The organism is Stenotrophomonas sp. STEN054 (assembly GCF_056854535.1).
Genome location: NZ_JBXFWG010000009.1, coordinates 1 through 54,209, shown reverse-complemented (window position 1 = coordinate 54,209; position 54,209 = coordinate 1). Strand labels below are relative to the sequence as shown.

Here is a 54,209-nt window from a genome sequence, read left to right as displayed (position 1 = left end):
TTCCGCGCCTGGAAGGTGGACAGGTGCGCCCAGGGTCGCAGGTTCGACTTGCACCTGATGCGCGACGACCTCAACCTCGCGGCGGAGAAGGACGGCGGCGTGCGCGCCTTCGTAGAGGCGGTGACCGAAGGTCTGGGGCCGCTGCGCCTGATCGTCATCGACACCCTCAACCAGACGGCCGCGGGCGCAGACGAGAACTCGGCGAAGGACATGGGCCGATACATCGCGAGCATGAAGCGGCTGCGCGACGCGACGGGCGCCACGGTGGTCGTGGTCCACCACTCGGGCAAGGACCTGAGCAAGGGCATGCGCGGCAGCACGGCGCTGCTGGGCGCGATGGACACCACGGTCGAGGTGGAGCGCGCGACCGACGGACGCTCGCTGGTCGCCACCGTGAAGAAGCAGAAGGACGCGGAGCGCGAACCCCCGATGCGCTTCAACATGGAGAAGGTCGGCGACTCCCTCGTGCTGCGCGCCACCGTGATGGCCGACGCGTCTGGCGACTTCACTGGAGGGATGGACCCGATCCTGGAGCTGTCGCGGCAGGCAGCGGAGGAGCGCGGCGGCAGCATCCCGCTGAAGGAGCTGGCCGAGATCATCTGCGCGCGGGACGGCGTCGCGGACAAGACGGCGCGGCGCCGGATCGAGCGGTCGGTGCCCGAGGGGCGCGACAACGCCAGGGCGTCGGTCGACGGCTTCATGGTGTGGCAGGAAGCGGCGGACCCGCGCAACCCGAAGCTCGGAATCCTGGTCAGGACGGAGGGGTGAACGCGCAATTTCGATTGTCACTGGGCGCGACTTTCGGAGCTCGATTGTCGCGCCCAGTGACAATCGGATTGTCGCCGAAAGTCAGTTTCGATTGTCAGCGCGACAATCTAAGCGCGGTAAGCACTTAGGCCGCTTTCGGCCACCCGATTGTCAAAGCGCAAGTCACTGGCGGATTCGATTGTCACGGCGTTCGTCAGTCTATAGACGACGAACGTGACAATCAGACCGACTATCGAAATTGAACCCTTCCACATCATCGAAAGCACGTGGACGGATGCGTACAACCGCGCGCCAGACCTCTCCCTCACGCGCGTGGATCCAAGCCACCTAATCAGTAGGCGGAGCGACGAAGCCCTCCAAGCCGCTGATCCGGAAAGAGGAATGCTGGCTTCCTGCGCGCACCTAACACGGCACGATCACGCCGTAAGCCATTTTCTCGGGAGTCGGCCGTGGCCGCTAAGAAGTTCACGCCCGAGGTGCAGGAGCTGTTCCTCCAGGTACTCGAGGACACCGCGTCGCCGAAGCAGGCGGCCCAGGTGTGCGGCATCTCCAGGCGCCTCGCGTTCGAGTACAAGCAGAACGACCTGGACTTCAGGCGCCGCTGGGAACAGTCCATCCAGATCGCGATGGACGCCCTGCTGGAGGAGGCTTACAGGCGTGCGGTGGTCGGCGTGGACGAGCCGGTCATCTACCAGGGCCAGGTATCGACGGCGCGCGACCCGCAGACCGGCGAGGAGCGCGCGCTCACGGTGAAGAAGCACAGCGACCGCCTGCTTGAGGTGATGCTCAAGTTCCACTACGGCGACGAGATGGCCGAGCGCCTGCGGGTGAAGGTCGAGGACACGGGGCTGTCTGCCGACGCGCTGCTGCAGATGCCAGCCGGCGAGCGTGCGCAGCTGGTCGCGCTGCTGGGCAAGTACAACGCGAACAAGGAGCGAGACGATGAGTGACAAGCTGACGGTGGCCGAGGCGCTCGCCAAGGCCGAGCAGATCGACGTGATGCTAGGCGCGATCCAGGCGACGGCGCCCGATGCGGTCGAGGCGATGGGCGGGCGCGACGCCCTAGCCCGGCGCAGCGAGATGACTTGCGTCGGCCCGGTGCCGCGCCTGGACGTCGCGGAGTGGGAGCGCATGTCGCTGGAGTACGAGGACACCCGCGAGCATGGCAGCGTCAACCGGGGGCACTAACGGGCACGCGGTCGCCGTCGAGGTGGACGGGGTGCGATATCCCTCCGCCAGGTCGGCGGCCCAGGCGCTCGGCGTCAGCCCCAACGGCGTGTCGGGCCGGTGCCACTCCGACAGGTGGCCCAGCTACCGCTGGCTCGGCGCGACGCCCGGCCCGCGCGCGGTGCACGACCCTTCCACGGTGCGGATCGCCAGGGAGCTCATCGAGCCCGCGCGCTGGCCGAACGACGGCGGCGCGCGACGCGCCCCCGTGACGGACCCCAACTACGACCCGCCCAGGGTGGTGCGCCGGGTCGGCTGGCTCCGGTGCATGTGCTGCGGGCGCTCCCACTTCTCCGACGACGTGGCCCGGGCGCGCATGTGCGTGGAGTGCGGTGGCACGGGCGGGTGGCCCGTAGGCGCACGCCCGGCCGGGGACGACTGACTACCCGTCGGAGGGCGGAGCGCCGCCAAGCCCATGAACCGCAAGCCACCGCGACGGCGGCAGCGACGAGGGAAACACGGTCGGAGAACGATGGCGTTCGCGGCCAGCGCTCCCCGACACATTGAACGCATCCGGTCAGCGCACAGGCGCGCAGACCACCCCGCGGCTGGGGACGCGCTCGTGACAGGCGACCGGAGGACCACAACCCACCGGAGCACACGAGCTATGAAGATCACCCTCAGCGACACCCAGCTACTCAGCCCGCAGCAGATCGGCGAGCTCGCCTCGCAGCTCGACACGCTGCACTCCCGCGTCCTCAAGGCCATCGAGCGCCTGAACAAGGACGTCGCCACCAAGAAGACCGAGATCGCCTCGCGCTGGAAGAACGCGCCGGGCGTCGGCGCCGGCGACCTGGCGCGCTTCGCGCAGAACGAGACCCTCGCGGCCGTGCGCCAGATCAGGGACAACAGCAAGGCCGAGCTCGACAAGTTGCTCAAGGACGCGGGCGCCCCGCACGCGCAGCTCATCGCGCAGAAGCCGTTCTACGACTCCCCGGCGAAGGTCCTGGCCCGCGCGGCACTGGGCGACCCCAAGCGCACCGAGTACCTCCAGCAGCTCCAGCACGCCGGACCGGCCGAGCTCGGCCACATGGCCCAGGTCGCCGTCGGCACGCGCAACCTGGCCCTGGCCTCGGCGGTGCTGTCCCTGATCGACCGCATGCCGTCCAAGGACCGCCCGGTGGGCCCCGTCGAGCTGGCTACCGCCATGCGCATGGACGACTTCCTCAAGGTCCAGGAGTACGTGAAGCTGGGCGACGCGCGCCTCCAGGGCATCCTGGTCACCATCCGCGCTTGGAACGCCGGCAAGGCCAACCCCATCAGCTCGGTCCAGCTCGCGATGCGCGAGCGGGACATCGACCACGGACTGATCGGGGGCGGCGATGAATAAGCAGGCCCACTACGCGGCGGACCACCCGGTGGCGATCGCGCTCACCGGCATGGTCACCGCCCTGCGCACGGGCCGCGACCTCCTCGCATCCCTGGCCGAACGGGCCGAGGCTGCGGGCGTCCGCCCGTACTCCGACTACTTCGACGACGCGGCGCGCCTGGCGGGCATGCCGTACTGCCGCGCGCTGGACCTGTACGTGGACCGCGAGACCAAGCGCCGGGCCGACCGACTTGGCTACCACCAGGCGCACCTCGCGCTCTGCTCAGCCTGACCGAGCAAACCCGGCCGGGTTGGTTAGGTGCGCAGAGGGCAACGGGTGGCTCGGCCGTGTTTCGGAGGGGATGTCCCAAGGGCATCCCCTTCTTTTTCAATCCATTAGGGGACTCTATTCACCAACTGGCGATCAGCGGGCTCTCGGACGGGGCCACGGCGGGCGGTGCTGCGTGGCCTGGAAACGGGCGTCTGGTCTACAGGCGAGCCCAAGTCCAGCCCCGAAGGCGACGAAGATGCCTCTGAGCAGACGGCCGGACCCCGGATGCCAAGCGGCGAAGACTAGACAAAAAAGCGCCACCTGAACGGGTCAGGTGGCGCCGATGTCGTTAATTTGCTAATATCTCTGGTGCCCACGGCGGGATTTGAACCCGCAATCCGTGCATGGAGGAGGCTTGACAGGCCCCTGCGTATACCAATTTCGCCACATGGGCTGTGGTTTAGACAACTTCGCAATCCAGACGGCCTGAAGCCTTTGACAAGCTTCAGGCCGTTTCTTTTTCATCGTCCGCATGGATCGCCCGGGTGCCTACCTCCCGGTTCTGTCTACGGACGACGTCAGCTCTCCTCATCAGGGACCTCCGTCTAGTGCCAGCGTAGTATGGGGGTCGAAGGGGTCGGTGTCAACACCTGTCTCCTCCCTGTCTTCATTTTTATCTTATTTGAGTTGCGGTCCGTATCTTATGGGCGTATGTTAATGGCGTATATGGAGGACCCACGCATGGCCATCAAGAAGCAACGAAGCCCGTCCTACCCGGGAATCACACTGGAAGAAGCTGTCCAGCGAGCTAAGTCGTTCTATAAGAATGAGGGTAAGCACGAGACGCTGGTATCAACGGCAATGAGCCATTGGGGCTATTCGTCGAAGAGCAGCGGTGGGCTAGTGGCGGTCGCCGCACTCAAGGCGTATGGCTTGATGGGGGATAAGGGGAGCGGTAACGAGCGTAAGGTGTTTCTGACACCGTTCGGACTTAAGATCATCATGGATGAGCGTGTCGTATCTCCGGATCGCGATGCGGCGATAAAGCAGGCTGCTATGACGCCCAAGATCATGGCCGAGCTCTGGAGCAAGTACGGCTCCGATCTACCGTCGCATGACACGCTGCGGCACTTTCTGCGCGTGGATAAGGCATACAGCGATGGCGCAGTGAAGGATGTAATCAAGGTTTATTTGTCCAATCTCGACTACGCAAAGCTGAACAGTTCTGACGTGGTGGAGATAGCAGATACCGACGAAAGCGCAGATAGCAATGACGAGCCGGATAGCAGTAACGGCAACAGCGTTGACCAATCGCAGGACGCTCCGTATGTCAGCACCTTCATGCCGCCGATGATGCCCGCAGGCCGTCCGGCGGCAGCTACATATGTAGGAGAGGAGATCGCCAACTACCGCGTCTCAAAGACGACGACGATCCGCCTGATCGCAAACGGCCCCTACTCTCGGAAGAGCATGGAGGGTTTAGTGAAGCAGATTCAGCTCGCTATCGAGTTGGGCAATTTCGACGACTTGCCAGAGGATGAAATCTGAGACGATCGTGGCTGCCAGTGTTTGACGAAGGGCCCGCCTAGCGCGGGTCCTTTCCTTTCAGGGGTCTAGAAGGGATGGTTCTGACGCGCAGGGGCTGTTGTGTGCGGGGAGGGGGCTCCCGGATCGAGGGAACCGCGACCTAATGCCTACGTACCCACCAACACGTAGGAGAACGCCATGAAGCTGGACGACATACCCACCAAGGAACTGCTGGCCCTGCACAACCGGATCGCCGACAAGCCCGCAGGCCTCAAGACCTTCGCGACCCGGACCAAGCTCGTCGCCCGGATCGAGCAGGTCGCGGCCGACAAGAACATCGACCTGGCCTCGCTCGGACAGCCGAAGAAGCCCAAGGTGACCAAGGAGCGCACACAGCCTCAGGGTGAAGCCGCCGAGGCGCTTGAAGCGACCGAGAAGAAGCCCCACGGCAAGGGCATCGGTGCGCTCGCGCGCGCGATCCTGATGGACCCTGCGGGCTACCCGCACGCGCTGGTGGCCGAGATGGTCAACGCACAGATCGAGGGCGCGGCGGCGACCCCCAAGTCGGTGCGCTGGTACGCCAACGACATGCGCAAGAAGAGCGTCGTGGTGCCGCCCCGTCAGAAGCAGCATCCCGCCGACATGGACGCAGAGCAGTCCGCCGAGGCGCTGTCCACCGTGCGCGTAGTCGAGCCCGCGCCGTCCGATGGTTGACGCTGTTCTTCAGTCGTGCACGAGAAAGGGCCACCTGCAAGGTGGCCCTTTACTTTTCATCGCCTTGTGAGCCGACGCGTTCCGACGGTGGATCAGATGGCCAGCGTCGGCGGCCACGTTCCCGGCTCGTGCACGAGGCCGAGCGCGTCGAGGATGTAGCGCGACGCTTTCCCTTGGTATTCGCGCAGGTGGTCGATCGACGGGTGCAGGTAGCCCATCGTGACGCCGCCGCTGGACGCGCTGTGATTCAGCAGGAACCGCAGCTCCAGCAGCGGCACGCCGGACTGCAACGCGAGCGACGCGTAAGCGTGGCGCAGAGCGTGGCCGGTGAGGTCGCCCAGCTCGTGCTGCTGGACCTCCGCCACCCGGCCCGACGCCGAGTCGGCCGGGAACAGGTAGGGAGTCTTGCGCCTCACGCCTTCGGCGTTAGCCTCGCGGTGCGCCAGCAGGTCGGCGAGCGCCGACGACAGCGGTAGGTCGAACTTCTTGGAAGAGCCGCCCTTAGGGTTCGGGACGTGCAGGCGCCCGTCGCCCAACTCCGCGCGCCTCGCCTCGCACGCCGCCGTCCGGCGCATGCCCGACAGCAGCATGAACAGCTGGAGGTCGCGGCGCACCGGGTTGCCCAGCGACAGCACCGCCTTGCCCCACGCCCTGAGCTTGTCGGGGCTCGCGTCCACCTCGCGGCGGCGCATGCCATTCATGTCCACGTTGCCCACTGGGTTCGGCGGCAGGTCGGGGAACTGGCGCAGGGCGCGGTTGTAGACGGAGCGCAGCACCCGCATGACGTTGTCGCCCGAGGTGGCGCCGCTCCTGTCGGTGATCCTGCGGTGGCGCTCGCGCACGCCCTGGCGGTCCGAGCCAATCTCGGCCAGTGGCCGGTCGAGCCAGTCCTTGAGGTAGTAGGTGACGTGGTACTCGTAGCCGCTGCGGGTCTTGTCGGCCAGCCGCCGGGAGTTGAGGTGCAGGTCCAGCGCCTCCCGCAGGGTGATACCGCGCGCCCGGGACTTGCGACGCTCCTCGTTCGGGTTGGTGCCGCCCCGCATGCCCACCAGCGTCTGCCTCGCGAGGTCGCGGGCCTGCTTTGCGTCCATCGCCGGGTGGTCGCCCAGCTTCGTCCGGACCTGCCGGCCGTTGACGAGGGACTGGACGTAGAAGCTGCGCTTGTTGGCGGTGACGATGAGGTAGAACCCCCTCATCTCGGTATCCGCGTGCAGGATGCTCTTGCCGCGCTCGGGCGCGGGGGTGCGCTCGACGAGCGCCTGGGTGATCTTCGACTTCATGCTGGCTCCAGGTGACGGGGCCACGGCACGGACACGATTTTGCACCACAAGGTGCCGTGTTCAGACGCGCCGTTTGTGCCCCTGAAGCCTCATTAAGTCGCGGTTTTTCCTTGATGTAAGCGGCCCCGGACCATCCGATTTCAAATAATGGCAAGCTATCCGTGTACCGACTTGTAAACAGTAGGTCATCCGTTCGATTCGGATAAGCGGCACCACCACCTTCGCGCCTCACGAGGCGCTGTCTGAGCCTTCGCGCGCACCCGTGAGCCATTTTTCGGCCAGGCGAGGAACAACAGCGGTGGCCAGGCCCTGCAGGTAGGTGAACCCGTAGGGGAGCCTGTCCATCTCGAGCGAGACCAGCACTTTCTCAGCCCTGCCGCGCGCAGCCTTGACCAACGAAGCCGCTGGATGGACGGTAAGTGACGTGCCTGCAACAAGAACCTTTGCTGCAGTGGACACGTGCCATCGCGCCTCATCCATGTACTGCGTTTCCTCCCCGAACCAGACAATGTCAGGCCTTAGCTGAGTGCCGTCCTCGCACAGCTGCCCAAGCGAAATCGCAGAGTCCTCGATACGGTAGCGCTTCGGGCTATCCGACGTGCCACGCGCATAGGCAAGTTGGCCATGCAGATGAATCACGTTGCTGGAACCAGCGCGCTCGTGAAGCTCATCGACGTTCTGGGTGATTACGACCACCTCAAAGGCCGATTCCAGGGAGGCGATCGCCGAGTGTGCGGCATTTGGCATCGCGTTCCATGCCTGCAGGCGACGCTCGTTGTAAAAGGCCAGGACGGCTTCTGGACGAAGCCTCCAACCCTCGGGACTGGCTACCTCCTGCCACGAATAGTTGTTCCAGAGACCATGCGAATCGCGGAATGTAGGCAAACCGCTTTCCGCGCTCAAGCCGGACCCGGAGAGAACAACGACTTTGTTGGGTACTACGTCAGGTTTCATGCGGGCGCTCGTCATCTGGCAGTCGGGCATCTGCACCCGGCTATGCAACACATCCATAGCGCACCGCTGCTGACCAAAGCAAGCTGGATACTTGCCTGCCTGACCTTCAGGATGAAGACAGCCCCCAATTGCCAAGCGCCTTGCTGCAGAAGTCCACGGTACGCAGCACACCATCTGCACCCTGATACTTGTCGTCTCCGCAGAACTGCTCTGTGAGGCGACGTCCCAGTCGGCCATTGAAGCTTACGTCCGAAGTATTCAGAAGCGCCTGAGCGCTGACATTGGCACCGCCGGCAACGGCTTCCACAAAAGGTTGGTCAACCGAGAGATGAAGGACGTTGCGGTCGAGCATCTCGCCGCCGGATTCCACTTCTATCCTGAGGATGAAGGTGATGCCGTGATCAGCCGGAATCAGCTCCTTCTTTGCCATCTTCTTGAGTAAGGACGTAGCGTTGCTAGCGAATCCATGCAGGATGTCAGACTCGCGCCAACCGTTGCCCTTGAGCGTCATCACAAGTCGCGGTGGTGTGGCGAACGGTTGAGCATCGACTGCGACAACGTTCGGATGCATTTTCATTAAGGGCGCAGGATCTATCGAGTTCTCGCGCGACGACTCATCAGCTTCGGAAATTTTTGCCTCGCTGCCCTGAGGGGCTGTCGTGGGGGCACATCCTGCGAGGCCAGCCAACGCCAAAATCAACATTATCTCTTTCATTTCCAACTCCTATTTACAGTGGTCAGTTCAGTGCGTGGTGACACGCCAAATAAAATCCGAAGTCAGAAGTCCTGCCAGGGAACGACTGAACGCTGGCGAAGATGCGTAGCGGCGGATGCCATGCTCCATATCCCCTCGTAAGTGCCACACGTCGGAAGTGCGCCCATGGATTGATCGATGACTACGGCATGCAGTGCCGCCGACCAGGAAACTCCTCGACCTGAACGCCACCCGACAGCGGGGAGTTCGCCAGCGCACTTTTCCTCCCAACGGGAAGAATCGCTGCGCATCCGCTTACGTGGGCGGAGTGAACATCATCTTGCCGCTTCAGGCGCACTGCGGCCACGCGTCTAGAGCCACAGCTTCAGTCCAGCCGACCTTTCCATATCGAGCGAGCGCCCCACAGGCTAGGGCGAGCGCAAATATTCCTGCAGGTTTGACGATGTACCTCCGGCGGGAGCGGTCACGCCTATGCCGACATTGCAGCCGCTCGGGCATGGGCAGATGCGTCACGCTGCGCATGAATCAGTACGAAATTCCTTCATGTAGATTTTGCGGAGTTCCGGCACGCAGGTAGACAACGTCGTCCTCGCCGATGTGCATTGTGAAAGAACCGCCTTGCGCCGGTTCTTTCTTCTAAGCCGGCGAGTCAACCCGGTGATGCGGCGAAGGAGGAGTCGTGCCGACATTGCATATCGGCGCGCAACGCGGCCGGCCAGTCATCAGCAACGCGTTGAAGGAGCCGGCAATACACATCCTCCCTCGCCCTATTGAAAATGCAGCATTTGTCCATTATATTGGACATGTGGCGAGGATCCAGACCACCTCCGAGTTCAATGACTGGTTCGGCAGCCTGCGTGACAAGCAAGGACGCCAGCGCATCTCCGTGCGCATCACCCGGCTGGCACATGGAAATCCTGGGCAGCACCGTTCACTGGGCGGTGGCCTGCAGGAACTCAAGATCGATTTCGGGCCTGGCTACCGGGTCTACTTCACAGAGTGGGCGGGCATCACCTACATCCTGCTGTGCGGAGGCGACAAAGACAGCCAGTCCCGGGATATCGAGCGCGCTCGCGAACTGGCGAGCCGGCTCTGATTCCACACTCTTCCACACGCTGCATGTGACATCAGACACGGCAGGCTGCCATGAAAAACACACTGAAACTGCATGACTGGGACGCGGCTGAACACCTGCACGACGACCAGGACATCGTCCACTTCATTGAGGCCGCGCTCGAGGAGGCGCCCGACGATGCAGCATTCATTGCATCGGTGCTGGGTGTCGTGGCACGAGCGCGCAACATTGCTGATCTTGCGCGCACTACCGGCATCGCCCGCGAAACCTTGTACAAGATGCTGCGTGGTGAAGGAAATCCCACCATGGGCAATCTGAGCAAGCTGGCCAAGTCGCTGGGGTTCCGATTGAGCCTTGTGCCGATCGATGGCAACGGCAAGCCAGCCAAGCCCAAACCGAAACCCAAGCCTGCCCGCAAAGCAGGCAAGCCGGCGGCAAAGAACGTCGCCTGAGTTTGCAGGGCTCACCCCGCCCGCGACTGCAACGCCACGTACTCGGCCAACCCCCGGCAGGCCAGCATCAGTCCTTCGCGCGAGCCGTCGCCGATATCGTCTTTCTCATCGCCATCCACGCGCACGCGTTCGGTGGCGTGGTAAAGCTCCAGCAGCGACACCAGACCTGTGGCAGCGCGATCCCGGCGCGCGTTGGCGACGGCCTCGCCGGGTGAGCGGACCGGGCCAGGCCATGGCCGTCCGTCGGCCGTATCGCCGGCCGCAATCTGCTGCAGGCAGCTGCGCAGGGTGATGGGGGAGGGCGCTTCGTTCGCGGCAGCGAAGGCAGCTTCCAGCGGCTGGGCCAGTTCGGGCGGCAGGCGGGTGAGGGCGTCACCGAGCGTGGCGGCCAGATACGGGTGGCGGGATTTGGACATGTGGGCATCCTCGGCAGGAACGGAGGTGCCACCGGTTAGGGTGGCAGGCGATGCGTGGCTTCCAAGACCGTGTCAATGAACCGGCGGGTACAAGACCCCCACGCACCGCCCGCCATAGCAAGGCAGACGGATTGCCAGCCGGCGTCGCCCACAACCAAGCGACGCCGACTGACAAGCGTAAACATCATTGACACTGCGGTCTTGGAAGTCCCGGCTACCGATGCAGGTAGCAATTCATCTTGGGCATGCCAAGCCGTGACGCACCAATCAATTGTTCTGATGAATTCGGCGTTGCCGAAAGGAAGAATGAATTATCGCGATTGGCTCGTTTCGGTCGTCTTATAGGCAAAAACGACAATTCGCGCCGGCGTGATCGCACTGTCCTGGCGCAAGTGCCTATACCACCACACTGCAGGCCAGATGGCGTCTGCACTGCAAAGCAGCCTTAACCGTCGTACGTACCTCGCACACAATCCGCGCAGCACCAAGTACGTCTCAGCGCTTCCCGCTATCGCCCGGCACCAGATGTCGCCACGGGAACACGTTCTTCTCGAAATGGCTGACGTAACCGCCCATGCCCGCTTGGATGATCATGAACTGCAGGCCCGGCCGCATCGCCTGCAGCGCCTGCAACTGCGCCGGCGACAGCGCGCTGTTACGTAGGCGGAAGCCGTGCACCGGTGCGAACGCGTCACTGGCGAACAGGCGCTCGTACGCGGCGAACGGCGTCACCGCATCGGCCTCGCGAACATCAGCCCAGGTGAACTGCAGTTCGGTGGACTCGCTGAAATCCAGCAGGCCCAGTGCAGGCAGGTTGCGCGATGCAGCCAGGTGTTTGATGAAGCGTTGGGTATTACTGCCCGGGCCGATCTGCAGGATGTTCAGATGTGGCAGCGCTACGTCGAAGAAGCTGGCTTTAGGTGCATTCGGCGCCACCAAGCCGGTCAGATACGGCGCACTGCTGGCGAAACAAGCGATTTCGACAGCCTCTTCCACGATCACTGGGCACGTTCGAATTCAGGCGCGGCCATGGCAGGTAACCGGTCGTCCGTGGGTGAGCCGGGATGATAGCCCCGGCCCTGCAGGTTCGGCAGCGCCGTACCCGTCTTCATGACGCCCCTCACGAACCGCCCTCCCCCTCCCGACGCATACTGTCGCCATCCGCCCGTCCGGGCCACTTCGGGAATCGATCATGCGCCGCCACGCTGTTTCCCTTGCCGCTGCACTGCTGTGCTCCGCCTTCGCGGCCCCGGCCATGGCCGCCGTGCCGTTCTTCAACGCCAGCTGCCCCGCCGGCCTGGATGTGCACGCCGACGAGGGCGGCCCCGTGTACGTGCAGGGGCGGGAGGCGGCGCTGAAGCGCTTCAGCGACCGCTATTTCGAAGCGCGCGACGCGCAGAGTGGGGTAACGCTGTCGATCACCACCGGTGACGACGGTGCGCCGCAGATCAGCTACACCGGCCGTGGCGGCGCCAACGGTATCTGCCAGGTCAGCGGCAGCGCCACAGGGGCGGCAGAGCGGCATGACCGCCGCCACGATGACAGTGACGATGAAGGTGGGGCGCTGCCGGGGGAGGTGACCTGCGAGTCCACCGACCAGCGCCAAGTGTCGTGTGAAATGGACACGCGCGGCAACGTGGAAGTTGCCCGGCAACTCAGCCACACCCGCTGCGAGCAGGGCCAGAATTGGGGCCTGTCGCGGCACTCGGTGTGGGTGAACGGCGGCTGCCGCGCAGTGTTCCGCAATACCTCGCGCGCTGCCTACACGGCGCCCAGCAGTAACACTGCACTAGGGTCCTGCAATACGCGCAAGGGCGCACAGGGCACGCTGGTGACCCAGGTGCCGGTGGGCAGCGATTATCAGGAACTGATCATCGATTACCCCGATGGCCGCTTCCTGTGCATGCTGCGCAACAACGGCGAGGTGCAGAGCGTGACCCCGGTGCGCCGTCGCTGAGCGCCGAACGGGCCCTGGCGTGGTGCGCCGGGGCCTGCGGTCAGTGGTACCCGGCGCTATTGTCCTTTTGGACGCCGCAGCTGCGCGAGAGTGTCATTGTTGTTCGACGGGATCGCTACCCTTTTTGTAGGTGTACCCGGTGACGCTCCACCCGCCGCCATGGGCGGACAATGGTGCAACCCAGGTAAATTCCCACGACTGTACGGACCCATCGGGCAGTATGTTTTCTACTCTATAGATCTCACCCGGAACACCCTCGGTAGGCAGCTTCCCCGGGATCGAGTCATTGGAGCTTGCAGATACCCGACCACATCACACTGTGCTCGACGTGCACCGTGCCATAGCCCAGTGGTGCGAATGCAGGGCGGACATTCTGGGTCACCCACTCAAGAACATGTCGTGCGTCAGTGCTCTGCCTGGAAAACTCCTCGGACACTACGGTATGGGTGATGCGCGGTGAGGCTGCCATTGCAACGGTGGGGACAATCGTCGCGAGGGCAATCGTCAGCGCTACGAGCCCATTGATCCTGCACTTCATCAGCACTGCTTCTCCGGTTCTATATGTAAGGGAGGCGCACCGATACTCAAGGTGCCAATGCAGAGTTGCGCCGCGAAAGAGAATGGATAAGAGGCAATCGCGACTCACATGTGAAGTCGGTCAATAGAGTCCGGATCTCGAATGCCCCAGAGTGGGGTTATCTGACCCGAGATTCCATTTGTGCTGGCAGATCATCCGGTTCCCTGCTGCACCGCCGCGAGTGGTGTCACATCCCTCTGGCTAGACTGTGCTTCTTTTTCGTTTGCAGGAGGCACCCATGGCCCACCCCATTTCCGTCACCCTGATCGGCGTGCCCACCGACGTGGGCGCGGGCCATCGTGGTGCGCGGCTTGGCCCGGAAGCCCTGCGCGTGGCCGGCCTGCCGGAGGCGCTGGAGGCGCGCGGCGTGGACGTGCGCGACCTGGGCAACCTGGATGGCCCGCGCAACCCGTGGACCTCGCCGGTGCAGGGCTACCGCCACCTGGACGAGGTGGTGGCCTGGAACCGTGCGCTGATGGAGGCCAGCTACGCTGAACTGCAGGCCGGGCGCATGCCGATCATGCTGGGTGGCGACCATTGCCTGGGCATCGGCTCGATCACCGCCGTCGCCCGCTGGTGCCGCGAACAGGGCAAAACCCTGCGTGTGCTGTGGCTGGATGCGCATTCGGATTTCAACACCAGCGAGGTCACCCCGTCGGGCAACATCCACGGCATGCCGGTGGCCTGCCTGTGCGGCCTCGGCCCGGACGCGCTGACCCAGCTGGGCGGCAGCAGCCCGGCCATCACCCCGGCGCAGATGCGCCAGATCGGCATCCGTTCGGTGGACCCGGACGAGAAGCGCCTGATCAAGACCCACAAGGTCGATGTCTACGACATGCGCTACATCGACGAGAACGGCATGAAGCGCGCCGTGGAAGCGGCGCTGGCCGGCATCGACGGGAACACCCACCTGCACGTCAGCTTCGACGTGGACTTCCTCGACCCGAGCATTGCCCCGGGCGTGGGCACCACGGTGCCGGGCGGGGTGAACTACCGTGAGGCGCAGCTGGTAATGGAGATGATCGCCGACAGTGGGCGCATGGGTTCGTTGGACATCGTTGAACTGAACCCGCTGCTGGACAAGCAGAACGCGACCGCCGAGCTGGCCGTGGACCTGGTGGAGAGCCTGTTCGGCAAGTCCACGTTGATGCGCGACTGAGTCCACCTGTCTGCGCCTGAATGGCTTCGGGGCCTGTTCACACTCGCTGCACGCGGCAGACGCCAGATTGCACGTCACGCAAGGGCATTCCACTTCGGGAATGTCCGAGCGCGAAGAACCCATGTAGTGGCGAACCCCAGGAGAAAACCCATGAAGCGTGTCGTTGCCCTGATGCTGTTGTCGATGTTCTCGGTGGCCATGCTGGCTGGCTGCAATACCGTTGCCGGCGCCGGCAAGGATGTGCAGAAGGCAGGCCAGTCGGTTGAGGATGCCGCCAAGGGCAACTGAGCCCGGGGTGGTACCGAATGAAAAGGCCGGGACACTGTCCCGGCTTTTTTTGTGTGCAGCTCAGCCCGCCGGTAGTGAACCATTCAAGCAGGTGAGCACGTTTTTCATGGCAGGTTGACTGTTGTTCAACGCCCGGTGCGCGATGCTGCAGCCACGGTAAGAACGCCGTTGCAACCGAGGACTCCAGCAATGAACAAAGACATCATTTCCGGCAAGTGGTCGCAGCTCAAGGGCAAGGCCCAGGCCAAGTGGGGCGATCTGACCAACGACGATTTCGATGTGGCCGAAGGCAATGCCGAGTACCTGTCGGGTCGTCTGCAGGAACGCTACGGTTGGGCCAAGGACCGCGCCGAGAAGGAAGTGAGCGAGTTCTCCGACAGCGTCCGCAAGGATTACCCGGACTTCAAGTAAGTCCGTCGCGCTTCCCCCACAGCGCGCCCCCACAGCCCGGCGCCCGTACCGTGATGGTGCGGGCGTCGTGCTGTCTGCCTCAGCGTGCCGGCGGGTCGGGCACGTAGCGGTTGGGGAAGGCCTGCGGTTCGCGCGGCAGGCGCGAGCGCGGCTCCAGCGGGCGTGCGTCCAGCACGATGCCGCGTGCGCGCAGGTTGCGTGCGCTGTCGTAGCGCAGCTCCTGCACCTGGGCGGGGCTGCGGCTGGCGCGCTCGAATGCGGTGTCACGCACCTGCGAGGTCTCGCGCTCACCGTGGCCGGTGCCCAGTGCCGGGACCGGAGATTTGGCCGCATAGCCTTCGGCACGGCTGGCGCTGCTGTCAGCGGCCGCTTCGGCCGCCGGGGCCGCGGGCGCCGGTGGCGGCAACTGCCGCAGGCGCGGTTCCGCGCGGGGCTGCGGGCGCCAGCGGTACATCTCGTTGAACACCGCGATGCCGATCACGCCCACGTTGTCCGGCCGCCCGGTGCGGCTGGCATAGCTGCCGCCGGGGCTGCTGAACACGAACTGGGCCACCTCGTCCTGGCTCTTGCGCCAGCCGGTGATGTCCGCGCTCTGGCCGGGGTTGAGCACGTAGCCGGTCTGCGAGGGGTTGGCGTCTTCGCCGGAAATGGCATTGATGCCGTCCACCGACAGCACCACCAGCACGCGGCGCGGGCTGTCGTTGTAAAGGCGCACCGCATAGCGATGGCCGCGCTCGCCGGCTACCCAGCGCTGGCCATCGGCGGGGTAGCTGCGCAGTTCGGTGCCACGGTCGCGGTCGACCAGGCTCATGCGGACCGGGCCGTCCGGGGAGACCGGTGGCGGCAGCGGGGCCGGGCGGAAGCCGGCCAGGGGCAGGATCAGCAACAGGGGCAGCAGGCGTTTCATCGGGCGTCTCCAGCGGGGTTGGGTGAACAAACGCGCCGCAGGCGCTGACGGGGTTGGTCGCGGGCACGGTAAACTGGCCCTGTTCATCGAAGGTTACCCCCCGCAGTCATGACGACCCGAGTCCTTACCGGCATCACCCCCTCCGGCACGCCCCACCTGGGCAACTACGTTGGCGCCATCCGTCCGGCCATCGCGGCCAGCCGCGCGCCGGACATCGAGAGTTTCTTCTTCCTGGCCGACCTGCACAGCCTGATCAAATCGCAGGACCCGCAGCGCACCCAGCGCGCGACCCTGGAGATCGCGGCCAGCTGGCTGGCCTGCGGCCTGGATCCGGAACACGTGTGGTTCTACCGCCAGAGCGACATCCGCGAGACCACCGAGCTGATGTGGTTCCTCACCGCCATCGCCAGCAAGGGCATCCTCAACCGTGCCCACGCCTACAAGGCGGCGGTGGACAAGAACCGCGAAGAGGGCGTGGACGAGGATGCGGGCGTCAGCGCCGGCCTGTTCATGTACCCGGTGCTGATGGCCGCCGACATCCTGATCTTCAAGGCCAACCAGGTGCCGGTGGGCCGCGATCAGATCCAGCACATCGAAATGGCGCGCGATTTCGCCCAGCGCTTCAACCACGTGTACGGCAAGGAGTATTTCCCGCTGCCGGACGTGGTGATCGACGAGCAGGTGGCCACCCTGGCCGGCCTGGACGGCCGCAAGATGAGCAAGAGCTACCACAACACCATTCCGCTGTTCGTGCCGCGCGACGAACTGAAGAAGCTGGTGTTCTCGATCCTCACCGATTCGCGCGCACCGGGCGAACCGAAGGACACCGAGGGCTCGGCGCTGTTCCAGATGTACCAGGCCTTCGCCACCCCGGAACAGACCGCCGAATTCGCCAAGGCCTTCGCCGCCGGCATCAGCTGGGGCGATGCCAAGCAGCAGCTGTTCGAGCGCATCGACGGCGAGCTGTCGCCGCTGCGCGAGCGCTACAACGCGCTGATGGCCGAGCCGGAGAAGATCGAAGCGCTGCTCAAGCGCCGTGGCCAGCAGCTGCGCGAGCAGCTGGCGGCCCCGCTGCTGGAAGAACTGCGCCATGCGGTGGGCCTGCGCGACCTGTCAGGCGCCGGCGACATCGCCAGCGAGGATGCCGGCGTCGCCCGCGCGGCACCGCCGCTGTTCAAGCAGTACCGCGAAAAGGACGGCCGCTTCTACTTCAAGCTGACCGCCGGCGACGGCACGCTGCTGATCCAGAGCGAAGGCTTCGATTCGCCGCGCGATGCCGGCCAGCTGATCGCCGTGATCAAGCAGGCCGAGCAGGGCGACCAGCTGCAGAGCGAGCTGTTCAAGCTGGAAGCCGAGGTCGATGCCGTGCTGGCCGCGCTGGCGGTGCTGCGCGAAGCGGCCTGACCCGTTCCGCCGATGTAGAGCCGAGCCCACGCTCGGCTTTGCTTTTGTAGAGCCGAGCCCACGCTCGGCTTGGCGGAAAAGCAGCCGAGCATGGGCTCGGCTCTACCCGACCACACCACACATGGCATGATGCCCACGCGCCCCCGGCGCGATGACATGGAGTCTGCGATGGCCTGGTTGTCGCTGCTGCTGTTCCTGCCCTGGTTCCTGTTGCTGGGCAGCCTTTACTGGCTGTTTCCGCGCCAGCCGCGCACCGCGCGGCGGCGCCTGTTCGACACCGCCACCCTGGCGCTGGCCTTCGCCCTGAGCATCGGCTCGATGCTGTGGGGGTACCACATCGGCCGGGTGCAGCCCGGCGCCGGCCCGATCTGGCCGCAGGTGCTGGCGGTGCTGTATGCCTATGGGGCGTTCCTGGCGGTGCTGGTGCTGGCCCTGCTGCTGCGGCCGAGGTACCTGGCCCGGTAACCATGTTCGGCTGCACGCGCCCTCTGTAGAGCCGCGCCCATGCTCGGCTGATGTCTGGCAGAAAGGCAGCCGAGCGTGGGCTCGGCTCTACAGAATTGCCCCCTCCGACCAAAGCCGCATCGAACCGGCCCCACGCACGCGCCTACCATGGGGCTCTGTTCCTGATCCTGCCAGGTGCGTGCCGATGACCGCCGATCCCAGCATCCACACCATCGATACCGGTTTCCAGCGTCCCGACTTCGACGCGGCCTACCTCATCGTCGAGAAGGGCCGCGCGGCCTTCGTCGATTGCGGCACCGGCCTGTCCGTGCCGGCCATGCTGCAGGCGCTGGCCGATGCGGGGCTGGGCGTGGAGGCGGTGGACTGGCTGCTGCTGACCCACGTGCACCTGGACCATGCCGGTGGCGCCGGCCTGCTGATGCAGCAGCTGCCGAATGCAAAGGCCGTACTGCACCCGCGCGGCGCGCCGCACATGATCGACCCGACCCGGCTGATTGCCGGTGCCACGGCGGTCTACGGCGCGGAGGAAATCGCCCGCAGCTACGGCCGCATCGAAGCGATTCCCGAGGCCCGCGTGGTGGTGGCCGAAGATGGCCACCGCATCGACCTGGCCGGCCGTGAACTGCTGTTGCTGCACACGCCGGGGCATGCGCTGCACCACTACTGCGCGTGGGATGCGCGCAGCCGCAGCTGGTTCACCGGCGATACCTTCGGCATCTCCTACCGCGAGCTGGACAGTGCGCAGGGTGCCTTCATCTTCCCCACGTCTTCGCCGGTGCAGTTCGATCCGGAGGCGATGAAGGCGTCGATCCAGCGCATGCTGGGCTACGGCCCGCAGGCGATGTACCTGACCCACTATGGCCGCGTGCAGCAGGTGCAGAAGCTGGCCGACGACCTGTTCGAGCAGATCGATGCGATGGCGACGATCGGCCGCCAGTGCGATGGGCGCCCGGACCGCCACCGTTGCCTGCTGGCCGCGCTGCAGGCGCTGTACCTGGAACGTGCACAGCAGCATGGCTGCGCGCTGGACCAGGCGGCGGTGGCCGAGGTGCTGGCGATGGACATCGAGCTCAACGCGCAGGGCCTGGCCTGCTGGCTCGACCGCATCAGCCGGTAGATCCACGCCATGCGTGGATGACGCAGGCCCAGGCCGCGCCGTGATGTCACGACCACGTTACACTCGGGTGACTCCCCTTCCTGCCGTGGTATTGCCGTGAATCCGATGCGTGTGTTGCTGCTGTCGTCCTGCCTCTTCGTCGGGGGCCTGGCCCATGCGGCCAACGACCTGCCCGGTGGCGGCATCGATCCGCAGGCACTGTCGCGTCACGTGCAGGTGCTCGCTTCCGATGAATTCGAAGGCCGCGCACCGGCCAGCGAAGGCGAAGAGCGCACCGTGCAGTACCTGATCGAGCAGTTCCGCAGCTACGGCCTGCAGCCGGGCGGCCCCGATGGCAGCTGGGTACAGCAGGTGCCGCTGGTGCGCGCGCAGCTGGACGGCCCGGCCAAGGCCAGCCTGCAGTTGAAAAAGGGCAAGCGCACGCTGGCCAATGGCGCGGACGTGACCCTGCAGAGCCTGCAGCCGCGCAAGCGCGTGCAGATCAACAACGCACCGCTGGTGTTCGTCGGCTACGGCATCGACGCACCGGAACGCCACTGGAACGATTACAAGGACGTGGACCTGCACGGCAAGATCGCCGTGGTGCTGATCAACGACGCCGACTTTGAAGCCGATGCGCCGGGTGCGTTCGATGGCAAGGCGGTGACCTACTACGGCCGCTGGACCTACAAGTTCGAGGAAGCCGCGCGCCGCGGTGCCGAGGGCGTGCTGATCGTGCACGAGACCGCGCCGGCCGCCTACGGCTGGGCCACGGTGAAGAGCTCGGGCACCTCGCCGCTGTTCGACATCGAGCGCAGCCAGGCCGAAGCGATGGCCCAGCACACGCCGCTGCGTGGCTGGATGCAGCGCGAGCTGGCCGAGGCGATCTTCGCCGACGCCGGCCTGGATTTCGACACCGAGAAGCGCAAGGCCATGCAGGCCGACTTCCGTCCGGTGGTGCTGGACAACGCGAAGCTGAGCGTGGATTTCGCGATCAAGCGCGAGCCGGTGGTGACCCGCAACGTGGTGGCCAAGCTGCCCGGCGGCGAGCATGGCGATGAGGCCGTGATCTTCTCCGCGCACTGGGATGCTTTCGGTATCGGCCAGCCCGACGCCAAGGGTGACCGCATCCGCCATGGCGCCATCGACAACGCCACCGGCGTGGCCACCGTGCTGGAACTGGGCCGCGTGTTCGCCGCTGGCCCGCAGCCGCAGCGCAGCCTGTATTTCGTCGCCCTGACGGCCGAAGAGAAGGGCCTGCTGGGTGCCAGCTACTACGCCGCGCACCCGCTGGCACCGCTGGAAAAGACCGCCGCGGTGCTGAACATCGAAATGTTCAGCCCGGATGGCGCGCCCCGTGACATCGCCTCGTGGGGCAAGGGCCGGGTGTCGCTGGAAGGCGACCTGGAGCGCGTGGCCAAGGCCCGTGGCCGCAGTTACAGCCCCGACCCGAACCTGGAAGCGGGCTTCTTCTACCGCGCTGATCACTTCGCCTTTGCCCGCCTGGGCGTGCCGGCCATCACCATCGGCCCGGGCCTGGACAAGCTGGACGGCGGCGTCCAGGCCGGCCGCGCGCTGCGCGAGAAGTACTTCGCCGACTGCTACCACCAGGCCTGCGACGCCTGGACCCCGAGCTGGGACCCGGCTGGCCACGCCGCCGACACCCTGCTGGTCTACGACCTGGGCGCCGAGCTGGCCAACAGCCGCCGCTGGCCGACGTGGGAAAAGGAATCGGAATTCCACGGCGCCCGCGAGAAGAGCGACGCCGCCCGCCGTTGAAGAGGGTGCCGGCCGCTGGCCGGCAACGCGGGATAACGGAGGGGGTAGAGTCGACCGTTGGTCGACGCCGCGCGAAGCGTGGGTCCTGCACGTTAGAAGGCAGAGCAGTCGACCAACGGTCGACTCTACCGCGCCGGCGTCATCCGCGCCGGCGCAACAACGCCCACGCGCCCCAGCCACTGGCGGCGAGTACGGCCAGATAGCACACCACCATCGTGCGCAGGCCCACCGGGTGCAGCACCCGGCCGCGTGGGTTGCTGCTCATCGCCATCGAACTGTGGCCACTGCCCAGGTCGACCGACAGCTGCAGCACCAGTGCGGCAGAGAACACCAGCAGCGCCACCCCGAAGCCGATGCGCGGCCATGAGGCCTGCGCGCCGGGGCGGCGCAGCAGCCAGGCCAGTGCCGTGGCTGCGGCAAGCGCCGCCGCGATCCACATCAGCGGCGACGCCGGAGACGCAGCAGCCACCGGCATTGCACCGGTGGCTGCGATCAGTACGACGCCCTTACTTGCGGGTGCCGTCGAGCCAGTTCGGGCCCTTGTTGGTGAGGAAGAAGACATAGACCACCAACGATACCGCGATCGTGGCGGTGACGTAGATGGCGAACCAGTCGACGTGGCCGGTCTTCAGCGCGCCCTGGTACAGCAGCGGGGCGGTACCACCGAACAGCGAATTGGCCAGCGCATAGCCCAGGCCCACGCCCAGTGCACGGATGTGGGTGGGGAACAGTTCGGCCTTCACCACCGCGTTGATGGACGTGTAGCCGGTGAGGATGACAAAGCCCAGCGCCAGGGTCAGGAAGGCGAGGGTGGCATCGTGCTGGTGCGGCAGCTGGGTGATCAGGTACCAGCTGTACAGCACGCCGCCCACGCCGAAGAACACCAGCAGGCTCTTGCGGCCGATGATGTCCGACAGCCAGCCGCCGACCGGCTGCAGCACCATCAGCAACGTCAGCACGCCGAGGTTGACCAGGGTGGCGGTCATCGGATCATCCGCGGCAAACGCGCTCTGGATCATCTTCGGGCCGTTCACCGAGTAGGTGTAGAAGGCAATGGTGCCGCCGGCGGTGATCAGGAAGCACAGCAGCAGCGGGCGCCACTGGTGCACGACCAGTTCGTACATCGAACCGGACTTCTTCGCCTTGCCTTCGCGCGCGGCCTCGATCGACGATTCTTCCATCGTCTCGTCCATGCCTCGGCGCAGCCAGAACACCACGACCGCGGCAATGCCACCGATGCCGAAGGCGATGCGCCAGCCGAACTCGGAGATTTCCGGCTTGCCCCAGAAGTTCAGCATCAGGAACAGCGTGAGCTGGGCCAGCACATGGCCGCCGACCAGGGTGACGTAGTGGAATGAGGACAGGAAGCCGCGGCGGCCGGGAATGGCGGCCTCGGACATGTAGGTGGCGCTGGCGCCGTACTCACCGCCGGTGGCGAAGCCCTGCAGCAGGCGTGCGAACAGCAGGATGATCGCCGCCCAGATGCCGATGCTGGCCGCGGTGGGCGTGATGGCGATGAGGAAGGAGCAGACGGCCATCAGGGTGACCGACACGGTGAGCGCCAGGCGACGGCCGTGGCGATCGGCGAAGCGGCCGAAGAACCAGGCGCCGATCGGGCGCATCAGGAACGTGGCGGCGAAGATCGCCCACACGTACAGGGTGGAGTTCTTGTCTTCGGGCGAGAAGAACTGCGATTCGAAGTACACGGCGAACACCGAGTACACGTAGACGTCATACCACTCCACCAGGTTGCCGGCGGAGCCTTTGAGGGTATTGGAGATCGAGCGGCGCAGCGCGGCGCCGTCGGTGCTGGGAACAGCAGGTTGGGACGTGGTGCTCATCTGGGTGAGGATCCTCGATGCGGTGCTTCCGTGCGGGAAAGATCGGTGCCAGGGGCGCGCGTGGGGCGCTGCCAGCCAGCCTCCTAGGTACTGCATCCCACGTCAACGCCGGGTGCCGGAGGGGCGGGCAGGGCATGGGGACCGCACAGGGTGACAGCGGCCCGAAGAGGGGACCATAGCTAGATCGTCGTACGCGATGTCGCGGGCTGCGCGTTCAGTAAAGCCCTGCAAGGCCTGCGTGGCTGCCGGAAGCGGGGTTGCTCCGTCACCCGAACCTTCTAGAATCTCTTTTCCCCTGCCTGCTGGTGCGTCATGTCGGCTTCTCCTGTTCCTTCTGCGGCTGCCCCCCGGGGTGGCCTTGTCGCGCTGGCCTTGCTGCTGGTCTACGTGGTCTGGGGCTCGACCTACCTGGGCATCGCCAAGGCCCTGAACGGCGGCGCGCTGCCGCTCACCATGGTCTCCGGCAGCCGCTTCATCATCGCCGGCGGCCTGATGTACCTGGCCCTGCGCCTGTTCTGGAAGATGCCACGGCCGAGCCTGCGGCAGTGGCGCAACCTGGTCATCATGGGCGCGACCATGCTGGTGCTGGGCAACGGCATGGTGGTGCTGGCCGAGCGCGAAGTGTCCTCAGGCCTGGCCGCGACGGCGGTGGCCTCGGTGCCGCTGTGGATGGCGCTGTTCTCCGCGTTTCGAGGCCAGCACGCGAGCCGCGGCGAATGGCTGGGCATCGCGATCGGTTTCATCGGCGTGGTCTGGCTCAATGCCGGCAGCAGCCTCACGGCGTCGCCCACCGGGCTGGTGCTGCTGCTGATCGCACCGGTCGGCTGGGCGTTCGGCTCGGTGTGGGCGCGCGGCCTGGACCTGCCTGGTCCGTTCATGACCGCCGCCGGGCAGATGATCTGCGGCGGCGTGCTGCTGGTGCTGATCGGCCTGGCGGTGGGCGAGCGCCCGACCGCGCTGCCCGACGCCGGCGGCCTGCTGGCCATGGCCTACCTGTGCGTGTTCGGTTCGATCGTGGCGTTCACCGCCTATGTCTGGCTGCTGCACAACGTGCGCCCTGCGCTGGCGGGCAGTTACGCCTATGTCAATCCGGTCATCGCGGTGCTGCTGGGGGCCGTACTGAACGGCGAGCGCTTCGGCTGGCGCGATTTCCTGGCGATGGCGGTGATCCTGCTGGGCGTGGTGGTGCTGACCATGGCCCGGACGTGGAAGAAGTGAGCATGAGGAAGTGAGCATGGACGAACAGGAACAACGACGCGGCCTACTGGTTACCGCGTCCACTTTTGTGCTGTGGGGGCTGGTGCCGGTGTACTGGCATCTGCTCAACGAGGTGCCGTCGTTCCAGATCATTGCCCACCGCATCATCTGGTCCACGGTGCTGGTGGTGGCGTGGCTGCTGCTGAGCGCGCGCCTGGGCTGGTGGCGGAAGATCGCCGCGCAGCCGCGCGCGCTGCCGATCCTGGCGGTATCCAGCCTGACCATTGCCTTCAACTGGGGCCTGTACATCTGGGCGGTCAATGCCGGGCATGTGATCGAAACCAGCCTGGGCTACTTCATCAACCCGCTGGTGAACGTGCTGCTGGGCGTGCTGGTGCTGAAGGAGCGCCTGCGCCGCGTGCAGTGGATCGCAGTGGCGATGGCCGCGGTAGGCGTGGCCTGGCTGACCATCGATGCCGGCACGCCGCCGTGGATCGCGCTGGGCCTGGCGTGTTCGTTCGGCCTGTACGGCCTGCTGCGCAAGCTGGTGTCGGTCGATCCGGTGGCCGGACTGGGCGTGGAGAGCCTCTACCTGTTCCTGCCCGCGCTGGCGTTTGCGGTGTGGGCCGAGAACGGTCATGGCGGCGCGTTCTTCCACGGCTGGGGCTGGCGCAACGATCTGCTGCTGGTGTTCGGTGGCGTGGTCACTGCGGTGCCGCTGATCGGCTTCGCCTACGGGGTGAAGCGCATTCCGCTGTCGCTGGTCGGCATCCTGCAGTACATCGCACCGAGCCTGCAGCTGCTGCTGGGGGTGTTCTTCTTCCACGAGGCGTTCGATACCGGCAAGGCGATTGGTTTTGCGGTGATCTGGGCCGGGCTGGTGTTGTTCGTCGGCGAGAACGTGCGGGCGATGCGGGCGGCGAAGCGGTAATCGCGATGGGGTCAGAGCCCTTCGCGTTGCGAAGGGATCCGACCCCGGCTCCGGCAAAAAAGAACGGCGCCCCGGGGGGCGCCGTTCTGCTTCCATCTCCGGCCAGGAGAGAGTTGGCCGGAACGGGAACGCGGGTGCAGGCTTAGAAGCGCTGCTGGTATTTCATGTACATGAAACGACCGATGTCGAAGCCGCCGTAGTAGACGAAGCTGCTGTTCGGCTGGCTGTACATCACCGGACCCTGGTGGTCGAACACGTTGTTCAGGCCCAGCGAAACGGTGCCATCCCACGGCAGGCTGTAACGCACCTGCAGGTCGTGGAAGGTGTTCGAACCCACCTTGTTGGTCGGCGAGGCATCGGTGTAGGCCGAACTGAAGCCTGGCAGGTTGCACTCGTCCAGGTAGGAGCACTTCTCCTTCATGCTGGAGTAGTAACGCGCGGTCCAACCGATGCCCAGGTTGCCGTACTGCCAGTCCAGGTTGAAGGTCGAGCGCACGCGGAAGTTGCCGCCCCAGCTGGTCAGCTGTTCCACCGGCGTGGTGACGGCGTTGTCGTTACGCTGTTCCAGGTAGTCGGTATAGGTGGTGTTCCAGGTGACGGCGAACTTGCCGAACGCGGTTTCCGGCAGGCGGTAGCGCGCACTGATGTCATAGCCGGCGGTTTCGCGGTAGCCGGCGTTGACCAGCGAGCGGTCCAGCGCATTGACCTGGCCGTTGCTGCCGCGGGTGAAGCGACCGCAGGCCGCGTCCGAACCCTGCACGTAGCACTGTTCCAGGATGCTGGTGGCCGACTCGCCGACGATGGCGTTGTCGATGCGGATCTTCCACCAGTCCAGGCTGACGTCCAGGCCCTGCACGAAGTCCGGGCTGTAGACCAGGCCGACGGTCCAGGTCTTGGCGGTTTCCGGCTTCAGCTCCGGGTTGGAACCCGAGTTGAAATCGGTGGTGGCCTGCTGGCCCGGCTTGCTGGCCACGCTGCCGTCGCTGTTGAGCTGGCGGAAGTTGGCCGGCACGTTCAGGGCCTTGCAGCGTGCGGCAACCGCAGCGCTGGTGGCGGCGGTGCCGAACGAGGTATCGCACGGGTCGGTGAACGAGTCACGGCTGCTGACGGTGCCGCCGTACAGGTCGTCCACGGTCGGCGCACGGAAGCCGGTGCCGTAGGTGGCGCGCACCAGCAGGCTGTCGATCGGCTTCCACTTCACGCCGAACTTGCTGTTGGTGGTCGATCCGAAGTTGTTGTAATCCGAATAGCGACCGGCCACGTCCAGCGATAGCTCACGGGCAAAGGCCATGTCGGCCAGCAGCGGCACCTGCAGTTCCAGGTAGACCTCGCTGAGCGAGTAGTCGCCCTGGGTCGGCTTGCCGCTGGTGCCGGCGATCTGGCCGTTCTGCACCATCAGGTCCGGGGTGTAGCGTGCTTCTTCGGTACGGTGCTCGAAGCCCATCGCGGTCAGCACGTCGCCGGCCGGCAGGGTGAACAGCGAGCCGGAGATGTTGGCGCTGGCCACCTTGGTGGTGGTCTGGCTCTTGTCCACGAAGCGGGCGAACAGGTAGTCCTGCACGTCCTGGTTGCTCAGCGAGCCCGGGCCGGTGTAGCCCATCGGTGCGGCCGGGTTCCACGGCACGCAGCCGGCGATCACCGCATTGGTGGTACCGCAGTAGGCCACGCCATCCTTGATGAAGGACGGGCCGACGGCGAGGTTGACGTTCGGCTGGTACATGCTGCCGGTGCCGATGCGCTCGCCTTCATTGCGGTTGTAGGTGTAGTTGACGTTCCAGTCCCAGTAGCGCGAACCGGTGTCGAAGCTGCCTTCCAGACCCAGGCTGCCGCGCTTGGTGTCCAGGTTGTTCTCGGTGCCACGCAGCATTTCTTCGGTGCGGTGCGAGAACAGCACGTCCTGGCCCCACAGGTTGAATGCGCTGTCCTTGGACAGGGCGGCGCGGGTGCCGTTGCGCGCCTGTGCGGCAGTCACCGAGTACGGGTAACCGGCCAGGTGCTTGCTCGATTCACGCTTGCTGTACAGCGCATCGGCGACGACGCGCAGGTTGTCGTTGATCGAGAAGCCACCGTTGGCGAACACCGAAGTGCGCTCCAGGCCGGTCAGCAGGCTCATGTTGGTCTTGGTGTTGGCGCCATCGGCCGGGTTAAGCGTGTGGAAGTTGGCTGCATCGGTCGGGTCACCGCCCGGGCCGACGGTCACCGGCTTTCCGCCGACGGTGACGCTGCCCCACGGCGTGGTGCCGTTGAGGCCGTCGTTCGGGTGGCGCGGGCCGTTGACGTAGCGGGTGAACTCACGCGCGCCGCCCATCACTTCGTCTTCCTTGGTGCGCTCGGCGCCCACGCTGAACCAGCCGCGGTCGAAAGTCTTGCCGAAGGTGGCGCTGTAGGAGCGCTTCTGGCCGTCACCTTCGCCGTACTGGCCGACGTAGACGCTGGCTTCGCCACCGTCGAAATTCTTGCGGGTGATGATGTTGACCACACCGGCGATGGCGTCCGAGCCGTACAGCGCCGACGCACCGTCGGTCAGCACTTCCACGCGCTCGACGATGGCCGAGGGAATCGAGGCCAGGTCGGAATAACCGCCGGCGCTGACGCCCATGCGGCGGCCGTCGATCAGCACCAGGCTGCGTTCCGGGCCCAGGTTGCGCAGGCTGACATACATGCCACCGAAGTCGCGCGAGGAGGTCAGCGACGAAGCGCGGCTCATGCTCGGCGAACCGGCAGCGGTTACGTCCTGCAGGATGTCGGCGACGTTGACGTAGCCCTTCTTCTCGATCTCGGCGCGGTTGAGCGCGACCACCGGCTGGGCGGTCTCGACACTGGCCTGGCGGATGCGCGAGCCGGTGATTTCGATGCGGTCGAGGTTGGTGGTGTTGTCGCCCGCATCCTGTGCGAAGGCGGGGGTGGTGCAGCTGGCAGCCAGCGCGATCACGATCGCGTTGCGCAGCGGGGTGGTCTTCAGGGACATCCGTGAAATCTCGTGTTTCAGAAAAAAACATGCGCCCGTTCTGTGGGCGCGTGGGGTACTGCAAACCAACGTGGGGGGCGGGATTCTAGAGTGTTTTCATTCGTAACTGTTTGTCCCTGCGTGTTTCATCGCGTTGAAGATGAATCGCAACCAACAATCCACAGGAGGGCTGTGCGCAACGTCACGCGCGCGCTGTATTCGATGCGCAGAGGCACCGATAACGGCTGCAATCGCATGATCTGTAATGCGCAGGGTGTGCGTGTGTTCATCCACGCATGGCGTGGATCTACTGGAATGCGGACACCCGCGCGATCGACACGCGCATCGGTAGATCCACGCCATGCGTGGATAGGGCATCGGTAGATCCACGCCATGCGTAGACAGGGCATCGGTAGATCCACGCCATGCGTGGATGATGCCCACAAAAAAGGGCGAAGCCTTCGCTTCGCCCTTCCACATCCATCACCGCACACACGTATGCGCTGATCAGGTTTCGCGCAGCGCCGTGGTGATCGGCAGGCGCGCCGCGCGCAGTGCCGGGAACAGGCCACCGACCAGGCCGATGCCCAGCGCCCACTTCAGCCCATTCCACAGCAGCTCCGGTGATACATGGAACTTGAACACCACGGCGCTGAAATTGCTGCCGATGGTGGACACGCTGTATCCGTTGAACAACAACCAGGCCACGGCGCAGCCGAGCAACCCGCCCAGCAGCGCCAGCAGCATGGTTTCCAGCATTACTGCGGTCACCACCGGCAGGCCGCGGAACCCGATCGCACGCATGGTGGCGATCTCGCGCGCACGCGTCGCGACTGCCGCATACATGGTGTTGAGCGCACCAAACACGGCGCCCACCGCCATGATCGTGCCGATCACCTTGCCAAGGATGTCGATCAGCTTGGTCAGGCCGCCGCCCTGCTTGCTGTAGTACGCACGCGTGGTTTCCACGTCCAGCTTCAGCCGAGGATCGGCCGCTACGGCCGCCTTGAACTGTTCGAAGCCAGGCCTGCCATCGGTGCGCACGCTGATCGACTGCCATGCACTGCGCTGGTAGGTGGTGGCCAGCGTATCGGCATCGGTCCACATTTCCGAATCGTGCGCATCCCCCGAGGCGAACACACCCACCACGGTCCAGGCCTGGTTGCCAAGGGTCAGCATCTTGCCGACGTCCAGATCGCGGAACTGTCCCTGCGCGCCCTGGCCGACCACGATCTCGCGCAGGCCAGTGCCGAACGTGCGGCCCTGCACGATCTTCACCTTGTCATGCACTGCCCACGCCTGTGGGCCAACGCCGCGGAACTGCGCGTTGACGTCGGTGCCGTCGGCCTTGGACACGAGGTTCACCACCTGCGACAGCTCCGGCGACAGCAGCGGCCGGCCTTCGCCATCGCGGCTGATGCCGGGCAGGGTGGACAGCATCGGCACCTGCTCGCGGGTGATGACCGAATTGGTCTCGGCCTGCGAGCCGCCGCGCAGCACGATGGCGGTGGTGTCATCGCCAGTGTTGTTGAGCGTGGCCTGGAAGCCCTCGCCCATGGCCAGCATCGCCACCAGTACGCCGACCACGCCGGCAATGCCGACCACGATCACCGAGGAGGCACCCCAGCGCTGCGGCAGGCTGGCGATGCCGATACGGGTGGCCGCCAGCGCCAGCCGCCCGCTGCGGGTCAGCAGCAGCCACAGCGCCACCAGCACCGCCACGGCCAGTACACCGACCCACGGCAAGCCGATCCACAGCAGCAGGCCCACCGCCAGCAGCAGCACGGTCAGTGCATTTCCCAACCACTTCTTGATCCTGTTCATGGGGTGTCCTCCTCAGCGGCCGGCCAACGCATCGACGATCTTCAGGCGCTTGGCGCGCAGCGCGGGCAGCAGCCCGACCACGACGCCGATCACCACGATCAGGCCGATACCCACCAGCCAGGTGGGGGTCGGTACGTGCGGTGGCAGCATGCCCAGGCTCTTCGGTGCGATCGCCTGCAGCACCAGCGCGGCCAGGCCCATGCCGATCAGGCCGCCGAGGCCGATCAGCAGCACCGACTCGACCATCACCAGCGTCAGCACGGTGCTGTCCTTGAAGCCCAGCGTCTTCAGCGTGGCCAGCTCGGGAATGCGCTCGCGCACGGCCTGCGCCATGGTGTTGCCGGTCAGCAGCAGCAGGGTGAAAAACACCGCGCCCATGATCGAGGTGACGATCATGCCGATGTCCGCGAACTGCTTGACGAAGGCCTGCTGGAACGCCGATTCGGTCTGGGTCTTGGTCTCGTGGTCGGAGTTGGCCGAGATCGCATCGATGGCCTGTGCCACCCGCGAGGCATGGCCGGGGTTGTCCAGGGTGATCGTGTACCAGCTCACCTGGTTCTTGATGTAGTCGTTGGATTCGTCGAAGTATTTCCAGTTCATCATCAGCTGGCGTTCTTCGTTGCTTGCCTGCGCGCGGTCCTTCGAGCGGAAGATGCCCTTCAGTTCCAGCGGCCAGTCATTGCTGCCGCCGCGCGGGAAGATCGTTGCCTGCAGCGGAATGGTGTCGCCGATCTTCCAGCCGAACTGGTTGGCCAGGGTCTCGCCGACGATGGCGCCGGTGCGGGTCTGCTTCCAGTCTTCCAGCTGCGCCGGGTCGATCTGCAGTTCGCGGTAGACGTCGAAGTAGTTGGGCGACACCGAGAAGTTCGGGAAGAAGTTCTTCGGGTCCTGGTAGATGCCGCCGAACCACATGCCATAGGCCACGTCGCGCACGCCGTCGACCTGGCGGATCTGCGTTTCCAGGCGGATCGGCAGCGACTGGGTGATCGACAGGCGCGAAGCAGTGACCAGGCGGTTGGCACCCTCCACGCTGCCGCCGGAATTGAACGCCACGCGTACCGAATCGAGCATGCCGAACAGCAGGAACGCCGCGACCACCGAAAGCAGGGTCAGCAGGGTCCGGGTGCGGCTGCGGAACAGCTGGGCCCAGACCAGGGAAAAGTATTTCATCGCCGGGGCCTCCGTCAGTGGGCCAGCGGGGCGTCGGCCAGCTCGCCCTTGTCCAGATGCACCGTGTGGGTGGCGTACTCGGCGGCCTTCGGGTCATGGGTGACCATGATGATGGTCTTGCCGTGTTCGCGGTTGAGCTGCTGCAGCAGGCCCAGGATCTCCTCGGCCGACTGCCGGTCGAGGTCGCCGGTCGGTTCGTCGCAGATCAGGAAGGTCGGGTCGGAGACGATGGCGCGGGCAATCGCCACGCGCTGCTGCTGGCCGCCGGACAGTTCGTTGGGGCGGTGGCTGCGGCGGTCGGCGAGGCCGACCAGGGTCAGTGCGATCTCGGCATTGCGCCTGCGCTGTGCGGCGCTGAGGTGGGTCAGCAGCAGCGGCAGCTCCACGTTCTTCTGCGCGGTCAGCATCGGCATCAGGTTGTAGAACTGGAACACGAAGCCGACGTGGTGGCTGCGCCAGGTCGACAGCTGGCCGCCGCTCATCTGGTCGATGCGCTCGCCTTCGATGCTGATCTCGCCGCCACTGGGGTTGTCCAGGCCGCCGATCAGGTTGAGCAGGGTGGTCTTGCCCGAACCGGACGGGCCCATCAGCGCGACGAAGTCGCCGCTGGCGATGTCCAGGTCGATGCCATGCAGCACCTGCACTTTCTCCGGGCCACGTTGGTAGGTCTTGGTGATGTTGCGTAGTGAAACCAGGGTCGACATCGGGGTTCTCCACGAAAGGTGGGACACGGGGATGCGCGCCGGCCACGGGCCGGAGCTTGCATCGAACGGTGCTGCCGGCGGCGCCACGCGGGCGCCAGGCCATTACTGCGCTTGTTTCAGTCGAACCCTGGCGCCATCGCGCAGGGTGTCCGGTGGGCTGACCACCACGCTTTCACCCGCACTCACGCCCTTCAGCAGCTGGCGGTCCTTGCCCATTGCCTGGCCGGCCTGCACGGCGCGCTGCTGAACGCGGTCGGCATCGCCCAGCACGAAGGCCACGCTGGCACCGTCGCGCTCGACCACGCCCGTGGCCGGCACGCGCACGCCCTGCGGCGTGGCCGCGGCCTGCGGCTGCGCCTGTTCCAGGAAACTGACCCGCACGCCCATCTCCGGCACGATGCGCGGGTCCTTCACCTTCAGCGCCACGCGCACCTTCACCGTGGCCTTGCCGCGGTCGGCGGTAGGGATGATGGCAATCACCTCACCGGGGATCTTCCACTCCGGGTAGGCGTTGAGCGTGGCTTCCACCGGCATCTTCGGCTGCACGCGGCCGATGAAGGCTTCGCCCACTTCCACCTCGATCTCCAGCGACTCCATGTCGACGATGGTGCCGATGCCGGTTCGGGTGAAGCCGCCACCGGCCGACAGCGGCGAGACGATCTCGCCCGGCTGCGCGGCCTTGGCGGTGACCACGCCGGAGAACGGCGCGCGCACGATGTTGTTGTCCACGCCAAGGTCGGCGATGGCGAGCTGGTCGCTGGCCACCTTGACGTTGCGCTGGGCGGTATCGAGCTGCGCGCGGAGGCTGTCACGCTGGGCGACGGCCTGGTCGTACTGCGAACGTGAGACCAGCTGCTGGCCGACCAGCGCCTGCAGGCGGCTGGCCTCGGCGGCGGCCTGGCGCTGTTGCGCCTGCAGGCCGGCCACCTGTGCACGTGCGGCCTGCACCTGCGAGGCGGAGAGGCTGCGCTGTGCATCGGCATCGATCGGGTCAAGCGTGGCCATGACCTGGCCAGCCTCCACCCGCATGCCTTCCTCGATCATCACTTCGCGTACCTTGCCGGTGATCTTGGCCGACACCGTGGCCATGCGCCGGGCCACCACGTAGCCGCTGGCATCGAGTACCGAGCTGCTGGCATTGCCCTGCTGGATCGCCACTGCCGGTGCGGTTTCCACCTCCACCGTCGGCTCGCGGCCGAACAGGAAGAAGGCACCGCCGGCCAACAGCAGCACGATCACCACCAACGCGATCCACAGCCAGCGGCGCCCGCCCGGCCCATCCCCGGAGGACGGCGGCGGGTTCCTGCGGTCGATACGGAGTTCCTTCAACAGCTCGGCAGAAGCGTTCATTGCGTTCCATCACAGGCGTTCGGGCGGAGTGGCCGGAAGGGCGACAGCAGCGGTTCCGGTGGCAAAGCGTGCGGCACAGCATGCAGGTGGCACGGGGCGGGATGGCAGTGACAGCTGTCACCCGATGTAGCTGACGGCGGCCACTGCAAAACGTGACCGGGGCGGCACAGGATGGCAACGTCCCCGCTACCGGTACCGCACCCATGGATCCGACCGCAGCTCCCACTACGGCCCCGCTGGCCCGCCTGCACCAGGTGCAGGTGCAGTACGCCGGCCATGCCGCACTGCAGGGCATCGACCTGCAGGTGCGTGCCGGCCAGGTCCTGGCCCTGCTGGGCCGCAACGGTGCTGGCAAGAGTACCGCGATCAGCGTGCTGCTGGGCCTGCGCCGCGCCGATGCCGGGCAGGTCGAACTGCTCGGCGGTGATCCGCAGCAGCGCGCCAGCCGCGTGGGCCTGGGTGTGATGCTGCAGAGCACCAGCCTGCCGCCGATGCTGCAGGTGGATGAGCTGGTGGCGCAGGCTAGCGCCTGCTATCCCGACCCGATGCCGCTGGCCGAGGTCCTGCAGCGCGCCGGGCTGCAGGATCTGGCCCGTCGCCGCTACGGGCAGCTGTCCGGTGGCCAGCAGCGCACGGTGCAGTTCGCCATCGCGCTGTGTGGGCGCCCGCGCGTGCTGTTCCTGGATGAGCCCACCACCGGCCTGGACATCCAGGCGCGGCAGGTGATGTGGCAGGCGATCCGGCAGCTTGTGGCCGAAGGCTGTGGCGTGCTGCTGACCACCCACTACCTGGAGGAGGCCCAAGCGCTGGCGTCGCAGGTGGTGGTGCTGGAGCAGGGCCGCGTGCTGGCCGATGCGCCGCTGGCCGAGCTGCGCCTGGCCGACCGGCCGCGGCGCATCCGCTGCCGCAGCAGCCTCGCAGTGGAAGACGTGCAGCACTGGCCGGGCGTGCAGCAGGTGCAGCGCGACGGAGCGCACCTGCAGCTGCTGGCCAGCCCGGCCGAACCGGTGGTGGCGCGCCTGCTGGCCGCCGACGCACGACTGCAGGAACTGGAAGTACAGGGCGCGGCACTGGCTGACGCCTTCCTCGACATGACCCGGGAGGCCGCATGAACACCGTGACCCGTACCCTCGCTGCGCCGCGCGCTTCCGTGCGTGCCGCCCTGCGTCCCTGCATCGCCGAGCTGCAGGCCGAGCTGCGCCGGGCCTGGCGCACGCCGGCCTTCGCGGTGCCGTCGCTGCTGTTCCCGGTGCTGTTCTACCTGTTGTTCGGCGTGCTGCTGGGGCGTGGACATGCGCCGCTGTATCTGCTGGCCACCTACTGCGTCTTCGGCGCGATGGCACCGGCGCTGTTCGGCTTCGGCGTGCAGCTGGCACTGGACCGCGAAGGCGGCCTGCTGACCCTCAAGCGCGCGCTGCCGATGCCGGCGGCGGCACCGTTGCTGGCACGGCTGGCGATGGCGGTGATGCTCGCGCTGCTGGTGGCCGGCCTGCTGGTCACCGCGGCCAGCACACTCGGCGGTGTGCATCTGCAGGTACAGCAGATCCTGCAGCTGCTGGCTGTGGCCGCACTGGCGGCCCTGCCGCTGGGTGCCATCGGCCTGCTGATCGGCAGCCATGTCAGTGCCAGCGCGGCGCCGGCGATGGTCAACCTGGTGTACCTTCCGCTGGCCCTGCTCTCGGGCCTGTGGCTGCCGCTGTCGGCGCTGCCGAAGCTGTTCTCGACGATGGCGCCGCTGTGGCCGACCTGGCACCTGGCGCAGCTGGCGCTGCCGGTGGTCGGGCTGCCTGCGGCAGGCAGCCTCGCCGGGCATCTGCTGGTGCTGCTGGGCGTAACCGTAGTGGCATTGCTGCTGGCGCGTCGCCGCCTGCGCCGGGTCGGCTGAACTGGCATGATCGGCAGCGAACGTCCCCGCCTGGATCCGCCCGTGTCGTCGAGCTGGCTTGCCTCCCTGCTGCGCCCCGCGCCGGATTCGGCCGTGGCTGACCAGTTGCGGCGCGGCAAATCACCGTGGAGCGGGGCGATCCACCTGCTGTGGTCGGTGTGGATCTTCCTGACGCCCGCGCTGGGCAATGGCTTCACCCTGCGCTGGTTGTTCCTCACCCTGGCCAGCTATCCGCTGTTCCTGTTCCTGTATGCACGGGTGATGCTGGCGCCGCGCCACCACGGCCCGCGTTATGCAATGGCGATGGTCGCGCTGTCGCTGGTGCTGCTGCCCTGGTACCCCTCCGGCCTGAGCTACTTCGTGTTCGGCTGCGTGCTGATGCGCATGAGCGGACGCAGCGGCTGGTGGATGTACCTGCTGCAGCTGAGCGGTTTGAACCTCGTGTTCTGCTCGGCCGCGCTGTACTTCGGCTACCCGTGGCAGGCGCTGGTGTGGATGCCGGCGGTGTCCTTCATCGTCGGCCTGGTGGTGAACGTGGAGGCGTTGAGCCAGCAGCGCGACGTGGCCCTGCAGCTGTCGCAGGAGGAAGTGCGGCGGCTGGCGACCACTGCCGAGCGCGAGCGCATCGGCCGTGACCTGCATGATCTGCTCGGCCACACGCTTTCGCTGATCACGTTGAAGCTGGAACTGGCGCGCAAGCTGTACGACCGCGATGACGCGCGTGCGCGGCAGGAGATCGGCGAGGCCGAGGCCATCGCCCGCGAGGCATTGGCGCAGGTGCGCAGCGCGGTCACCGGCATCCGTGCCAGCGATCTGGCCGGCGAGCTGGCCTCGGCGCGGCTGCTGCTGGAATGCCAGCAGGTGCACCTGCACTACACGGTGCCGCCACCGATGCCGGTGGAGGTGGAGCGCGGCCTTGCCCTGGTGCTGCGCGAGGCGGCCACCAATATCGTGCGCCATGCGCAGGCGACCCAGGCGCGGGTGGAATTCATGCAGGAAGGACGGCAACTGGTGATGCAGATACGCGATGACGGACGGGGCGGACTTCAGGCCGAAGGCAATGGCCTGTGCGGCATGCGCGAGCGCGTGGCCGCGCTTCGCGGCCAGCTGCAGGTGCAGTCGGGCAGGGGAGAGGGGACCGTGTTGAGCGTGCGAGTGCCGCTGGCAGCGGCCACCACTCCGGTCCCACCGGCCTCGCTGGCACAGGACGGTGCGGCATGATCCGCATCCTGCTGGCCGAGGACCAGGCCATGGTGCGCGGCGCGCTGTCGGCGCTGCTGGGCCTGGAGCCGGACATCGAGGTGCTGGGCAGTGCCGCCGACGGCGAAACCGCCTGGCGCATGCTGCAGCAGCTGCAGCCGGACATCCTGGTGACCGACATCGAGATGCCTGGCCTGACCGGTCTCGAGCTGGCCCAGCGCATCGCCCGCCACGAACTGCCGATCAAGGTCGTCATCGTGACCACCTTCGCCCGCGCCGGTTTCCTGCGCCGTGCGCTGGAAGCGGGGGTGCTGGGTTATCTGTTGAAGGATGCACCGGCGGAGAACCTGGCCGAAGCGCTGCGCAAGGTGCAGCAGGGCATCCGCGCGATCGACCCGCAGCTGGCGATGGATGCGTGGTCGCAGGCCGATCCACTGACCGACCGCGAGCGCCGCGTGCTGCGGCTGGCCGGCGAAGGCCGCACGGCCAGCGAGATCGCTGAACAGCTGGGGCTTTCGCACGGCACGGTGCGCAATTACCTGTCCGAGTGCATCGGCAAGCTGGGCGTGGCCAACCGCATCGAGGCGTACCGGCTGGCCCGGCAGAAGGGCTGGTTGTAGGCGCGCCATGTGCCGGTAGCGCGGGGCCATGCCCGGCGAGCGCAGCGGCGGGTGTTGGCCTTCCGCCGGGCGTGGCCCGGCGCTACCGATTCGAGGCCCCGCTCAATCCTTTCCGCGTGCCATCGCCTGGAACACGCCATCGCGGCGCACCCACAGGTGGAACAGCGCCGCGCCCACGTGCATCAGCACCGTGGCGAACAACACATACGCCAGCAGGCTATGCGCGTTGCGCAGGGCGGCATACAGCGCCGGGGTGTGCGGCACGATCGGTGGCAGGTGCAGGCCGCCCCACAGGGTGATCGGGTAGCCGCCGGCCGACAGCATCGCCCAGCCGATCAGCGGCATCGCCAGCATCAGCCCGTACAGCATCCAGTGCGATGCCTTCGCCGCCAGCGCCTGCCACGCCGGCAGGTCGGCCGGCAGCGGTGGCGGGCGGTGGCGCAGGCGGTTGTACAACCGCAACAGCACCAGCACGAGGATGGCGATGCCCAGCGGGCGGTGCAGGTCGATCAGCATCGGCCGCAGGTGCAGCGAGGCGACCATGGTCACGCCGACGAACAGCATGGCCAGGATCATCGCCGCCATGGTCCAGTGCAGGATGCGCGCGAGCAGGTTGAAGTGGCCGTTGCCGGTACTCATCGTGCGGCCTCCTTCTTCGGTTGTTCGACGTTGCCGGCAGCGCGTTCGCGCTCGCGGCGGTTGAAGGACTGCGAGTACACGGCCGAGCGCGCGGCCAGGATCGGGTCGTCACTGCCGCGCACGCCGCTGGGCAGGATCAACGGGTCGAAGTTGACCTGGCCGCAGGCGCCTTCCTCCTGCGACTGCATGCGGTCCAGGCTGAGCACGCCGGCCACCACCTGCTCGCGCGACTCCGGCCACGGCGTCGACGGATCGTCGATGGCATCGCCGGGCGCGGCGGTGCTGACCACCAGATTCCACTGCACCGGGCCCTTGGCCAGGCGCTGCTGCAGTTCCTGGCTGAGGAAATCGACGCTGGCCTGCCTGCGCGTTTCCGCATCCATCTCTACCACCGGCGCCAGCGGCTGCCAGCGCCAGCGCACCGCGCGCTTCTGTCCCTGCGCGTTGGTGAACCAGAAACTGTTGACGCTGTTGTAGGTGGTATCGGCCCAGCTGCTGGTCCACGGCGCGGTCTTCGCCCATTGCTGGAAGGCCTGCGCACTGGGGTATCTGGCCAGCACGGCGGCCATCTTCTGCGGGTCGGGCTTGCCGGTGGCCGGGTCGGGAATGGAGGCGCGGGTCTGCTCGTAGAAGGCCTCGGCGTCGGGCACGGCGAAGAACGGGAAGCTGTTCATCGCCATGCGCCATTCCTGGCCGTCGTCACTGACCATCTGCACCGCCATGCTGCGCACGCGCGCGGTGTTGTCGGCGCCGTACGGGTCGCCGCCACCGATCGACAGGCGGCCCATCACCGGCACGCGCGCCTGCGAGAACACCCGCGCGCTGGACAGGGTGGGCGCCTGCGCGCTGGGTTCGAACCAGCCGCTCACGCAGATGCCCTTGCTGTGCGCACGCCGGAAGCCTGGATGGGCCGGGCCGGTGGCTTCAATGGTGTCGGTGAAACGCTGCGCGGTGAGGCGGTTGCCGATCCAGCCGGCCAGCCAGGCGAAGGCCAGCGCGGCGCCGCCCAGGATCAGGGCGATCAGGGCGATCCAGGGCAACGCCGAATGCGTGCGCGATGCGCCCGGCGTCTGGCCAGCGCGGGTGTAGCGGAAGAGCGACATGGTCGGGTTCCTGCCTTCACGGATCGTGTGGGTGGTCGACCCGCACATCCTCGCAGAACCCTTCCAGGCCCGGTATTCAATTTTTCGTCAAACTTCCAGCGCAAACGGTAGCGCCGGGCCATGCCCGGCGGCTCCCTCAGGCGTATCGCTTCTTCAGCATCGCCCAGGCCGAACGCAGGGCCAGGGCCTCGCCACCGGCCGGACGGCCCGGGCGCTCGCCGTCGTTCCAGGCATACACGTCCAGGTGTGCCCAGCGCTGGTCGTTTTCCAGGAAACGCTCCAGGTACAGCGCGGCGGTCACCGAGCCGGCCATGCGCGAGCCGGCATTGGCCAGGTCGGCCACGCCGCTGCTCAGGTAACGCAGGTACGGGCGCCACAGCGGCATGCGCCACACCGGGTCGCGGGTTTCATCGCCGGCCTGCAGCCACTGCTGGGCCACCGTGTCGTCGTTGCTGAATAGGGCCGGCAGGTCCGGGCCCAGCGCAATGCGGGCGGCACCGGTCAGGGTGGCGAAGTCCAGCACCAGGTCGGGTTTCTGCTCGCCGGCGAAGGTCAGCGCATCGCACAGGACCAGGCGGCCCTCGGCGTCGGTGTTGTCGATCTCGACGCTCAGCCCCTTGCGCGTGGCGATGATCTCGCCCGGGCGGAAGGCATCGGGGCCGATCGCATTTTCCACCGCCGAAATCAGCAGGGTCAGGCGCACCGGCAGCTGCTGGGCCATCACCAGCCCGGCCAGGGCCAGCGCGTGGGCGGCACCGCCCATGTCCTTCTTCATGTTGCGCATGCCGTCGGCCGGCTTGATGTCCAGGCCGCCGGTATCGAAGCACACGCCCTTGCCGACCAGCGCCAGCGCCGGGTCGCTGTCCTTGCCCCAGCGCAGCACGATCAGGCGCGGCGCGCGGTGCGAGGCACGGCCCACTGCGTGGATGGCCGGGAAGTTCTGCTTCAGCAGTTCATCGCCGGTGATCGCTTCGACCTGCGCACCGTGGGTGTCAGCCAGCGCACGTGCGGCGTCTTCCAGCTGCTGCGGGCCCATGTCCTCGGTCGGAGTGTTGACCCAGTCGCGCACGCGCAGGCTGGCCGCGATCAGGTCGGCCACTTCCGCCGTCGGGCTGGCCAGCAGTTGTGCCGGTGCTCGGTTGCGCTTGCGGTAACGGTCGAAGCGGTAGCTGCCCAGGCCCCAGCCCAGCTGCAGCAGCGCCTGTTCGGCGGCCGGCAGTTCGGTGGCCAGCTGCCACACGCTGCCTTCGGGCAGGGCGTGCGGGGCATGCGCATAGGCGTAGGCATCGGCGCGGTCGCCAACCCCGATCACCGCACCGGCCAGGCCGTCCGCGCCCGGCAGCAGGGCCACGCTGTGGCCGCTGGCATTGAAGCCCTGTGCGTCCAGCCATGCCTGCTGTGCAGCCGGCTGGGCGGCCTTCCAGCGGGCGTACTGCTCGCGGTCCAGCACGTACAGCGGCAGTGCGGCGGTGGCGGTGGCGGTGAAGCCGGTGATCTCGCTCATGCGTCAGTTACTCCGGTGTTCGTCGGCGGCATCGAGGTTGGCGTCCAACCAGTCTGCCAGGCCGGTAAGGGTGTCGAACTGCAGGTCCGGCTGCAGCTGCGGATGGGTCCAGGTGGCAGCGTCGCGGTTGATCCAGCAGCCGCGCAGGCCGGCCGTGATCGCCCCGGCCACGTCCATCTCGATATGGTCGCCCACGTGCAGCACCTGCGCTGGCGCCACGCCCAGGCGGTCGCAGGCGGCATGGAAGATGCTGGGCTCCGGCTTGGCCGCGCCATGTTCGCGCGCGCCCAGTTGGAAGGCGAACAGATGCGACAGGCCGATCCGTTCCAGGTCGGCGTTGCCGTTGCTCAGCGCCGCCACCGGTACCCTCTCGGCGATGCGCGCCAGCGCGTCGAGGGCATCGGGATAGCACTCCACCTGGTTGCGCGCGGCATAGAACACTTCGTAGGCCGGCTCCAGCAGGTCCAGGCTGGCGCCGCTGTTCTGCAGCGCCTCCTGGATCGTCAGCCGGCGCAGCGCGCTCAGGTCGAAGTGCAGCTGCGGGTTGTCGCGGAAGGAGCGCTCGCGCAGTTCGCGCATCGCCGCCACCGGGTACATGGCGGCGGTGGCGGGGCTGTGCTCGCACATCCATTCGTGCAGGACCACGTCGATGCGGGCGCCGATCGGCGCGAACGGCCAGAGCGTGTCGTCGAGGTCGAGGGTGATGGCTTGGACGAGAAATTTCACCCGGCCATTCTACGCCTGCCCGCCGGGGCTTTCATTCCAGCAGCCGCGCCCAGCCCTGCATGCCCTCCAGGCGCGCCAGCACCAGCTTGATGCAGACCAGCAGCGGCACCGACAACAGCAGGCCGACCATGCCCCACGCCCAGCCGAACACCATCAGGGCCAGGATGAGCACCAGCGGCGACAGCTTCATCTGCCGGCCCAGCACGACCGGGGTCACCAGCTGCCCTTCCAGCGTATGCAGGCCCAGGTAGGCGGCGGCCGGCAGCAGGGCCTGCAGCGGATCGCGGAACTCGACAAAGCCCATCAGCAGCATCATCGCCACGCCGATCAGCGGGCCCACGTACGGCGCGAAATTCAGCAGCGCGGCCACCGTGCCCCACAGCAGGGCCTCCTGCAGGCCGATGCCGAGCAGCATCAGCACGCCGGCAAACACCAGCCCCACCAGCGTGTTGATGACGCTGATGGTGAGCACGTAACGGGAGACCTCGCGTTCGATCGAACGCAGGATGTCGGTGGTGAAGCGCTGCTGCTGGCGGTTGGGGAACAGGGCGATGGCCGCGCGCTGCAGGCTCTCGCCATAGATCATGAAGAACAGGGTGAGCAGCACCACCGCCAGTACCGATGCGGCCAGCTTCGGTGCCCGGGTCAGTACGCGATAGGGGTCGTCCAGCTGCGTGCGGATGACCTGGATCCTGCGGTTGCTCTCGCCACCGGCGACGCGCGCGAAGTTTTCCGCCGCCTGGTTGGCCTGCTGCACCGGCTTGGTCAGGTCCTGCACCTGGCGGGCGATCTTGCGCAGCTGCTGCGGTGCTTCCTGTGCCCAGTCCATTGCCGGGCCGATCAGCTGCACGCCGAGCGAGGCGGTCACGCCCAGGCCGGTGCCGAGGATCAGCAGCGCACCGATCGCGCGCGGGATCCACAGCCGGCGCAGGAAGCGCAGGATCGGGTTGCCGACCAGGGCGAAGAACATTGCCAGCAGCACCGGCAGAATGATGTCCTGCGCGGCCCACAGGGTGAAGGCCACGGCCAGCGTAGCCAGCACCACCAGCGACATCGGCCCGCGCGGGCGCGAGGGCGGCGGCAGGGGAGCCCTGCTTTCCGGTTCGGGGGCCACAGGGGACAGCAGGGACTCGCTCATCGACGCACCGACCGGGAAGGGAGGCCCATTATCCGCCCGCCGCGATCAACGCGGCGGATGTGTCGAGTCAACGTTCGGAGACGTCGGTGGCCGCTTCGGCCGGCTGCGGTTCGCGCAGTTCCGGTTCGGGGGCGGCTGCCGGTCCCGGAGCCGGGCGGGGAGCGGCCTGCGGGGCCATCTGCTCGGCGGCTTCATCGGCCTGGTCGGCCGCTTCATCCGCCGTATCGGCCGCATGCGCGGCCATCGCGGCGGCAAATGCCGCCTGGCCGCTGGCAAACAGGTTGGATACCGAACCGATCATCTGCAGCCAGCGTGCGCCGTTGACCTTGCCCGGTAATTCCAGCTTGCCGGCAAGGAAACCGCCGGCAAGCCCGACGGTGATGATGCGCAGCGGCGACCAGCCCTGCCGCCAGACCTGGCTGAGCACGGTCCAGCTGTCCTCGGTTTCGGCCATGCGTACGGCCATCACCTGTTCGCAGCGCTTGACCCGCCGCTGCAGCGCGCCGAACTTCATGGCTTGCCCTCCGGAATCTGCACCTCGGCATCGGGGTCGTCTTCGCTGGGCTCGTCAAACAGGCCCAGCTTCGACAACTGGCGCCGGGTGGCGTGCATGCCGGTGTGGTGGAAGAAGTAGGACACCCGCCAGATGGCGTAGCCGGTGACGGCCAGACTGAGCAGCGAGGTGATCAGCAGGGCCTGCAGCCAGCTCAGGCCCCAGCTCTGCAGCAGGGCGATGAGGGTGGCGGCCATCAGCAGCCAGGCCGAGGCACCGAACACGATGCCGACCCCGGCCCAGGCCAGAGCGCGCCCGAATGCGCTGCGCGCCAGGGCGAAGTCGGCCGAAGCCAACCGCCGCAGCGAACGCAGCGAATTCTTCGCCGAATCGGCGGCGGCCTTACCCGCCGCGCCGACCTGGCGGATGCTCTCGTCCAGCGGCGGGGTGGCCGCCGGATCGGGTGCTTGCGTGGTCTCTTCGCTCACGCCGCAGCTTACTTGTCGCTGCTGCTGGCCAGCTTGGCGATCAGCCAGCCGGCGGCGAAGGCCACGCCGAACGATGCCAGCGGCCGCTCACGGATCAGCTCGGCGGCGCTGTCGACCAGGTCCTTGCCCTTGTCCATCAGTGCGTCGACCTGTTCCTTGGCTGCGGCACCACCGAATTCGGCGGCGGCCAGGCCGGACAGCGCGCTGTCGGACAGTTCGGCCTTGACGTTGGCCTTGCCGATGCGCAGTTCGTCGGTCGCAGCGCCGGAGGCGCCCTTGATCGCACCGCCGGCAGCACTGGCGGCCTGCTTCAGGTGGGAACCGGCTTCACCCAGGTGTTCCTTCAGGTTCTCGGTATTGGTGGGGCTCATCGAATCACTCCTGTTGCGATGGGGGGACGAACGACGGTTCGGCCGATGGGGCGTACAGCAATAGCATCGGCCGGGTATAGGGGGTGTTACGGCGGGGCGATCAGCGCATCACCAGCTGGCCCTGCTGCTGGCCATTGTTGCGCAGGATGCGTAGCACCAGGTTGGCCGGGCGCTGCTGAAAGTTGGCACGCCAGCTGGCCAGGTCGGCGAATTCGCCCACCGTGGCCTCGCTGATGATGTCGCCCTGCTGCAGGCCGTTGCTGGCCGCGCGGCTGCCGCGCTTGACCTCGCTGACCAGCACGCCGCCCACGCCGGACTGGCGCAGCGACTCGGGCAGGTCGGTGAAGGTGGCGCCGGTCAGGCGCGGGTCCAGGCTGTCGCCGGCCACCGAGCGTGCCTGTTCCTTCAGCATGGCCTTGACCTGCACCGCCTTGCCCTCGCGGCGCACATCCAGCGCCAGCACGCTGCCGACCGCCGCCAGGCCTTCGACGTTGTGCAGGGCTTCGGCGCTGTCCACGCGCTGGCCGTTGGCCGACACCACCACGTCGCCCGGCTTCAGCCCGGCGGCAGCGGCGGCCGAACCGGCCAGCACGCGGGTGATCAGCGCACCGCGCGTTTCACCCAGGCCCAGGCCCTGGGCGATCTGCGCGCTCAGGTTCTGCGCTTCCACGCCCAGCGTGCCGCGCACCACCACGCCGTGCTTGACCAGCTGGTCGACCACGCTGCGTGCCAGGTTGGAGGGAATGGCCAGGCCCAGGCCGATGTTGCCGGCCATGCTGCCCTGCGGATTGAAGCTGGCGGTATTGATGCCGACCAGCTGGCCCTGCAGGTTGACCAGCGCGCCGCCGGAATTGCCCGGGTTGATCGACGCATCGGTCTGGATGAAGTTCTGGTAGCCCAGCCCGCGGATGCCGGTGCGGCCCACCGCCGAGACGATGCCCGAAGTCACCGTCTGGCTGAAACCGAACGGGTTGCCGATGGCCACGACGAAGTCGCCCACCCGCAGCTGGTCGCTGTTGCCGAGCTTGATGTCGGTAAGGTTCTGCGCCGGGATGCGGATCAGGGCGATGTCGGTATCGCGGTCCGAACCGATGAACTCGGCCTTCACCGTGCGCCCGTCGGCCAGGGTCACCTGCACGTCGTCGGCATTGTCGATGACGTGGTGGTTGGTCAGCACCAGGCCTTCGCTGGCGTCGATGATGACACCCGAACCGAGCGATTCGTTGATGCGTTCCTGCGGCACGTCGGGGAACAGGCGGCGGAAGAACGGGTCGTTGAAGAACGGATTGCGGACCCGCACCACCTGCTTGGTGTTGACGCTGACCACGGCCGGCATGGCCTTTTCCAGCATCGGCGCCAGCGACGGCACGGGCTGTCCGGCAACCGCCGCCGGCAACGCGGCACTGGTCGGCAGCGCGGCGGGCAACGGCGCCGCATCGGCGCGGTTGTCCAGATGGGCGTTGATGCCGGTGGCGACGAAGCCGCCGAAGGCAGCAGCAATTGCGAGCGTGAGCAGGGTGGGAAGCGGTCGCATGGGAGTCGGTTCGCAGACGGTGGAGTGGGGCCGTAGGGCTATACGGTAGAGCAAGCTGAATGAGTGTGTCGCGGTCCGGATAAATGGCCCATGAAAAAAGAACGGCCCGCGACGCGCATGTCGACCCTGCAGGCGTGCCTCCGCCGCGTGCCGACATGTTCCGACACTTGCGCAGTTCGACGCATCCTGGCGTTGCGATCGTGCGCGGCACGCAGCGTGTCGGTCTGCGATGCGCCGTGGCCCGCAGGTGGGGCACGGGCACACGCCCAGCATCGCACAACACTTAAATAAAGGGGTTTTCTGAATGCAGCCCGGTCCGGCGCTGGTGTTCGCCTACACCAGTGCCGTCGCATCCGGTGCGATTGAATATGTGCGCCCCGTTCCACGACGGACAATGTCGGTATAGCATCGCCCCGTTTTGACAATCCAGGCCCCCAGGAGGGCAACATGAGCAACGGTAATGGTGTGTCGGTCGTGACCGACGCCGTCGAGAACGTTAAAGAAACCGCCGCCAACGTTGGCGAGACCATCGCCCACGCCGCCGAAGACGCCGTGAAGTCGGTCAAGAAGACCGTCAAGCGCGCCACCAAGGCTGCCGGTACCCGCGTTGCCAAGGCAAAGAAGGCCGTGGCCAAGGTCGAGAAGACCGTTGCCAAGAAGGCCGAGAAGGCTGCCAAGTCGGTCGGCAAGACCGTCGCCAAGGCGAAGCAGAAGCTGGAAACGGCCAAGAAGAACGCCAAGGCCGAAGCCGCTGCCCTGAAGAAGGAAGTGGCCAAGAAGAACGTTGCTGCCGGCAAGGCCGTGACCAAGAAGGCCGCTGCGGCCAAGAAGACCACCAAGGCTGCCGGCAAGAAGGTCGCCACCGTGAAGAAGGCCGCCACCAAGAAGGCTGCCGTCGGCAAGAAGACCGTTGCCAAGAAGGCTGCCGTCGCCAAGAAGACCGTTGCCAAGAAGACCGCGGCCGCCAAGAAGGTTGTCGGCAAGAAGGTCGCCACCGCCAGGAAGGCCGTGGCCAAGAAGACCGTGGCCGCCAAGAAGGTCGCCGGCAAGAAGGCCGTGGCTGCGAAGAAGGTTGTCGGCAAGAAGGTTGCCGCCACCAAGAAGGTCGCCACCAAGAAGACCGCCGCTGCCAAGAAGGTCGTCGGCAAGAAGGTTGCAGCCACCAAGAAGGTTGCCACCAGGAAGACCGCTGCTGCCAAGAAGGTTGTCGGCAAGAAGGTCGCCGTCGCCAGGAAGGCCGTGGCCAAGAAGGCTGCGCCGCTGAAGAAGGTTGCCGCCAAGAAGGCACCGGCCAAGAAGGTCGTCGCCAGGAAGGCCGCTGCCAAGAAGGCTCCGGCCAAGGCCGTGCGCAAGGTCGCCAAGCGCAAGTAATCGCGCGGTGACAGAAGGCCCTTCCGCCCACTGGGCGGGAGGGCCTTTCGCATTTCAGGGGCGGGCTTTGCGGCAAGATGCAGGTTCTTCCCGCTGGAGCCCCGGGCATGCGCGGCATCGATTTCAGTTCCTGGCAGGGCGTGCTCTCCACCCTGGCCGGCCTGGTCCTCATCACCCTGCTGGGCGTGGGCATCCGCCTGCTGGTGATGCAGACCCTGCAGCAGCGCCGCGAGCGCGAGAACCGGCAGATCAACGAACGCCTGCGCACGCTGATGGCGGCCTACAAGACCCTGGGCGGTTCGTTCACCGGTGAGCTGGGCGTGGACCCTACCCATCGCCGCGACCTGCGCCAGCGCGAAGCCGAACACGGCATCGCCGAGCCCGGTTCGGACCGCGCCCGGCGCATCCGCGATGCCGTGGAAGCGGCCCTGTCGGACATCCTGCTGCTGGGCACCGACGGACAGGTGCGCCTGGCCGCGCGCGCGGCCGAGGAACTGGCACAGGGCCGGCCGGTGCACACCCACGAACTGGTGGTGTCGCTGCGTGACTTCGTGCGCGAAGCCCTCGACCTGGCACCCATCCCAAGCGATCTGCGCATTCCGCCGCAGGGGCCGACGCGGCCTGGCGGCAGCGGTGGTGGCAGCGGCAAGGCGCGCAGCGACGGGGATGCCAAGGGCGGCCGTGGCGGTGGTGGTGGCGGTGGAGGAGGGGGCATGGGCGGCGGCATGGGCGGCCTGGGCCTGGGTGCCGGCGCCGCGCTGGGCGCCGGCCATGCGGCAGGCAGTGATGAAACGGACGCCCGCTGAGCGTCGATTGCGTCAGGCGGTCAGTTCGTAGATCGGAACGAAGCCGCCGTAGATCATCCGTGCACCGTCGAACGGCATCGGATTCTGCGCCGGATCCAGCCGCGGGTCTTCCATCATCTTTTTCATGCCGGCATCGCGGGTGGCCTTGTCCGGCCACTCGATCCACGAGAACACTACGGTTTCATCCGGCGTGGCCTTCACCGCGCCGAAGAAGTCGGTGGTCTTGCCGTGCGGAACGTCATCGCCCCAGCACTCGACCACGCGCAGGGCACCGTATTCGATGAACACCACGTCGCCGCTGCGCGCGTGGGCGAGGAATTTTTCCTTGTTGGCAGTGGGCACCGCCAGGACGAAACCATCGATGTAACTCATCGCTTGCCTCCGAGGTGGGCCGTGCCACATGCACGGCCTTCAATGACCCGACGAACCGGCGTGGGGGAAATCGACAACGGTGCAGTGAATACGCGGCGATCACGCCGGAGCTGCGTTCGCGCACCGCGCGCGTATGCCTGAAACTGCCTGAATCAAGCCAAAAAATTCAGCAAAGCAAAGACGGCTGTTTTCAGGGAGCGTTGTGGCGAATAACGGAGAATTTACATTCCCGATGCGATGGCGCTTTGGCGCTGCTGCACAACATAAGAACGTAAAGGTGTACCCCCATGAAGAATTCGCTGATTGCTCTGGCACTGGCCGCTGCCCTGCCGTTCTCTGCCTCGGCCGCCGAGAACCTGTCCTACAACTACGCTGAGGCCGATTACGCCAAGACCGACGTTGATGGCGTCAAGGCCGACGGTTGGGGCGTCAAGGGTTCCTACGGCTTCCTGCCGAACTTCCACGCTTTCGGCGAATACAGCCGCCAGGAAATCGACCACACCAACCTGAAGGTTGACCAGTGGAAGATCGGTGCCGGCTACAACGTCGAAATCGCCCCGTCGAGCGACTTCGTCGCCCGCGTCGCCTACCAGAAGTTCGACCCGAAGCACGGCCTGGACTTCAATGGCTACAGCGCTGAAGCCGGTATCCGCACCGCGTTCGGCCCGCATGCCGAAGTCTACGGTCTGGTCGGTTACGAAGACTATTCGAAGAAGCACGGCGTCAACCCGGAAGGCCAGTGGTACGGCCGCCTGGGTGGCCAGGTCAAGCTCAACCAGAACTGGGGCCTGAACGGCGAGCTGAAGATGAACCGCCACGGCGACAAGGAATACACCGTCGGCCCGCGCTTCAGCTGGTAACTGCTGCACGGCGCGTCCGCGCGCTGGAGATGCACCAACAGGCCCGGCAATGCCGGGCCTGTTGCGTTCTGACAAAGCGGAACGACAGGTGACTGCGCACCGTGTCGCTTGCTGCATTGCAAGAAATTGGATTCCGCTGCTGTTGAGGGGGTCCCAGGATGACGGTCCTGTCCAACAGGACCCGCCGCAATGTCACCTGCGCTTCCTCCCCTGCTCCCCGATCGGCCGCGCCGGCTGGCGTTGCTGGATCCGCATCCGGTCCTGCGGCTGGGCGTGGAAGTGCTGTTGAGCCAGCACAGCGGCGTGCAGGTCTGCGCCAGCTTCGACGATGAAGCGCCGCTGCTCGCGCTGCTGCAGCAGGACCCGTACGCGGTGGATCTGCTGGTGATCGATGCGTTGCCGCTGGGCGACCTCGGCGATGGCCTGGCCCTGCTGCGCGAACTGACGCAGCGCTGGCCGCGCCTGCCCGTGCTGGTGCTGTCGGCCCACTGCAATGCCAGTACGGTGGCCACGGCGATGCAGGCCGGTGCGCGTGGGTTCCTGTCCAAGGCGACGTCGCCGGAGATGCTGCTGCGCGCGCTGGATACGGTGTCCCGCGGAGGCCGCTTCGTGCCGCCGGAGCTGCGCACGCAGCTCAATCGTTCGCGCACGCGGCGCGCCCCCGCGTTGGCGCTCACTCCGCTCAGCCGGCGCGAACGCGAAGTCCTGCGGCTGGTGCTGCAGGGCTGCAGCACCGGTGAAGTGGCGCGCCGCTTCCAGCGCTCGGCCAGCACCATCAGCACGCAGAAGAAAGCCGCCTACCAGAAGCTGGGCATCCACAGCGATGGCGAGCTGTTCCGCATCCGCCATCTGCTCGAATGCGGCTGATGCAGGGGTTTACTCGCCCTGGTACTGCTTCTCTTCCACCAGCGCCGAGCCGGCCACGCGGTTGATCTCGTTCTTCACCACGATGCGCTCGCCATTGGTGCCGTAGACACCGCGCGCCAGCTGGATGAACGCATCATCGAACACCTGCGCCGCTTCCTTGTCGCGCAGCTGGTCCTGGATATCCCACATGCGTTCGTTGATGGCCTTGAGCTGGATGCGCAGCGCGCCCAGCGCCGGCTGCGCCTGCAGCTGCTGCTGCAGCAACGGCAGCAGGCCGTCCAGTTCGGTGCGTACGTTGGCCAGCTTGGCGGCATCGTCGATGCGCTCTGCCTTGATCTCGAGGATGGTGATCTTGTCGATCAGCTCGCCGATTGATACCGGGGTCAGGATGGCGTCCACGCAGGGCTCCTTTCAACAGGGCGCCATGATACCCCGGCAACTGCCCGAGCCCGTTCGCTTTACGTTGAATTTGCGCGAACGCTGCCGCTGCGCCATCGATCCGTTATGGCCCCGCCGCCGACACTGCCGTCCCGGCGGTGCAACCGCCTTGTACAAGGAACACCACGCAGTGGACAGCAAGGGGATGAGCGCGGGCGTGACCGCACTGGTGGCCGGCCTGCTCGGCATCGGCAGCGCGCAGGCGCAGGTGCAGGCCAGCGGCAGCATGGCGGTGACCAGCGATTACGTGTGGCGCGGCAGCTCGCAGGCCGGTGGCGACCCGGCGGTGCAGGCCGGGGCGAAGCTGGCGCTACCTTCGGGCCTGTATGCCAGCGTGTGGGGGTCGAACGTGTCGTTCACGCCGGACATCGGTGCGCGCAGTGAATTCGATCTGGTGGCCGGCTGGTCCGGTGCCGTGGCGCGGGATTGGAGCCTGGATGCCAACGTCACCCGCTACCTGTACCCGGGCACCGGGCGCACGCTGGACTGGACCGAACTCGGCGCCACCCTCAGCTGGAAGCAGCGGGCGTGGCTGCAGCTGGCCCATTCCAGCGATGCGCTGGCAGGCGGCCATCGTGGCACCTATGCGCAGCTGGGCGGACGCCTGCCGTTGAACGACCGCTTCCGCCTGGAAGCGGCGGTCGGCCACTACTGGCTGGCCGATGCCCAGGGCCCGGACTACCTGCATGGCCAGCTCAGCGCCGTCGCGACACTGGCACCGGCGTGGGAACTGCGTGCCACCGTGCACGACACCGACAATGCCGCGCGCCGGCTGTTCCCCGGCAATGCCGGCGGGCGCTGGGAGCTGGCCCTGCAGGGCAGTTTCTAGCGGGCCATCGCTGCCTGGCGCGCACGCCACGCGCCGGGCAGCCACAGCAGCAGGGCGAGCACGGCCACCGCCGCGCCGGCCACGCACACGCCGGTCCAGCCGAAGTGCTGGTAGACCTGCGCCGACAGCAGCGATCCCAGCGAACCGCCGATGAAGTAGCCGGTCATGTAGCCAGCGTTGAGCCGGTTGCGTGCGTCCGGCTGCAGCGCGTAGATCAGGTTCTGGTTGCTGACGTGCAGCAGCTGCGCGGCCAGGTCCAGTACCACCACGCCCACCAGCAGCGCCAGCAGCGAGTGCGCCGACAGGCCCAGAGGCAGCCACGACAGCAGCAGCATCACCAGTGCGATGGCGGTCGCGCGGCCGGTCTGCCCACGGTCGGACATGCGCCCGGCCAGCCCCGCCGCCAAGGTGCCGGCGGCACCGACCAGGCCGAACAGGCCGATGGTGGCATCGCTGTATTCGTACGGCGACTGTGCCAGCAGGAATGCCAGCGGGGTCCAGAAGATGGCGAACATGGCGAAGCTGCACGCGCCCAGCAGGGTGCGCTGGCGCAGCACCGGTTCCTGCACGAACAGGGTGCCGATCGAGCGCAGCAGGGCGAAATAGCCCAGGCCGGCGGTGTGGTGGAAGCGCGGCAGCCCGCGCTGCAGCGCCAGTGCGGTCAGCACCAGCACGGCGGCGGCGATGGCATAGACCAGGCGCCAGTCGCCCAGGCTGGACAGAAGGCCGGCCACGGTGCGTGCCAGCAGGATGCCCAGCAGCAACCCGCTCATCAGCGTGCCGACCACGCGGCCGCGATGCTCCGGCGCGGCCAGGGTCGCGGCGAACGGTACCAGCACCTGCGCCACCACCGAGAACAACCCGGTGATGGCCGTGCCCACCAGCAGCCAGGCCAGCGACGGCGCACAGGCACTGATGACCAGGCCACTGGCCGAGAGCAGGCTCATCACCACGATCAGGCGGCGGCGCTCGAACAGGTCACCCAGCGGCACCAGCAGGATCAGCCCGGCGGCGTAGCTCAGCTGGGCAGCGGTCACCACCATTCCGATCTGGCCGAACGGCACGCCGAACGCATCGGCGATGGTGTGCAGCAGTGGCTGCGCGTAGTAATTGCTGGCCACCGCCACGCCGGTGGCAACCGACATCAGCAGCACCTGCCAGCGGTGCAGGGGAGGGAGGGAAAGGCTCACGGGGCATTCCAGAACGTGGGGCGCACAGTGTCCTCCTGCTGCATTGATGATGGAAATGAATCATCATCATCCTTGGCATCTGAAATTCAGATGGTCGACAGGGGCAGCCCGCATGAAGCTCACGCAGCTCGAATTTGCCGTGGCCCTGGCCGAAGAGGGCAACTTCACCCGTGCCGCCGCGCGCTGCCATGTGGTGCAGTCGGCGCTGAGCCACCAGATCGCGCACCTGGAAGCGGAACTGGGTGCGCCGCTGTTCGAACGCCTGCCGCGGCAGGTGCGGATCACGCCAGCCGGCGAGGCGCTGCTGGTGCATGCACGGCAGGTGCTGGCCAGCTTGCGCCACCTGCGCGCCGACGTGGCGGCGGTGACCGGCGAGGTGCGCGGCACCCTGGCGATCGGGCAGATCTCCTCGCTCACCGACATCGACGTGGTGGCCATCCTCGCCACCTTCCGCCAGGCCTACCCGCAGGTGGAATTCCAGCTGCGCGTGGACAAGAGCGAAACCCTGATCGCGCAGGTGCAGGCGCGTGAACTGGATGTCGCCTTGGTCGGGCTGGCACCGTCGGCCAGCCTGGATGGCGTCTGCCACCAGATGCTGCAGGAAGAGGATCTGGTGGCGGTGGTGGCGCCGACGCATCGGCTGGCCGGGCAGGCGCGCTTGCCGCTGGCCCTGCTGCAGGACGAGGCGCTGGTGGACTTCGCGCGCGGTACCGGCGCGCGCCGGCAGACCGACGATGCATTCGCCGCGGCCGGCCTGCCGCACCAGGTGCGTTTCGAGGTCAACCAGATGGAGCTGATCGAGCGCTTCGTCCGCCATGGGCTGGCGGTGGGCATCGTGCCGGTGCTGATCGCGCAGGGGTTCGAGGGGATGGTGCAGATACCGCTGCAGCCCACCCCGACCCGGCGCGTGCACCTGGCCTGGCAACGCCTGCCCACGCCGGCGGCGCGGGCCTTCGTCGAGGCCGTGCTCAGCCGCGCACGCGCAGGCTCAGGCCCTTGAGGAAGTTGCGCAGCATCTGGTCCAGGCAGCGCCGGTAATTGGTGTGGCCGGGCTGGCGGAACAGCGCGCCGAGCTCGGACTTGGACACCCTGAAGCCGACGCTGGCGAAGATTTCCATCAGGTCAACGTCGCGCAGCTGGAAGGCCACGCGCAGCTTCTTCAGCACCAGGTTGTTGTCGATGCGGGTCTCCACCGCGCGCAGCGGCTGGCTCTCGTCGCGACCCCGCAGGTGCACGATCAGCCCATCCAGGAAGTGCGCCAGCGCGCCGTCGTTCATCGCTTCGAAGCCGGCCTCGTCGTCGCGCCGCAGCCAGGCCCTGACCTGCTCGGTATCGACCACGAAGGCGGGGTCGGCCATCTGGCACAGGGTCACCACGTGGTGGTCGCCCAGGTCCAGCGCGTAGCGCACGCTGCGCAGTACATCGTTGTTGATCATGGCCCATTGTACCGGCCCGGCGTGTGTCACCGGACTGTCATCCCGTCGTAGCAAAGTGTGCGCACTTCCGCTGAGACTTCGCCGATGCGCCGGTTCCTTCTGTCCGCCCTGCTGGTCGCCAGCAGCTTTGCCGCCACCGCCCAGGACCGCTTCGTGCCGGTCGAACAGCACCTCAACGCGGCCCAGCTGGCCGAAGTGGGGCTGAGCCCGGCACAGCTGCAGGCACTGAACCGGGTGCTGCGCGAGGCGGAAAGCGCAGCGCCGGCGGCGGTGGCAGCCCAGCCGGCGGCAGCGCTGCCTGCAGCACCCTCGCCAGCCAACGTGCCGGCCCCGGCCGCCATGCACCTGGGCCTGGAAGAAGGCCCGGTCACGGCACGGGTGGTGGGCGATGTCGCCGGCTGGGAGCCGGGCACCGTCTTCATACTCGACAATGGCCAGCAGTGGCAGGTGATGAAGGGCCAGATGAAGCTGCGCAAGACCCTGCAAGCGCCGCAGATCGAAGTGATTCCGGGCATTGCCGGGCGCTGGTTCCTGCAGGTGGACGAAGACCTGCCCAAGGCACGGGTGTTCCGCCTGCGCTGAACCCTGCCGAGGCCCGTGCCGGGGTCGGATCCCCTTGCCGCAGGCAAAGGGCTCTGACCCCAGCAAGGCCCCCAGCCCGGCGAACCCGGCCTGATCGGGCAACGCAGGCACCGGCCGACGGTGCCAGAATGGGGGTCTGGTTCCCCACGGAGTTGTCTGCATGACCCGCACCGTCCTGATTACCGGCGCCACCTCCGGCTTCGGCGCCGCCGCCGTCCATCGCTTCGCCCAGGCCGGCTGGAAAGTGATCGCCACCGGCCGTCGTGGCGAACGCCTGCAGCCGCTGGTCGACCGCTATGGCAAGGACGTGGTGCACGCCGCCGTGTTCGACGTGCGCGACCCGGTGGCGATGGAAGCCGCGCTGCTGGCGCTGCCGCCGGCCTTCGGTGACATCGACCTGCTGGTGAACAACGCCGGCCTGGCCCAGGGCACCGCGCCAGCGCAGAGCGCCAAGCTGTCGGACTGGACCACCATGATCGACACCAACATCACCGCCCTGGTGACCCTGACCCATCGCCTGCTGCCGCTGCTGGTCGAGCGCAAGGGCGCGATCATCAACATCTCCTCGGTGGCCGGCGTGTACCCGTACCCGGGCGGCAACGCCTACGGCGGCACCAAGGCATTCGTCAGCCAGTTCTCGCTGGGCCTGCGTTCGGACCTGCACGGCACCGGCGTGCGCGTGACCACGATCGAGCCGGGCATGGCGGAAACCGAATTCACCGTGGTCCGTACCCACGGCGACCAGGCTGCCTCGGACAAGCTCTACACCGGCGCCAACCCGATGACCGCCGAAGACATCGCCGAGCAGATCTTCTGGGTGGCCACGCTGCCGCCGCACCTGAACATCAATCGCCTCGAACTGATGCCGGTGAGCCAGTCGTTCGCCGGTTTCCAGGTCGCCCGCGAAGGCTGACCGGGGTCGTAGCGTTTTTGTAGAGTCGAGATCCTATGTTCGTGGTCAAGCCTGCTGGAAGCGGGCTTGACCGACTTTCAGCATGGTCGGGTCGAAGTTCTGGCCACTCTTAAAGACGCCCCAGGCGAT

Annotated in this window: 57 protein-coding genes and 1 tRNA gene (1 of these 58 running past the window's edge); 31 read left to right on the top strand and 27 right to left on the bottom strand. The window is 66.7% G+C overall.

All coding sequences use genetic code 11. The features are described from left to right. From AC1VXD_RS05415 to AC1VXD_RS05395, 5 genes are all read left to right on the top strand, one after another. On the top strand, positions 1-768 hold the 3' end of the coding sequence (locus AC1VXD_RS05415; RefSeq protein ID WP_482991188.1) for an AAA family ATPase. 1,257 nt of this gene lie to the left of the window's left edge; the window shows 768 of its 2,025 coding nt (coding positions 1,258-2,025); its start codon lies off the left edge, out of view; the stop codon is at positions 766-768. A 449-nt stretch (positions 769-1,217) separates the two neighbouring features. Beyond that, complete coding sequence (locus tag AC1VXD_RS05410) at positions 1,218-1,718, top strand: hypothetical protein (protein ID WP_482991187.1); 501 nt, start codon at positions 1,218-1,220, stop codon at positions 1,716-1,718. Next, positions 1,711-1,956, top strand: a complete 246-nt coding sequence (locus tag AC1VXD_RS05405; RefSeq protein WP_482991186.1) for a hypothetical protein — start codon at positions 1,711-1,713, stop codon at positions 1,954-1,956. The genes AC1VXD_RS05410 and AC1VXD_RS05405 overlap by 8 nt, the downstream gene beginning before the upstream one ends. A 646-nt stretch (positions 1,957-2,602) precedes the next feature. Further along, the gene (locus AC1VXD_RS05400; protein WP_482991185.1) at positions 2,603-3,325 is read left to right on the top strand and encodes a hypothetical protein; all 723 of its coding nucleotides are present in this window, start codon (positions 2,603-2,605) and stop codon (positions 3,323-3,325) included. Then, a complete protein-coding gene (locus AC1VXD_RS05395) occupies positions 3,318-3,596 on the top strand; it encodes a hypothetical protein (protein WP_482991184.1) in 279 nt (92 codons plus the stop codon). Before AC1VXD_RS05400 ends, AC1VXD_RS05395 begins: the two co-directional genes overlap by 8 nt. 346 nt (positions 3,597-3,942) lie before the next feature. Here AC1VXD_RS05395 and AC1VXD_RS05390 read toward each other — a convergent pair. Next, positions 3,943-4,029 (bottom strand) — tRNA-Asp (locus AC1VXD_RS05390). Between the two features lie 287 nt (positions 4,030-4,316). Here AC1VXD_RS05390 and AC1VXD_RS05385 point away from each other — a divergent pair. Next, positions 4,317-5,123 carry a hypothetical protein gene (locus AC1VXD_RS05385; RefSeq protein WP_482991183.1) on the top strand — a complete coding sequence of 269 codons (807 nt, stop codon included), beginning with the start codon at positions 4,317-4,319 and terminating at the stop codon, positions 5,121-5,123. Positions 5,124-5,300: 177 nt separating this feature from the next. Continuing rightward, a complete protein-coding gene (locus AC1VXD_RS05380; protein ID WP_482991182.1) occupies positions 5,301-5,816 on the top strand; it encodes a hypothetical protein in 516 nt (171 codons plus the stop codon). 92 nt (positions 5,817-5,908) lie between these two features. Here the strand turns inward: AC1VXD_RS05380 and AC1VXD_RS05375 are convergent, their stop codons facing one another. The 3 genes from AC1VXD_RS05375 to AC1VXD_RS05365 all read right to left on the bottom strand — a co-directional run bounded on the left by AC1VXD_RS05375 (position 5,909) and on the right by AC1VXD_RS05365 (position 8,765). Further along, positions 5,909-7,096, bottom strand: a complete 1,188-nt coding sequence (locus AC1VXD_RS05375) for an integrase arm-type DNA-binding domain-containing protein (protein WP_482991181.1) — start codon at positions 7,094-7,096, stop codon at positions 5,909-5,911. A gap of 228 nt (positions 7,097-7,324) precedes the next feature. Next, on the bottom strand, positions 7,325-8,050 hold the full coding sequence (locus AC1VXD_RS05370) for an SIR2 family NAD-dependent protein deacylase (RefSeq protein ID WP_482991180.1): 726 nt from the start codon (positions 8,048-8,050) through the stop codon (positions 7,325-7,327). 106 nt (positions 8,051-8,156) lie between these two features. Next, positions 8,157-8,765: a hypothetical protein gene (locus tag AC1VXD_RS05365; RefSeq protein ID WP_482991179.1), complete on the bottom strand. Its 609-nt coding sequence runs from the start codon at positions 8,763-8,765 to the stop codon at positions 8,157-8,159. 679 nt (positions 8,766-9,444) lie between these two features. On the opposite strand from AC1VXD_RS05365, the gene AC1VXD_RS05360 reads away from it, so the two are divergent. Beyond that, a complete protein-coding gene (locus AC1VXD_RS05360; protein ID WP_482991178.1) occupies positions 9,445-9,861 on the top strand; it encodes a type II toxin-antitoxin system RelE/ParE family toxin in 417 nt (138 codons plus the stop codon). A 50-nt stretch (positions 9,862-9,911) separates the two neighbouring features. Then, complete coding sequence (locus tag AC1VXD_RS05355; protein ID WP_482991177.1) at positions 9,912-10,292, top strand: addiction module antidote protein; 381 nt, start codon at positions 9,912-9,914, stop codon at positions 10,290-10,292. 11 nt (positions 10,293-10,303) lie between these two features. Here AC1VXD_RS05355 and AC1VXD_RS05350 read toward each other — a convergent pair whose 3' ends face one another. After that, positions 10,304-10,708, bottom strand: a complete 405-nt coding sequence (locus AC1VXD_RS05350; protein WP_164073692.1) for a hypothetical protein — start codon at positions 10,706-10,708, stop codon at positions 10,304-10,306. Between the two features lie 495 nt (positions 10,709-11,203). Continuing rightward, a complete protein-coding gene (locus AC1VXD_RS05345; protein WP_482991176.1) occupies positions 11,204-11,704 on the bottom strand; it encodes a hypothetical protein in 501 nt (166 codons plus the stop codon). A 196-nt stretch (positions 11,705-11,900) separates the two neighbouring features. Between AC1VXD_RS05345 and AC1VXD_RS05340 the strand changes: the two genes are divergently transcribed. The 4 genes from AC1VXD_RS05340 to AC1VXD_RS05325 all read left to right on the top strand — a co-directional run bounded on the left by AC1VXD_RS05340 (position 11,901) and on the right by AC1VXD_RS05325 (position 15,100). After that, positions 11,901-12,665, top strand: a complete 765-nt coding sequence (locus tag AC1VXD_RS05340; RefSeq protein ID WP_482991175.1) for a DUF3011 domain-containing protein — start codon at positions 11,901-11,903, stop codon at positions 12,663-12,665. 815 nt (positions 12,666-13,480) lie between these two features. Continuing rightward, positions 13,481-14,401 (top strand): arginase, encoded by a 921-nt coding sequence (rocF, locus tag AC1VXD_RS05335; RefSeq protein WP_482991174.1) that lies wholly within the window; start codon positions 13,481-13,483, stop codon positions 14,399-14,401. A 150-nt stretch (positions 14,402-14,551) separates the two neighbouring features. After that, positions 14,552-14,689, top strand: coding sequence for an entericidin A/B family lipoprotein (locus AC1VXD_RS05330; RefSeq protein ID WP_079224917.1), 138 nt, complete (start codon positions 14,552-14,554; stop codon positions 14,687-14,689). Between the two features lie 189 nt (positions 14,690-14,878). Beyond that, a complete protein-coding gene (locus AC1VXD_RS05325) occupies positions 14,879-15,100 on the top strand; it encodes a CsbD family protein (protein ID WP_116863167.1) in 222 nt (73 codons plus the stop codon). A gap of 79 nt (positions 15,101-15,179) precedes the next feature. On the opposite strand, the gene AC1VXD_RS05320 is transcribed toward AC1VXD_RS05325, so the two are convergent. Then, on the bottom strand, positions 15,180-16,007 hold the full coding sequence (locus tag AC1VXD_RS05320; protein ID WP_482991173.1) for a hypothetical protein: 828 nt from the start codon (positions 16,005-16,007) through the stop codon (positions 15,180-15,182). Between the two features lie 108 nt (positions 16,008-16,115). On the opposite strand from AC1VXD_RS05320, the gene AC1VXD_RS05315 reads away from it, so the two are divergent. From AC1VXD_RS05315 to AC1VXD_RS05300, 4 genes are all read left to right on the top strand, one after another. Then, positions 16,116-17,411: a tryptophan--tRNA ligase gene (locus AC1VXD_RS05315; protein ID WP_482991172.1), complete on the top strand. Its 1,296-nt coding sequence runs from the start codon at positions 16,116-16,118 to the stop codon at positions 17,409-17,411. A 168-nt stretch (positions 17,412-17,579) separates the two neighbouring features. Then, the gene (locus AC1VXD_RS05310) at positions 17,580-17,876 is read left to right on the top strand and encodes a hypothetical protein (RefSeq protein WP_482991171.1); all 297 of its coding nucleotides are present in this window, start codon (positions 17,580-17,582) and stop codon (positions 17,874-17,876) included. Between the two features lie 184 nt (positions 17,877-18,060). Further along, complete coding sequence (locus AC1VXD_RS05305) at positions 18,061-18,993, top strand: MBL fold metallo-hydrolase (protein WP_482991170.1); 933 nt, start codon at positions 18,061-18,063, stop codon at positions 18,991-18,993. 105 nt (positions 18,994-19,098) lie between these two features. Further along, a complete protein-coding gene (locus AC1VXD_RS05300) occupies positions 19,099-20,751 on the top strand; it encodes a M28 family metallopeptidase (protein WP_482991235.1) in 1,653 nt (550 codons plus the stop codon). Between the two features lie 139 nt (positions 20,752-20,890). On the opposite strand, the gene AC1VXD_RS05295 is transcribed toward AC1VXD_RS05300, so the two are convergent. Both AC1VXD_RS05295 and AC1VXD_RS05290 read right to left on the bottom strand, forming a co-directional pair. Further along, a complete protein-coding gene (locus tag AC1VXD_RS05295) occupies positions 20,891-21,226 on the bottom strand; it encodes a hypothetical protein (RefSeq protein ID WP_482991169.1) in 336 nt (111 codons plus the stop codon). Between the two features lie 31 nt (positions 21,227-21,257). Further along, positions 21,258-22,592: an MFS transporter gene (locus tag AC1VXD_RS05290; protein WP_482991168.1), complete on the bottom strand. Its 1,335-nt coding sequence runs from the start codon at positions 22,590-22,592 to the stop codon at positions 21,258-21,260. Positions 22,593-22,904: 312 nt separating this feature from the next. Here AC1VXD_RS05290 and yedA point away from each other — a divergent pair, with 312 nt between their 5' ends. Continuing rightward, complete coding sequence (yedA, locus tag AC1VXD_RS05285) at positions 22,905-23,810, top strand: drug/metabolite exporter YedA (RefSeq protein WP_482991167.1); 906 nt, start codon at positions 22,905-22,907, stop codon at positions 23,808-23,810. 10 nt (positions 23,811-23,820) lie between these two features. Further along, on the top strand, positions 23,821-24,720 hold the full coding sequence (rarD, locus tag AC1VXD_RS05280) for an EamA family transporter RarD (protein ID WP_482991166.1): 900 nt from the start codon (positions 23,821-23,823) through the stop codon (positions 24,718-24,720). Positions 24,721-24,862: 142 nt separating this feature from the next. Here rarD and AC1VXD_RS05275 read toward each other — a convergent pair whose 3' ends face one another. The 5 genes from AC1VXD_RS05275 to AC1VXD_RS05255 form a co-directional block, all read right to left on the bottom strand. After that, on the bottom strand, positions 24,863-27,688 hold the full coding sequence (locus AC1VXD_RS05275) for a TonB-dependent receptor plug domain-containing protein (RefSeq protein ID WP_482991165.1): 2,826 nt from the start codon (positions 27,686-27,688) through the stop codon (positions 24,863-24,865). A gap of 486 nt (positions 27,689-28,174) precedes the next feature. Then, the gene (locus AC1VXD_RS05270) at positions 28,175-29,491 is read right to left on the bottom strand and encodes an ABC transporter permease (RefSeq protein WP_482991164.1); all 1,317 of its coding nucleotides are present in this window, start codon (positions 29,489-29,491) and stop codon (positions 28,175-28,177) included. Between the two features lie 12 nt (positions 29,492-29,503). Further along, on the bottom strand, positions 29,504-30,661 hold the full coding sequence (locus AC1VXD_RS05265; RefSeq protein WP_482991163.1) for an ABC transporter permease: 1,158 nt from the start codon (positions 30,659-30,661) through the stop codon (positions 29,504-29,506). A 14-nt stretch (positions 30,662-30,675) separates the two neighbouring features. Continuing rightward, a complete protein-coding gene (locus AC1VXD_RS05260) occupies positions 30,676-31,365 on the bottom strand; it encodes an ABC transporter ATP-binding protein (protein WP_049412548.1) in 690 nt (229 codons plus the stop codon). Positions 31,366-31,467: 102 nt separating this feature from the next. Then, the gene (locus tag AC1VXD_RS05255; RefSeq protein WP_482991162.1) at positions 31,468-32,715 is read right to left on the bottom strand and encodes an efflux RND transporter periplasmic adaptor subunit; all 1,248 of its coding nucleotides are present in this window, start codon (positions 32,713-32,715) and stop codon (positions 31,468-31,470) included. Positions 32,716-32,918: 203 nt separating this feature from the next. Here AC1VXD_RS05255 and AC1VXD_RS05250 point away from each other — a divergent pair, with 203 nt between their 5' ends. Genes AC1VXD_RS05250 through AC1VXD_RS05235 form a run of 4 tightly spaced genes read left to right on the top strand, consistent with a single transcriptional unit; the run spans position 32,919 to position 36,420 of the window. Next, positions 32,919-33,827 (top strand): ABC transporter ATP-binding protein, encoded by a 909-nt coding sequence (locus tag AC1VXD_RS05250; RefSeq protein ID WP_482991161.1) that lies wholly within the window; start codon positions 32,919-32,921, stop codon positions 33,825-33,827. Next, positions 33,824-34,600: an ABC transporter permease gene (locus AC1VXD_RS05245; protein WP_482991160.1), complete on the top strand. Its 777-nt coding sequence runs from the start codon at positions 33,824-33,826 to the stop codon at positions 34,598-34,600. Before AC1VXD_RS05250 ends, AC1VXD_RS05245 begins: the two co-directional genes overlap by 4 nt. 6 nt (positions 34,601-34,606) lie before the next feature. Next, a complete protein-coding gene (locus AC1VXD_RS05240) occupies positions 34,607-35,821 on the top strand; it encodes a sensor histidine kinase (protein ID WP_482991159.1) in 1,215 nt (404 codons plus the stop codon). Next, a complete protein-coding gene (locus AC1VXD_RS05235) occupies positions 35,818-36,420 on the top strand; it encodes a response regulator transcription factor (protein WP_164073676.1) in 603 nt (200 codons plus the stop codon). The genes AC1VXD_RS05240 and AC1VXD_RS05235 overlap by 4 nt, the downstream gene beginning before the upstream one ends. Positions 36,421-36,522: 102 nt before the next feature. Here the strand turns inward: AC1VXD_RS05235 and AC1VXD_RS05230 are convergent, their stop codons facing one another. From AC1VXD_RS05230 to AC1VXD_RS05190, 9 genes are all read right to left on the bottom strand, one after another. Next, a complete protein-coding gene (locus AC1VXD_RS05230; protein WP_482991158.1) occupies positions 36,523-37,059 on the bottom strand; it encodes a cytochrome b in 537 nt (178 codons plus the stop codon). After that, a complete protein-coding gene (locus AC1VXD_RS05225; protein WP_482991157.1) occupies positions 37,056-38,162 on the bottom strand; it encodes a catalase family peroxidase in 1,107 nt (368 codons plus the stop codon). Before AC1VXD_RS05225 ends, AC1VXD_RS05230 begins: the two co-directional genes overlap by 4 nt. A 136-nt stretch (positions 38,163-38,298) precedes the next feature. Continuing rightward, positions 38,299-39,666: a leucyl aminopeptidase family protein gene (locus AC1VXD_RS05220; protein ID WP_482991156.1), complete on the bottom strand. Its 1,368-nt coding sequence runs from the start codon at positions 39,664-39,666 to the stop codon at positions 38,299-38,301. A 3-nt stretch (positions 39,667-39,669) separates the two neighbouring features. After that, positions 39,670-40,392, bottom strand: coding sequence for an HAD family hydrolase (locus AC1VXD_RS05215; RefSeq protein WP_482991155.1), 723 nt, complete (start codon positions 40,390-40,392; stop codon positions 39,670-39,672). Between the two features lie 31 nt (positions 40,393-40,423). After that, complete coding sequence (locus tag AC1VXD_RS05210) at positions 40,424-41,530, bottom strand: AI-2E family transporter (protein WP_482991154.1); 1,107 nt, start codon at positions 41,528-41,530, stop codon at positions 40,424-40,426. A gap of 67 nt (positions 41,531-41,597) precedes the next feature. Further along, on the bottom strand, positions 41,598-42,044 hold the full coding sequence (locus AC1VXD_RS05205; RefSeq protein WP_482991153.1) for a protein sip-5: 447 nt from the start codon (positions 42,042-42,044) through the stop codon (positions 41,598-41,600). Beyond that, the gene (locus tag AC1VXD_RS05200; RefSeq protein WP_108758411.1) at positions 42,041-42,511 is read right to left on the bottom strand and encodes a phage holin family protein; all 471 of its coding nucleotides are present in this window, start codon (positions 42,509-42,511) and stop codon (positions 42,041-42,043) included. The genes AC1VXD_RS05205 and AC1VXD_RS05200 overlap by 4 nt, the downstream gene beginning before the upstream one ends. 8 nt (positions 42,512-42,519) lie before the next feature. Then, the gene (locus tag AC1VXD_RS05195; protein WP_108767457.1) at positions 42,520-42,882 is read right to left on the bottom strand and encodes a hypothetical protein; all 363 of its coding nucleotides are present in this window, start codon (positions 42,880-42,882) and stop codon (positions 42,520-42,522) included. A 100-nt stretch (positions 42,883-42,982) separates the two neighbouring features. Continuing rightward, on the bottom strand, positions 42,983-44,416 hold the full coding sequence (locus AC1VXD_RS05190) for a Do family serine endopeptidase (protein ID WP_482991152.1): 1,434 nt from the start codon (positions 44,414-44,416) through the stop codon (positions 42,983-42,985). 447 nt (positions 44,417-44,863) lie between these two features. Between AC1VXD_RS05190 and AC1VXD_RS05185 the strand changes: the two genes are divergently transcribed. Further along, positions 44,864-45,787, top strand: coding sequence for a histone (locus AC1VXD_RS05185; RefSeq protein ID WP_482991151.1), 924 nt, complete (start codon positions 44,864-44,866; stop codon positions 45,785-45,787). Between the two features lie 107 nt (positions 45,788-45,894). Further along, positions 45,895-46,593, top strand: coding sequence for a hypothetical protein (locus tag AC1VXD_RS05180; protein ID WP_482991150.1), 699 nt, complete (start codon positions 45,895-45,897; stop codon positions 46,591-46,593). A gap of 12 nt (positions 46,594-46,605) precedes the next feature. Here the strand turns inward: AC1VXD_RS05180 and AC1VXD_RS05175 are convergent, their stop codons facing one another. Continuing rightward, positions 46,606-46,965, bottom strand: a complete 360-nt coding sequence (locus tag AC1VXD_RS05175) for a DUF1428 domain-containing protein (RefSeq protein ID WP_108767461.1) — start codon at positions 46,963-46,965, stop codon at positions 46,606-46,608. Between the two features lie 287 nt (positions 46,966-47,252). On the opposite strand from AC1VXD_RS05175, the gene AC1VXD_RS05170 reads away from it, so the two are divergent. Continuing rightward, positions 47,253-47,825 carry an OmpO family porin gene (locus AC1VXD_RS05170; RefSeq protein WP_482991149.1) on the top strand — a complete coding sequence of 191 codons (573 nt, stop codon included), beginning with the start codon at positions 47,253-47,255 and terminating at the stop codon, positions 47,823-47,825. Positions 47,826-48,014: 189 nt separating this feature from the next. Beyond that, positions 48,015-48,692, top strand: coding sequence for a response regulator (locus AC1VXD_RS05165; protein ID WP_482991148.1), 678 nt, complete (start codon positions 48,015-48,017; stop codon positions 48,690-48,692). 9 nt (positions 48,693-48,701) lie between these two features. On the opposite strand, the gene AC1VXD_RS05160 is transcribed toward AC1VXD_RS05165, so the two are convergent. After that, positions 48,702-49,091, bottom strand: coding sequence for a DUF6165 family protein (locus tag AC1VXD_RS05160; RefSeq protein ID WP_406233392.1), 390 nt, complete (start codon positions 49,089-49,091; stop codon positions 48,702-48,704). Positions 49,092-49,260: 169 nt separating this feature from the next. Between AC1VXD_RS05160 and AC1VXD_RS05155 the strand changes: the two genes are divergently transcribed. Further along, positions 49,261-49,959 carry a TorF family putative porin gene (locus tag AC1VXD_RS05155; RefSeq protein ID WP_482991147.1) on the top strand — a complete coding sequence of 233 codons (699 nt, stop codon included), beginning with the start codon at positions 49,261-49,263 and terminating at the stop codon, positions 49,957-49,959. On the opposite strand, the gene AC1VXD_RS05150 is transcribed toward AC1VXD_RS05155, so the two are convergent. Further along, complete coding sequence (locus AC1VXD_RS05150) at positions 49,956-51,104, bottom strand: MFS transporter (protein WP_482991234.1); 1,149 nt, start codon at positions 51,102-51,104, stop codon at positions 49,956-49,958. The genes AC1VXD_RS05155 and AC1VXD_RS05150 overlap by 4 nt on opposite strands. A gap of 157 nt (positions 51,105-51,261) precedes the next feature. Here AC1VXD_RS05150 and AC1VXD_RS05145 point away from each other — a divergent pair, with 157 nt between their 5' ends. Further along, positions 51,262-52,149, top strand: a complete 888-nt coding sequence (locus AC1VXD_RS05145) for a LysR family transcriptional regulator (RefSeq protein ID WP_482991146.1) — start codon at positions 51,262-51,264, stop codon at positions 52,147-52,149. Here AC1VXD_RS05145 and AC1VXD_RS05140 read toward each other — a convergent pair. Next, a complete protein-coding gene (locus AC1VXD_RS05140) occupies positions 52,118-52,585 on the bottom strand; it encodes a YehS family protein (RefSeq protein WP_482991145.1) in 468 nt (155 codons plus the stop codon). The genes AC1VXD_RS05145 and AC1VXD_RS05140 overlap by 32 nt on opposite strands. A gap of 84 nt (positions 52,586-52,669) precedes the next feature. Between AC1VXD_RS05140 and AC1VXD_RS05135 the strand changes: the two genes are divergently transcribed. Together AC1VXD_RS05135 and AC1VXD_RS05130 are read left to right on the top strand one after the other, a co-directional pair. After that, positions 52,670-53,167, top strand: a complete 498-nt coding sequence (locus AC1VXD_RS05135) for a hypothetical protein (RefSeq protein ID WP_482991144.1) — start codon at positions 52,670-52,672, stop codon at positions 53,165-53,167. A 160-nt stretch (positions 53,168-53,327) separates the two neighbouring features. Then, a complete protein-coding gene (locus AC1VXD_RS05130) occupies positions 53,328-54,080 on the top strand; it encodes an SDR family NAD(P)-dependent oxidoreductase (protein WP_108767469.1) in 753 nt (250 codons plus the stop codon). The last annotated feature ends 129 nt before the right edge of the window (positions 54,081-54,209 follow it).

Bases quoted from the DNA above. Each gene is read 5' to 3' on its own strand.
- AC1VXD_RS05405 (WP_482991186.1), top strand. From the start codon at position 1,711: ATGAGTGACAAGCTGACGGTGGCCGAGGCGCTCGCCAAGGCCGAGCAG.
- AC1VXD_RS05400 (WP_482991185.1), top strand. From the start codon at position 2,603: ATGAAGATCACCCTCAGCGACACCCAGCTACTCAGCCCGCAGCAGATC.
- AC1VXD_RS05395 (WP_482991184.1), top strand. From the start codon at position 3,318: ATGAATAAGCAGGCCCACTACGCGGCGGACCACCCGGTGGCGATCGCG.
- AC1VXD_RS05385 (WP_482991183.1), top strand. From the start codon at position 4,317: ATGGCCATCAAGAAGCAACGAAGCCCGTCCTACCCGGGAATCACACTG.
- AC1VXD_RS05380 (WP_482991182.1), top strand. From the start codon at position 5,301: ATGAAGCTGGACGACATACCCACCAAGGAACTGCTGGCCCTGCACAAC.
- AC1VXD_RS05375 (WP_482991181.1), bottom strand. From the start codon at position 7,096: ATGAAGTCGAAGATCACCCAGGCGCTCGTCGAGCGCACCCCCGCGCCC.
- AC1VXD_RS05370 (WP_482991180.1), bottom strand. From the start codon at position 8,050: ATGAAACCTGACGTAGTACCCAACAAAGTCGTTGTTCTCTCCGGGTCC.
- AC1VXD_RS05365 (WP_482991179.1), bottom strand. From the start codon at position 8,765: ATGAAAGAGATAATGTTGATTTTGGCGTTGGCTGGCCTCGCAGGATGT.
- AC1VXD_RS05355 (WP_482991177.1), top strand. From the start codon at position 9,912: ATGAAAAACACACTGAAACTGCATGACTGGGACGCGGCTGAACACCTG.
- AC1VXD_RS05350 (WP_164073692.1), bottom strand. From the start codon at position 10,708: ATGTCCAAATCCCGCCACCCGTATCTGGCCGCCACGCTCGGTGACGCC.
- AC1VXD_RS05340 (WP_482991175.1), top strand. From the start codon at position 11,901: ATGCGCCGCCACGCTGTTTCCCTTGCCGCTGCACTGCTGTGCTCCGCC.
- rocF (WP_482991174.1), top strand. From the start codon at position 13,481: ATGGCCCACCCCATTTCCGTCACCCTGATCGGCGTGCCCACCGACGTG.
- AC1VXD_RS05330 (WP_079224917.1), top strand. From the start codon at position 14,552: ATGAAGCGTGTCGTTGCCCTGATGCTGTTGTCGATGTTCTCGGTGGCC.
- AC1VXD_RS05325 (WP_116863167.1), top strand. From the start codon at position 14,879: ATGAACAAAGACATCATTTCCGGCAAGTGGTCGCAGCTCAAGGGCAAG.
- AC1VXD_RS05320 (WP_482991173.1), bottom strand. From the start codon at position 16,007: ATGAAACGCCTGCTGCCCCTGTTGCTGATCCTGCCCCTGGCCGGCTTC.
- AC1VXD_RS05315 (WP_482991172.1), top strand. From the start codon at position 16,116: ATGACGACCCGAGTCCTTACCGGCATCACCCCCTCCGGCACGCCCCAC.
- AC1VXD_RS05310 (WP_482991171.1), top strand. From the start codon at position 17,580: ATGGCCTGGTTGTCGCTGCTGCTGTTCCTGCCCTGGTTCCTGTTGCTG.
- AC1VXD_RS05305 (WP_482991170.1), top strand. From the start codon at position 18,061: ATGACCGCCGATCCCAGCATCCACACCATCGATACCGGTTTCCAGCGT.
- AC1VXD_RS05300 (WP_482991235.1), top strand. From the start codon at position 19,099: ATGCGTGTGTTGCTGCTGTCGTCCTGCCTCTTCGTCGGGGGCCTGGCC.
- AC1VXD_RS05295 (WP_482991169.1), bottom strand. From the start codon at position 21,226: ATGCCGGTGGCTGCTGCGTCTCCGGCGTCGCCGCTGATGTGGATCGCG.
- AC1VXD_RS05290 (WP_482991168.1), bottom strand. From the start codon at position 22,592: ATGAGCACCACGTCCCAACCTGCTGTTCCCAGCACCGACGGCGCCGCG.
- yedA (WP_482991167.1), top strand. From the start codon at position 22,905: ATGTCGGCTTCTCCTGTTCCTTCTGCGGCTGCCCCCCGGGGTGGCCTT.
- AC1VXD_RS05275 (WP_482991165.1), bottom strand. From the start codon at position 27,688: ATGTCCCTGAAGACCACCCCGCTGCGCAACGCGATCGTGATCGCGCTG.
- AC1VXD_RS05270 (WP_482991164.1), bottom strand. From the start codon at position 29,491: ATGAACAGGATCAAGAAGTGGTTGGGAAATGCACTGACCGTGCTGCTG.
- AC1VXD_RS05265 (WP_482991163.1), bottom strand. From the start codon at position 30,661: ATGAAATACTTTTCCCTGGTCTGGGCCCAGCTGTTCCGCAGCCGCACC.
- AC1VXD_RS05260 (WP_049412548.1), bottom strand. From the start codon at position 31,365: ATGTCGACCCTGGTTTCACTACGCAACATCACCAAGACCTACCAACGT.
- AC1VXD_RS05255 (WP_482991162.1), bottom strand. From the start codon at position 32,715: ATGAACGCTTCTGCCGAGCTGTTGAAGGAACTCCGTATCGACCGCAGG.
- AC1VXD_RS05250 (WP_482991161.1), top strand. From the start codon at position 32,919: ATGGATCCGACCGCAGCTCCCACTACGGCCCCGCTGGCCCGCCTGCAC.
- AC1VXD_RS05245 (WP_482991160.1), top strand. From the start codon at position 33,824: ATGAACACCGTGACCCGTACCCTCGCTGCGCCGCGCGCTTCCGTGCGT.
- AC1VXD_RS05240 (WP_482991159.1), top strand. From the start codon at position 34,607: ATGATCGGCAGCGAACGTCCCCGCCTGGATCCGCCCGTGTCGTCGAGC.
- AC1VXD_RS05235 (WP_164073676.1), top strand. From the start codon at position 35,818: ATGATCCGCATCCTGCTGGCCGAGGACCAGGCCATGGTGCGCGGCGCG.
- AC1VXD_RS05230 (WP_482991158.1), bottom strand. From the start codon at position 37,059: ATGAGTACCGGCAACGGCCACTTCAACCTGCTCGCGCGCATCCTGCAC.
- AC1VXD_RS05225 (WP_482991157.1), bottom strand. From the start codon at position 38,162: ATGTCGCTCTTCCGCTACACCCGCGCTGGCCAGACGCCGGGCGCATCG.
- AC1VXD_RS05220 (WP_482991156.1), bottom strand. From the start codon at position 39,666: ATGAGCGAGATCACCGGCTTCACCGCCACCGCCACCGCCGCACTGCCG.
- AC1VXD_RS05210 (WP_482991154.1), bottom strand. From the start codon at position 41,530: ATGAGCGAGTCCCTGCTGTCCCCTGTGGCCCCCGAACCGGAAAGCAGG.
- AC1VXD_RS05205 (WP_482991153.1), bottom strand. From the start codon at position 42,044: ATGAAGTTCGGCGCGCTGCAGCGGCGGGTCAAGCGCTGCGAACAGGTG.
- AC1VXD_RS05195 (WP_108767457.1), bottom strand. From the start codon at position 42,882: ATGAGCCCCACCAATACCGAGAACCTGAAGGAACACCTGGGTGAAGCC.
- AC1VXD_RS05190 (WP_482991152.1), bottom strand. From the start codon at position 44,416: ATGCGACCGCTTCCCACCCTGCTCACGCTCGCAATTGCTGCTGCCTTC.
- AC1VXD_RS05185 (WP_482991151.1), top strand. From the start codon at position 44,864: ATGAGCAACGGTAATGGTGTGTCGGTCGTGACCGACGCCGTCGAGAAC.
- AC1VXD_RS05180 (WP_482991150.1), top strand. From the start codon at position 45,895: ATGCGCGGCATCGATTTCAGTTCCTGGCAGGGCGTGCTCTCCACCCTG.
- AC1VXD_RS05175 (WP_108767461.1), bottom strand. From the start codon at position 46,965: ATGAGTTACATCGATGGTTTCGTCCTGGCGGTGCCCACTGCCAACAAG.
- AC1VXD_RS05170 (WP_482991149.1), top strand. From the start codon at position 47,253: ATGAAGAATTCGCTGATTGCTCTGGCACTGGCCGCTGCCCTGCCGTTC.
- AC1VXD_RS05165 (WP_482991148.1), top strand. From the start codon at position 48,015: ATGTCACCTGCGCTTCCTCCCCTGCTCCCCGATCGGCCGCGCCGGCTG.
- AC1VXD_RS05150 (WP_482991234.1), bottom strand. From the start codon at position 51,104: ATGTCGGTTGCCACCGGCGTGGCGGTGGCCAGCAATTACTACGCGCAG.
- AC1VXD_RS05145 (WP_482991146.1), top strand. From the start codon at position 51,262: ATGAAGCTCACGCAGCTCGAATTTGCCGTGGCCCTGGCCGAAGAGGGC.
- AC1VXD_RS05140 (WP_482991145.1), bottom strand. From the start codon at position 52,585: ATGATCAACAACGATGTACTGCGCAGCGTGCGCTACGCGCTGGACCTG.
- AC1VXD_RS05135 (WP_482991144.1), top strand. From the start codon at position 52,670: ATGCGCCGGTTCCTTCTGTCCGCCCTGCTGGTCGCCAGCAGCTTTGCC.
- AC1VXD_RS05130 (WP_108767469.1), top strand. From the start codon at position 53,328: ATGACCCGCACCGTCCTGATTACCGGCGCCACCTCCGGCTTCGGCGCC.